This is a genomic window from Yinghuangia aomiensis (assembly GCF_039542225.1).
In the GTDB taxonomy this organism is placed as follows: domain Bacteria; phylum Actinomycetota; class Actinomycetes; order Streptomycetales; family Streptomycetaceae; genus Yinghuangia; species Yinghuangia aomiensis.
Window position 1 is genome coordinate 1 of record NZ_BAABHS010000050.1, and the last position, 56,305, is coordinate 56,305.

51 protein-coding genes, 1 tRNA gene, 1 other RNA gene and 1 pseudogene are annotated in these 56,305 nt (G+C 70.8%); 29 read left to right on the plus strand and 25 right to left on the minus strand.

Going from position 1 to position 56,305, the window contains the following annotated elements; translation table 11 throughout:
- The 3 genes from ABEA93_RS38275 to ABEA93_RS38285 all read right to left on the minus strand — a co-directional run.
- The coding region (locus ABEA93_RS38275) for a transposase (RefSeq protein WP_345680640.1) at nt 1-171 on the minus strand (171 nt) is incomplete at its 3' end.
- 359 nt (nt 172-530) lie between these two features.
- Nucleotides 531-1,313 carry an SDR family NAD(P)-dependent oxidoreductase gene (locus ABEA93_RS38280; RefSeq protein ID WP_345680590.1) on the minus strand — a complete coding sequence of 261 codons (783 nt, stop codon included), beginning with the start codon at nt 1,311-1,313 and terminating at the stop codon, nt 531-533.
- Between the two features lie 26 nt (nt 1,314-1,339).
- The gene (locus ABEA93_RS38285) at nt 1,340-1,885 is read right to left on the minus strand and encodes a hypothetical protein (RefSeq protein WP_345680591.1); all 546 of its coding nucleotides are present in this window, start codon (nt 1,883-1,885) and stop codon (nt 1,340-1,342) included.
- 233 nt (nt 1,886-2,118) lie between these two features.
- On the opposite strand from ABEA93_RS38285, the gene ABEA93_RS38290 reads away from it, so the two are divergent.
- The gene (locus tag ABEA93_RS38290; RefSeq protein WP_345680592.1) at nt 2,119-2,913 is read left to right on the plus strand and encodes a FadR/GntR family transcriptional regulator; all 795 of its coding nucleotides are present in this window, start codon (nt 2,119-2,121) and stop codon (nt 2,911-2,913) included.
- Between the two features lie 642 nt (nt 2,914-3,555).
- A complete protein-coding gene (locus tag ABEA93_RS38295; RefSeq protein WP_345680594.1) occupies nt 3,556-4,134 on the plus strand; it encodes a TMEM165/GDT1 family protein in 579 nt (192 codons plus the stop codon).
- A gap of 124 nt (nt 4,135-4,258) precedes the next feature.
- Here ABEA93_RS38295 and ABEA93_RS38300 read toward each other — a convergent pair whose 3' ends face one another.
- The gene (locus tag ABEA93_RS38300) at nt 4,259-4,732 is read right to left on the minus strand and encodes a MarR family winged helix-turn-helix transcriptional regulator (protein WP_345680595.1); all 474 of its coding nucleotides are present in this window, start codon (nt 4,730-4,732) and stop codon (nt 4,259-4,261) included.
- A 136-nt stretch (nt 4,733-4,868) separates the two neighbouring features.
- Between ABEA93_RS38300 and ABEA93_RS38305 the strand changes: the two genes are divergently transcribed.
- Nucleotides 4,869-6,083, plus strand: coding sequence for an MFS transporter (locus tag ABEA93_RS38305; protein WP_345680596.1), 1,215 nt, complete (start codon nt 4,869-4,871; stop codon nt 6,081-6,083).
- Between the two features lie 84 nt (nt 6,084-6,167).
- Nucleotides 6,168-7,001, plus strand: a complete 834-nt coding sequence (locus ABEA93_RS38310) for an aldo/keto reductase (RefSeq protein WP_345680597.1) — start codon at nt 6,168-6,170, stop codon at nt 6,999-7,001.
- Between the two features lie 52 nt (nt 7,002-7,053).
- On the opposite strand, the gene ABEA93_RS38315 is transcribed toward ABEA93_RS38310, so the two are convergent.
- From ABEA93_RS38315 to ABEA93_RS38325, 3 genes are all read right to left on the minus strand, one after another.
- A complete protein-coding gene (locus ABEA93_RS38315; RefSeq protein ID WP_345680598.1) occupies nt 7,054-7,680 on the minus strand; it encodes a hypothetical protein in 627 nt (208 codons plus the stop codon).
- Nucleotides 7,681-7,831: 151 nt separating this feature from the next.
- On the minus strand, nt 7,832-8,431 hold the full coding sequence (locus ABEA93_RS38320) for a response regulator (protein WP_425585253.1): 600 nt from the start codon (nt 8,429-8,431) through the stop codon (nt 7,832-7,834).
- A 50-nt stretch (nt 8,432-8,481) separates the two neighbouring features.
- Nucleotides 8,482-9,663, minus strand: coding sequence for a sensor histidine kinase (locus ABEA93_RS38325; protein ID WP_345680599.1), 1,182 nt, complete (start codon nt 9,661-9,663; stop codon nt 8,482-8,484).
- A 124-nt stretch (nt 9,664-9,787) separates the two neighbouring features.
- Here ABEA93_RS38325 and zapE point away from each other — a divergent pair, with 124 nt between their 5' ends.
- Nucleotides 9,788-10,849 carry a cell division protein ZapE gene (gene zapE, locus ABEA93_RS38330; RefSeq protein WP_345680600.1) on the plus strand — a complete coding sequence of 354 codons (1,062 nt, stop codon included), beginning with the start codon at nt 9,788-9,790 and terminating at the stop codon, nt 10,847-10,849.
- A gap of 36 nt (nt 10,850-10,885) precedes the next feature.
- On the opposite strand, the gene aroA is transcribed toward zapE, so the two are convergent.
- From aroA to ABEA93_RS38365, 7 genes are all read right to left on the minus strand, one after another.
- Complete coding sequence (gene aroA, locus ABEA93_RS38335) at nt 10,886-12,142, minus strand: 3-phosphoshikimate 1-carboxyvinyltransferase (protein ID WP_345680601.1); 1,257 nt, start codon at nt 12,140-12,142, stop codon at nt 10,886-10,888.
- Between the two features lie 172 nt (nt 12,143-12,314).
- Nucleotides 12,315-12,998, minus strand: coding sequence for a maleylpyruvate isomerase family mycothiol-dependent enzyme (locus ABEA93_RS38340; protein WP_345680602.1), 684 nt, complete (start codon nt 12,996-12,998; stop codon nt 12,315-12,317).
- A gap of 113 nt (nt 12,999-13,111) precedes the next feature.
- Entirely contained in the window at nt 13,112-14,428 is a 1,317-nt protein-coding gene (locus ABEA93_RS38345) for a hypothetical protein (protein WP_345680603.1), read from the minus strand.
- Between the two features lie 89 nt (nt 14,429-14,517).
- Nucleotides 14,518-15,063, minus strand: a complete 546-nt coding sequence (locus tag ABEA93_RS38350; protein WP_425585250.1) for a SigE family RNA polymerase sigma factor — start codon at nt 15,061-15,063, stop codon at nt 14,518-14,520.
- A 619-nt stretch (nt 15,064-15,682) separates the two neighbouring features.
- Nucleotides 15,683-15,907 carry a hypothetical protein gene (locus ABEA93_RS38355; protein ID WP_345680604.1) on the minus strand — a complete coding sequence of 75 codons (225 nt, stop codon included), beginning with the start codon at nt 15,905-15,907 and terminating at the stop codon, nt 15,683-15,685.
- A 235-nt stretch (nt 15,908-16,142) separates the two neighbouring features.
- Complete coding sequence (locus ABEA93_RS38360; RefSeq protein WP_345680605.1) at nt 16,143-16,637, minus strand: hypothetical protein; 495 nt, start codon at nt 16,635-16,637, stop codon at nt 16,143-16,145.
- 158 nt (nt 16,638-16,795) lie between these two features.
- Nucleotides 16,796-17,359, minus strand: coding sequence for an SH3 domain-containing protein (locus tag ABEA93_RS38365; protein ID WP_345680606.1), 564 nt, complete (start codon nt 17,357-17,359; stop codon nt 16,796-16,798).
- 265 nt (nt 17,360-17,624) lie between these two features.
- Between ABEA93_RS38365 and ABEA93_RS38370 the strand changes: the two genes are divergently transcribed.
- The 3 genes from ABEA93_RS38370 (at nt 17,625) to ABEA93_RS38380 (ending at nt 19,168) form a co-directional block, all read left to right on the plus strand.
- The gene (locus ABEA93_RS38370; RefSeq protein WP_345680607.1) at nt 17,625-17,762 is read left to right on the plus strand and encodes a hypothetical protein; all 138 of its coding nucleotides are present in this window, start codon (nt 17,625-17,627) and stop codon (nt 17,760-17,762) included.
- 43 nt (nt 17,763-17,805) lie between these two features.
- Nucleotides 17,806-18,387, plus strand: coding sequence for a restriction endonuclease (locus tag ABEA93_RS38375; protein WP_345680608.1), 582 nt, complete (start codon nt 17,806-17,808; stop codon nt 18,385-18,387).
- Between the two features lie 199 nt (nt 18,388-18,586).
- The gene (locus ABEA93_RS38380; protein WP_345680609.1) at nt 18,587-19,168 is read left to right on the plus strand and encodes an HNH endonuclease signature motif containing protein; all 582 of its coding nucleotides are present in this window, start codon (nt 18,587-18,589) and stop codon (nt 19,166-19,168) included.
- Between the two features lie 267 nt (nt 19,169-19,435).
- On the opposite strand, the gene ABEA93_RS38385 is transcribed toward ABEA93_RS38380, so the two are convergent.
- Nucleotides 19,436-19,523 (minus strand) — tRNA-Ser (locus ABEA93_RS38385).
- Between the two features lie 351 nt (nt 19,524-19,874).
- On the opposite strand from ABEA93_RS38385, the gene ffs reads away from it, so the two are divergent.
- The 10 genes from ffs to ABEA93_RS38435 all read left to right on the plus strand — a co-directional run bounded on the left by ffs (nt 19,875) and on the right by ABEA93_RS38435 (nt 30,309).
- An RNA gene (ffs, locus tag ABEA93_RS38390) (signal recognition particle sRNA small type) lies at nt 19,875-19,971 on the plus strand.
- A gap of 109 nt (nt 19,972-20,080) precedes the next feature.
- A complete protein-coding gene (locus tag ABEA93_RS38395) occupies nt 20,081-22,246 on the plus strand; it encodes a DNA polymerase III subunit gamma and tau (RefSeq protein WP_345680610.1) in 2,166 nt (721 codons plus the stop codon).
- A 986-nt stretch (nt 22,247-23,232) separates the two neighbouring features.
- A complete protein-coding gene (locus ABEA93_RS38400; RefSeq protein ID WP_345680612.1) occupies nt 23,233-23,586 on the plus strand; it encodes a YbaB/EbfC family nucleoid-associated protein in 354 nt (117 codons plus the stop codon).
- A gap of 209 nt (nt 23,587-23,795) precedes the next feature.
- Complete coding sequence (gene recR / locus ABEA93_RS38405; RefSeq protein WP_345680613.1) at nt 23,796-24,395, plus strand: recombination mediator RecR; 600 nt, start codon at nt 23,796-23,798, stop codon at nt 24,393-24,395.
- Entirely contained in the window at nt 24,388-25,017 is a 630-nt protein-coding gene (locus ABEA93_RS38410) for a DUF5063 domain-containing protein (protein ID WP_345680614.1), read from the plus strand. Before recR ends, ABEA93_RS38410 begins: the two co-directional genes overlap by 8 nt.
- A 212-nt stretch (nt 25,018-25,229) precedes the next feature.
- Nucleotides 25,230-26,498 carry an aspartate kinase gene (locus ABEA93_RS38415; protein ID WP_345680616.1) on the plus strand — a complete coding sequence of 423 codons (1,269 nt, stop codon included), beginning with the start codon at nt 25,230-25,232 and terminating at the stop codon, nt 26,496-26,498.
- Nucleotides 26,495-27,565 (plus strand): aspartate-semialdehyde dehydrogenase, encoded by a 1,071-nt coding sequence (locus ABEA93_RS38420; protein WP_345680617.1) that lies wholly within the window; start codon nt 26,495-26,497, stop codon nt 27,563-27,565. Before ABEA93_RS38415 ends, ABEA93_RS38420 begins: the two co-directional genes overlap by 4 nt.
- 344 nt (nt 27,566-27,909) lie before the next feature.
- Nucleotides 27,910-28,443: a SigE family RNA polymerase sigma factor gene (locus ABEA93_RS38425; RefSeq protein ID WP_345680643.1), complete on the plus strand. Its 534-nt coding sequence runs from the start codon at nt 27,910-27,912 to the stop codon at nt 28,441-28,443.
- Complete coding sequence (locus tag ABEA93_RS38430) at nt 28,440-29,477, plus strand: hypothetical protein (protein ID WP_345680618.1); 1,038 nt, start codon at nt 28,440-28,442, stop codon at nt 29,475-29,477. Before ABEA93_RS38425 ends, ABEA93_RS38430 begins: the two co-directional genes overlap by 4 nt.
- A 16-nt stretch (nt 29,478-29,493) precedes the next feature.
- Nucleotides 29,494-30,309 carry an SURF1 family protein gene (locus ABEA93_RS38435; protein WP_345680619.1) on the plus strand — a complete coding sequence of 272 codons (816 nt, stop codon included), beginning with the start codon at nt 29,494-29,496 and terminating at the stop codon, nt 30,307-30,309.
- Between the two features lie 54 nt (nt 30,310-30,363).
- Here the strand turns inward: ABEA93_RS38435 and ABEA93_RS38440 are convergent, their stop codons facing one another.
- The gene (locus ABEA93_RS38440) at nt 30,364-32,184 is read right to left on the minus strand and encodes a S9 family peptidase (protein WP_345680620.1); all 1,821 of its coding nucleotides are present in this window, start codon (nt 32,182-32,184) and stop codon (nt 30,364-30,366) included.
- Between the two features lie 113 nt (nt 32,185-32,297).
- Between ABEA93_RS38440 and ABEA93_RS38445 the strand changes: the two genes are divergently transcribed.
- From ABEA93_RS38445 to ABEA93_RS38455, 3 genes are all read left to right on the plus strand, one after another.
- On the plus strand, nt 32,298-34,046 hold the full coding sequence (locus ABEA93_RS38445; protein ID WP_345680621.1) for a recombinase family protein: 1,749 nt from the start codon (nt 32,298-32,300) through the stop codon (nt 34,044-34,046).
- A 219-nt stretch (nt 34,047-34,265) separates the two neighbouring features.
- Nucleotides 34,266-34,646: a hypothetical protein gene (locus ABEA93_RS38450; RefSeq protein WP_345680622.1), complete on the plus strand. Its 381-nt coding sequence runs from the start codon at nt 34,266-34,268 to the stop codon at nt 34,644-34,646.
- Between the two features lie 1,025 nt (nt 34,647-35,671).
- Entirely contained in the window at nt 35,672-36,508 is an 837-nt protein-coding gene (locus ABEA93_RS38455; RefSeq protein ID WP_345680623.1) for a recombinase family protein, read from the plus strand.
- Between the two features lie 203 nt (nt 36,509-36,711).
- Here ABEA93_RS38455 and ABEA93_RS38460 read toward each other — a convergent pair whose 3' ends face one another.
- The 5 genes and pseudogenes from ABEA93_RS38460 to ABEA93_RS38480 form a co-directional block, all read right to left on the minus strand.
- Nucleotides 36,712-37,158 carry a hypothetical protein gene (locus ABEA93_RS38460; RefSeq protein ID WP_345680624.1) on the minus strand — a complete coding sequence of 149 codons (447 nt, stop codon included), beginning with the start codon at nt 37,156-37,158 and terminating at the stop codon, nt 36,712-36,714.
- Between the two features lie 241 nt (nt 37,159-37,399).
- A complete protein-coding gene (locus ABEA93_RS38465; RefSeq protein ID WP_345680625.1) occupies nt 37,400-38,233 on the minus strand; it encodes a Scr1 family TA system antitoxin-like transcriptional regulator in 834 nt (277 codons plus the stop codon).
- Complete coding sequence (locus tag ABEA93_RS38470) at nt 38,223-38,744, minus strand: DUF6879 family protein (RefSeq protein ID WP_345680626.1); 522 nt, start codon at nt 38,742-38,744, stop codon at nt 38,223-38,225. The genes ABEA93_RS38465 and ABEA93_RS38470 overlap by 11 nt, the downstream gene beginning before the upstream one ends.
- Complete coding sequence (locus tag ABEA93_RS38475) at nt 38,728-38,937, minus strand: hypothetical protein (protein WP_345680627.1); 210 nt, start codon at nt 38,935-38,937, stop codon at nt 38,728-38,730. The genes ABEA93_RS38470 and ABEA93_RS38475 overlap by 17 nt, the downstream gene beginning before the upstream one ends.
- A 205-nt stretch (nt 38,938-39,142) precedes the next feature.
- Nucleotides 39,143-39,469, minus strand: a pseudogene (locus tag ABEA93_RS38480) (S9 family peptidase); the annotation flags it as partial.
- A 269-nt stretch (nt 39,470-39,738) separates the two neighbouring features.
- On the opposite strand from ABEA93_RS38480, the gene ABEA93_RS38485 reads away from it, so the two are divergent.
- Both ABEA93_RS38485 and ABEA93_RS38490 read left to right on the plus strand, forming a co-directional pair.
- Nucleotides 39,739-41,013: a ricin-type beta-trefoil lectin domain protein gene (locus ABEA93_RS38485; RefSeq protein ID WP_345680628.1), complete on the plus strand. Its 1,275-nt coding sequence runs from the start codon at nt 39,739-39,741 to the stop codon at nt 41,011-41,013.
- 234 nt (nt 41,014-41,247) lie between these two features.
- Nucleotides 41,248-41,496 carry a hypothetical protein gene (locus ABEA93_RS38490; protein ID WP_345680629.1) on the plus strand — a complete coding sequence of 83 codons (249 nt, stop codon included), beginning with the start codon at nt 41,248-41,250 and terminating at the stop codon, nt 41,494-41,496.
- A 67-nt stretch (nt 41,497-41,563) separates the two neighbouring features.
- On the opposite strand, the gene ABEA93_RS38495 is transcribed toward ABEA93_RS38490, so the two are convergent.
- Entirely contained in the window at nt 41,564-42,262 is a 699-nt protein-coding gene (locus tag ABEA93_RS38495; RefSeq protein WP_345680630.1) for a GntR family transcriptional regulator, read from the minus strand.
- 223 nt (nt 42,263-42,485) lie between these two features.
- Here ABEA93_RS38495 and ABEA93_RS38500 point away from each other — a divergent pair, with 223 nt between their 5' ends.
- Nucleotides 42,486-43,715 (plus strand): amidohydrolase family protein, encoded by a 1,230-nt coding sequence (locus ABEA93_RS38500; protein ID WP_345680631.1) that lies wholly within the window; start codon nt 42,486-42,488, stop codon nt 43,713-43,715.
- A 53-nt stretch (nt 43,716-43,768) separates the two neighbouring features.
- The gene (locus ABEA93_RS38505) at nt 43,769-45,256 is read left to right on the plus strand and encodes an APC family permease (protein ID WP_345680632.1); all 1,488 of its coding nucleotides are present in this window, start codon (nt 43,769-43,771) and stop codon (nt 45,254-45,256) included.
- A gap of 77 nt (nt 45,257-45,333) precedes the next feature.
- Here ABEA93_RS38505 and ABEA93_RS38510 read toward each other — a convergent pair whose 3' ends face one another.
- Nucleotides 45,334-46,557, minus strand: a complete 1,224-nt coding sequence (locus tag ABEA93_RS38510; protein ID WP_425585251.1) for an amidohydrolase — start codon at nt 46,555-46,557, stop codon at nt 45,334-45,336.
- A gap of 163 nt (nt 46,558-46,720) precedes the next feature.
- Here ABEA93_RS38510 and ABEA93_RS38515 point away from each other — a divergent pair, with 163 nt between their 5' ends.
- The gene (locus ABEA93_RS38515; protein WP_345680634.1) at nt 46,721-47,941 is read left to right on the plus strand and encodes an acyltransferase family protein; all 1,221 of its coding nucleotides are present in this window, start codon (nt 46,721-46,723) and stop codon (nt 47,939-47,941) included.
- Nucleotides 47,942-48,206: 265 nt separating this feature from the next.
- Nucleotides 48,207-49,343 carry an acyltransferase family protein gene (locus ABEA93_RS38520; protein WP_345680635.1) on the plus strand — a complete coding sequence of 379 codons (1,137 nt, stop codon included), beginning with the start codon at nt 48,207-48,209 and terminating at the stop codon, nt 49,341-49,343.
- On the opposite strand, the gene ABEA93_RS38525 is transcribed toward ABEA93_RS38520, so the two are convergent.
- Together ABEA93_RS38525 and ABEA93_RS38530 are read right to left on the minus strand one after the other, a co-directional pair.
- Nucleotides 49,279-50,529: a hypothetical protein gene (locus ABEA93_RS38525; protein WP_345680636.1), complete on the minus strand. Its 1,251-nt coding sequence runs from the start codon at nt 50,527-50,529 to the stop codon at nt 49,279-49,281. The genes ABEA93_RS38520 and ABEA93_RS38525 overlap by 65 nt on opposite strands.
- A 100-nt stretch (nt 50,530-50,629) precedes the next feature.
- Nucleotides 50,630-52,693, minus strand: a complete 2,064-nt coding sequence (locus tag ABEA93_RS38530; protein ID WP_345680637.1) for a PIG-L family deacetylase — start codon at nt 52,691-52,693, stop codon at nt 50,630-50,632.
- 481 nt (nt 52,694-53,174) lie between these two features.
- Between ABEA93_RS38530 and ABEA93_RS38535 the strand changes: the two genes are divergently transcribed.
- Entirely contained in the window at nt 53,175-54,167 is a 993-nt protein-coding gene (locus ABEA93_RS38535; RefSeq protein ID WP_345680638.1) for a hypothetical protein, read from the plus strand.
- Nucleotides 54,164-56,305: Stealth CR1 domain-containing protein (locus ABEA93_RS38540; protein WP_345680639.1), on the plus strand; the 2,142-nt coding region annotated here is incomplete at its 3' end. The genes ABEA93_RS38535 and ABEA93_RS38540, both read left to right, overlap by 4 nt.

Below are 56,305 nucleotides of genomic sequence, written 5' to 3' on the forward strand. Positions count from 1 at the left end.
CCAGGCACCGAACTCCCGTGGCATCTCCCGCCACTGCGAGCCCGTCCGGAACTTCCAGACCACCCCCTCGAACTGCTGCCGCAGCCGCTCGGGATACGGGCCATAGTCACCGATCGGCAGATGCGGCCCGATGAACTCCCACTCATCGTCCGTCAGTTGCGCTCGTGTCACACAACACGGTCTACCAGATCAGACCCTGCCGCGATGGCCACTCCCGCAAACTGATCACAACCAGATACGCACCCTAGTCCCTTGGGAGCCCCGTGCTCCCGGTGTGGCGGCGCCGTGATCAGTCAACGAGCGGGCGGGCACGGGTGTCAACGACGTGCGGAAGTGGAAGAGCGCCATTCCTACGAGGGGTGGTGTACGCGGGGTTGATGCGCAGGTCAGGCACGGTTTTGCGGGGCTTCCCGGCGGCCGGTCGCGGGGGTCCGCCGGGTTCCGGACGGGGCTCCGGCGCCGGGGCGGCCAACTGTGCGGTGGCGGGGCGGGTGATCTTTGGGGCTTCGCACAGTCGGCCGCCGTGCGGCTCAGTGGAACAGCATCGGCGCGTCCGGGCGCGGTGCGGCCTGCGGACCGGCGGTGAGGCCGCCGTCGACGGGGAAGTCGGCGCCGGTGACGTAGGACGCGCCGGGGGAGACCAGGAACGCCGCCATGTGCGCGATCTCGTCGGCCTCTCCCGGGCGGCCGAGCGGCAGCCGGTCGAAGCGGGTGTCGCGCTCGGCGCCGCTGCGGTCCGGCGGCAGCATCGCGGTCTTGATGACGCCCGGCACGAGGGTGTTGACGCGGATGCCGTCCGGTCCCAGCTCGATCGCCGCGGTGCGGGTGAGGCCGCGGATGCCCCACTTGGACGCCGAGTACGCGGACGCCCAGGCCTGGCCCTGCAGCCCGCTCGCCGACGCGACGTTGACGATCGACCCGCCGCCGCTCGCGCGCATCGCCGGGGCCGCGGCGCGGATGCCGAGGAACGTGCCGGTGAGGTTGATGTCGAGGATGCGGCGGAAGCCGTCGGCGGTCTCGTCCGCGATCGGCACGATGCGCATGGCGGCCGCATTGTTGACCAGGGCGTCGAGCGCACCGAACGTGTCGACGGCGAACGCCACGGCGGCTTCCCAGGCCTCCTCGTCGGACACGTCCAGCGCGACGAACTTTGCTTTCCCGCCGATCTCCGCGGCGACCTGCGCGCCGAGTTCCGCCTGCACGTCGGTGAGCACGACGTTCGCGCCGCAGGCCGCGAACAGGCGTGCCTCGGCGGCACCTTGGCCCTGGGCGGCGCCGGTGACGAGGACGGTCTTGCCGGTGAGGTCGTACATGGTGGCCTTTCGTGGGTGCGGTGGGGCTACTGCGGGACGTGCCACTGGAGTTCGATGTGCTGGCCGAGGCACAGCAGGCCGGTGGCGACCACGTCGGTGTGCAGGAAGGCCTGGACCATCGTGTCGGTGGCGGCGTCCGGGTCCTCGGGGCGGAAGATGCGGCGCACCTCGATGCGGCCGGCCAGCTCGGGGTCGGTTTCCGCGGCTTCGGAGATGCGGGCGACGATCGCCTCGAGTTCGCCGAGCGTCGCGCAGCGCAGCCCGAAGTGCGCGGAGTACTGCGGCCGGGACCGGAAGTGGTCGAGGTAGGCGCGGGCGCTGTCGCCGAGCGGGCCGGGGGTGTCGAGTGCGGTGGTGAGCGCGTCCTCGAAACGGCACTGCTCGGGGGTGGCCTCGGACGCGTACAGGATGTTGCTGCGCCAGTCGGTGACGGCGGGGTCGACCATGACCGAGAAGAAATGCCCGCCGCGGTCCACCGGGCGGCACCCGAGGAGTTCGAAGAGGCGCTGGGCGAGCGCGCGTTCGCCGGGACGGTGGAGGAGTTCGACGTGGGTGAGGCGGCGGGGGTCCATGCCGTGTTCCTGCCTGTGTCGGTGTGCGGTGGAGGTGTGGCTTCGGGTGTTCTTCTGCTTGGCCTTCTGTTGTGTCCTTCCGGGGGCTTCCGAGCGGCTTTCGGGTGTGCGGTGAGGGCACTCTGGCACAGCCAAGGCTTATTTTCTAGCTATCATAGCTATGATTGATGGTTTAGGCGTGTCAAGGGCGCCGCCATGACAGGCAGCGGGCCCGTCCTCCAGGATTGACCCCCATGAGCAGCACGCAGCGCACCCCCGCCACGTCGGCCCTGGGCCCGGTGAGCGTCGTCGAGAGCCTCGCCGGTGTGCTGCGGCGGCACATCCTCAGCGGCCAACTCGCCGACGGCGACCTCCTGCCCAAGCAGGACGAACTGCTGGCCCGCTACGACGTGGGCCGCACCACCCTGCGGCAGGCCTTGCGGATCCTGGAGAACGAGGGCCTGGTGACGGTGCGCCGCGGCCGGGTCGGCGGCGCGGTCGTCCACGTCCCGGAGGCGGCCGACGCGGCCCGCACGATCGGCCTGGTCCTCCAGTCCCGCGCCGTCCCCCTCGACGACCTGGGCATGGCGAGGCGCCGCTTGGAACCGGTGTGCGCCGCTTTGTGCGCGGAGCGGGAGGACCGGGCGACCACGGTCGTCCCGCACTTGGAAGCGGCCCTGGAGGGCGCGGAAGCCGAGTCCGGCGACCCGGCGGCCTTCCTCCGCGGCAACACCCGCTTCCACGAAGCGATCGTCGCCAACTGCGGCAACGAGACCATGCGCGTGCTGCTCGGCAGCATCGAATCCCTGTGGAGCGCCCAGGAACCGGACTGGACCGAGGACTCCGCCTTCGCCGCCGGCCACGAGGACCGCCTGGCAGCGGTCCGCGGCCACCGCGCCATCGTGCGCTGCATCGCCGAGGGCGACGACGCCGGCGCCTACTACCTGACGAGCCGACACCTGGAAGCCGCCCAGGCCTACGCGGTGAAGGTGGCGGGAGACCGCCCGGTGCAGATTCTTGATCCGGTGCACGGGCATCCGAGGATCTGACGACCGCGCACACGAACCCCGAGGTCACGCCAGCGCCGCCACCACCACCGCCGGCACCACCGTCAGAAACCCCACGACGAACAAGCCGCAGCTGTCTCCGCCCCCGCCCCGGCTGTTCCGGGCCGCTGCCCGGCTGCGCCTCCTCTGGCTGCGCGCTGCGACCGCGGAGCCCGAGTGGGCTCGGCAGTACCGCGAGCCCGGCACGGCCTCGTTGCGGCACATGATCGCGCCCTTGCCCCGTACCCGCGTGCGTTGGCACTTCGCCACGGCTGTCCTCCCCCGAAACCCGTCCGTGTCTTCCGTCCGGGTCCTCACCGGTTCGTTGGGCCGCCAACCCTCGACCACCCCGGGTGACCGACGACACCCCGGCCTCCTGGCGTGCCGCGGCTACACTGGGTGGCTGCGAAGGGGAGTAGTCCTTCAACGTCGGTCGGTCGACACACTGGGTCTCCGCGGAGACCCCGGCCACCGAGCGCCGCACCGGGTGCGGGGCGGACGAGACCTTCGGCCAAGGCATGACCGGGCCCGTGCGACCGTGCGGGTCCGTACCGTCGTGCCGGGCCGATCGGTCGTTCCCGCCGCCCGCCAGGGTTGCCGTACGAAGCGCTCGGCCCGGTGCCCCGTCAGAAAGCAGTACCGGCCGTGAACCTCGACCCCCTGGCGATCCTCACCGCCTTCGGGCTCATCTTCCTCGCCGAGCTTCCGGACAAGACGATGTTCGCCTCGCTGGCCATGGGCACGCGCATGCGTCCGCTCTATGTCTGGTTCGGCACGTCGACGGCGTTCATCGTGCACGTCGCCCTCGCGGTCGGCGCCGGCAGCCTGCTCGGCCTGCTGCCGGACATGGCGGTCAAGCTGGTATCCGCGTCCCTGTTCGCGTTCGGCGCCTTCATGCTGCTGCGGGGCGGCGACGGCGACGAGGACGACGAGGCGGGCCGCACCGTCACGGGCTTCTGGCCGGTGTACGGGACCGCCTTCATGGCCGTCTTCATCAGCGAGTGGGGCGACCTGACGCAGATCACCACCGCGAACCTCGCCGCCACCAACGGCTGGCTCCCCACCGCCATCGGCTCGGCCGCGGCGCTCATGTCGGTCTCCGCGCTGGCGCTCCTGGTCGGCCGGTTCATCGCGAAGCGCGTCCCGCTGAAGACCGTCCAGCGCATCGGCGGCGCCTGCATGGCCGGCCTGGCGGTCTGGACGCTGATCGAGGCCTTCGTCTGATCCGCCCCGGCCCCGCTGTCCGCCCGGACGGCGGGGCCCAGCCCGTGTCCAGTGGGGGGATCTCGGAAACGGCGGCGGTACGGCGACGAACGAGCCGCAGTGCCGACCAGGACCCGCGCAGCCCTCAGGGCTGCCCGAACTCCCCGGCCGCGTCCACCGTTTCCACCGTCGCCACGAACGGCGCGAGGCGCGGATCCGCCGACGCCTGGTCGAGCGCCTCGCGCAGTGCCGCGTCGTGGGTGGGCCGGGCTTCGGCGAGCAGGGCGAGGCCGGCCGGGGTGACGTCGGTGTAGATGCCGCGGCGGTCGGTGGCGCACAGGTAGCGGGACAGCAGGCCGCGGTCTTCCAAGCGGGTGACCAGCCGGGTCGTGGCGCTCTGGCTGAGGACGACCGCGTCGGCGACCTGGTTCATGCGCAGGTGGCCGCCTTCGCCGCTGTGCTGGTGGCTGAGGACGTCCAGCAGGGAGTACTCGCGCGCGCTCAGGTCGTGGCCGCTCTGGAGGGCGCGTTCCAGGTGGCTCTCGATCCGGCCGTGCAGGAGCGAGAGGGCGTACCAGCCGTGGGCGAGGCCGATGGAGGCCGTGTCGGCGGCGGTCATGGGCGTCTCCTTCCGCGACGTTCCGAACGCAAATATACCGCGTCTGCAATCGTTGTGTTTGCAAGTACATGCGAGTGCAATTATTGTCTGAGCCTGTAAAGCGCACACGCAATCGAGTTGCCTGGAGGGCCGCCGCATGCCTCTCGCGCTCCTCGCCCTGGCCATCGGGGCGTTCGGGATCGGCACCACCGAGTTCGTCGTCATGGGCCTACTGCCGCAGATCGCCGACGACTTCGGGGTGTCCATCCCGTCGGCCGGCTTCCTGGTCACCGGCTACGCGCTCGGCGTCGTCGTCGGCGCACCGCTGATGACGCTGCTCGGCACCAAGGTCGGCCGCAAGACGATGCTCATGCTCCTCATGGGCGTGTTCGCCGTCGGCAACCTGCTGTCCGCACTCGCGCCGACGTTCCCGCTGATGCTCGTGGGGCGCATTGTGACGTCGCTCGCACACGGTGCCTTCTTCGGCATCGGCGCGGTCGTCGCCGCCGAGCTGGTCGCCCCGCACAAGAAGGCGGGCGCCATCGCCACCATGTTCACCGGCCTCACGGTCGCCAACATCGTGGGGGTGCCGCTGGGCACCTTCATCGGCCAGGCCGTCGGCTGGCGGCTCACCTTCGCGGGCGTCGCGGCACTGGGCGTCGTCGGACTGTTCGGCATCGCCAAGCTCGTCCCGCCGATGCCCCGCCCCGAAGGCGCGCATCTGCGGCGCGAAGTGGCCGCGTTCCGCAACGTGCAGGTCGTCCTGGCCATGGGGATGACCGTGCTCGGCTTCGGCGGCGTCTTCGCGGCGGTCACCTACATCGCACCGATGATGACGCACGTCGCGGGCTACTCCGACGGCGCGGTCACCTGGCTGCTGGTGCTGCTCGGCATAGGCATGTTCCTCGGGAACCTGATCGGCGGACGGTACGCCGACCGGGCCCTGATGCCGATGCTCTACACCACTCTCGGCGGCTTGGCCGTCGCACTCGCGTTGTTCACCTTCACCGCGCACAACAAGATCCTCGCCGCGGTCACGCTGCTGCTCGTCGGCGCGCTCGGCTTCGCCACCGTGCCGCCGCTGCAGAAGCGCGTCCTCGACCAGGCGCACGGCGCGCCGACCCTGGCCTCGGCCGTCAATATCGGCGCGTTCAACCTCGGCAACGCCTTGGCCGCCTGGCTCGGCGGGATCGTCATCAGCGCCGGATTCGGATACACCGCCCCGAACTGGGTAGGCGCACTTCTCGCGGCGGCGGCGCTCGTGCTGGCGCTGTGGTCGGCGGCCTTGGAACGCCGGACGTCGGCGCGTGCCGAGGCGGCCGTCCCCACCGCGGCCGCCGCGCCCGCGGCGAGGCTCCCCGTCCACCACTGACCGGCCGCCGCCACGTCACACACGGCCATCGTTCAACGCCATCGCTTTCGCCATCGCTCATCGGCAAGGGAAGAACCAAGAACCATGACGACCACCCCCGCCATCCCCACCCGCAAGCTGAACAACGGCGTCGAGATCCCCCAGCTCGGCTTCGGCGTCTTCCAGGTGCCGGACGACCAGACCACCGCGGCCGTCGCCGAGGCCCTCGCGGCCGGCTACCGCAGCATCGACACCGCCGCGATCTACGGCAACGAGACCGGGGTCGGCCGGGCCCTCGCCGACGCGGGGCTGCCCCGCGAGGAACTGTTCGTCACCACCAAGGTGTGGAACTCCGACCAGGGCTACGACGCGACCCTGCGCGCCTTCGACGCCAGTGTCGCCAAACTGGGCCTCGACTACGTCGACCTGTATCTCATCCACTGGCCGACGCCTGCCCGCGACCTGTACGCGGACACCTGGCGCGCCCTCGAACGCCTCAACGCCGACGGCCGCATCCGCACCGCGGGCGTCTCCAACTTCCAGCCCGCCCACCTGCAGCGGCTCCTCGACACGAGCGAACTCGCCCCGGCCGTCAACCAGGTCGAACTCCACCCCGGCCTCCAGCAGGCCGAGCTGCGTGCCTTCCACACCCGACACGGCATCGCCACCGAGGCCTGGAGCCCCCTGGCCCAGGGCGCGGTCCTGGACGACCCCGCGATCACCGCGATCGCCGCCCGCACCGGCAAGTCCGCGGCCCAGGTCGTCCTGCGCTGGCACCTCCAGCTCGGCAACATCGTCATCCCGAAGTCGGTGACCCCGGCGCGCATCCGCGAGAACCTCGACGTCTTCGACTTCCACCTGACGGACGAGGACATGGCCGCCATCGCGAGCACCGACCGAGGGCTGCGGATCGGCCCGAACCCGGACGAGTTCAACTGACGGACGGCGGGGCGTCGGTCGCCCCTGCCGGCCGCCTTCCGGCCACGCCGTCTCAGGCCGTGGCCGGGGCGGGCTCGCGCGTCGGAAGCAGGGAGTTCGCGGAGGAGACGGACGCGAGGGCGAACCAGATCAGCGCCGCGCCGACCGGGAGCAAGTCCATGTCGGCGGTGATGCCCACGAATCCGAGGAGGACCAGCACCGGGGCGAGCGCCGCGCGCGGACCGCGCCGAGGTCCGGCCACCGCGTACTGGACGAGCATCGCGACGAGGCCCGCCATGAAGAGCACCGGGCCGATCTCGTAGAACGCCTGGGGCAGGACGGCCGGGACGTCGGCGTACCGGTCCGACAGTGTGCTCTTCTCGGCTGCGTCGGCCGCCTTGAGGCCGACGACGATGTCGAGGACCGCCACCCGCACGAAGGCGGCCAGTCCGATGCCGGCCACGGCGGTGAGGACGCCGGCGGTGATCCGGCGTGCCCGGCCGCCGCCTTCCGCGGCGACGATGCGGCGCCGGAGTCCCGCGATCACCGCTCCGTACACGAGCAGCGATCCGAGGAAGAACAGATGGCCGATCGTCCAGGCGGGCCCCGGGCCGTGCTGACCGTCGCGGCCGTCGATGAGGCGGACCACGCCGTAGACGGCCATGAGCGCGGGGGCGAGGTGGAATGCGGTCCTCTTCATGAGCGGTTCTCCCGGAGGGTTCGGAACGGGTGTTTCCGTGTGCCTCAATCCTTCGGAGAACCGCGGTCGGGGGGATCGCCGCCGTCGGCGATCTTCGGACATGGGCCGCGCGGGGGAGACCGCGTGCCCGGTTCCCTCGCGCGACCGATGCTCAGGAGGGCTCGATCAGCCGGGTCTCGTATGCGGCGATGACGGCCTGCACCCGGTCGCGGATGCCGAGCTTGGAGAGCACGTTGCTCACGTGCGTCTTGACCGTGTGCTCGCTGACCACGAGGGCGGCGGCTATCTCGGCGTTCGACAGCCCGCGGCCGAGCAGCCGCAGCGTCTCGCGTTCGCGGCCGGTCAGGACGGCCAGGCGCGCGGACGCGGTCGCGCCCGCACGCGGGCGGTTGCGGGTGATGTCGGAGATCAGGCGGCGGGTGACGGCAGGGGCGAGCAGCGACTCGCCCGCCGCGACGACCCGGACCGCGTGCACGAGGTCGTCGCGCCGCACGTCCTTGAGCAGGAACCCGCCGGCCCCGGCGTACAGGGCTTCGTAGACGTAGTCGTCCTGGTCGAACGTGGTCAGCATGATCGCGCGGGTCGAGGTCTCGGCGCACACGATCTTCGCCGCCTCGATGCCGTCCAAGCCCGGCATGCGGATGTCGAGAAGGACCACGTCGGGGGCGTGTTCGCGGACGGCGGCGACAGCGGACGTGCCGTCCTCGGCCTCACCCACCACCTCGATGTCCGGCTGCGCGTCCAGGATCATCGCGAAGCCGCTGCGGACCAGTTCCTGGTCGTCGGCCAGCACCACGCGGATCACGAGGACACCGCCGCGGCCGAGGCGTAGGGAAGACGCGCGCGGACGCGGAACCCGCCGCCGGGCAGCGGACCCGCCTCGGCCGTTCCGCCGCAGCCGAGGGCGCGTTCGCGGATGCCGATCAGGCCGTCCCCGCCGCGCCGCCAGCCCGCCGGGTTCGCCGTGCTGCCGCTGCCGTCGTCGGTCACCGTGATCTCCAGTTCGTCGCGGGTCCAGGCCAGCCGTACCTCCACCGCGGAAGCGCCGGCGTGCTTGACCGTATTCGTGAGGGCTTCCTGCACGATGCGGTACGCGGCCAGTTCGGCGTCGGCGGGCAGGTCGCGGCGGTCCCCTTCGACGGTGAGCCGGGCGCGGACCTGCGTGCGGTCGACGTGCTCGATCAGCTGGGGGAGCGCGCCGACGGTCGGCTGGGGCGCGCGGACGCCGATGTCCTGGTCGTCCTTGAGGACGCCCAGCATGCGGCGCAGCTGCGCCATCGCGTCGCGTCCCGCCTCCGCGATCGCGTCGAACGAGCGTTCCGCGCGGTCGGGGTCCGCCCGGACCACCACGGGCCCGGCCTCCGCTTGGACGATCATGATGCTGACCGCGTGCGCGAGTACGTCGTGCATGTCGCGGGCGATGCGAGCACGTTCCTCGGCGGCCGCCCGCGCGGCCTCGGCCTCGCGTTCGCGTTCCAGCTGGGCGGACCGTTCCAGCAACGCGTCCGACCGCTCCCGGGCGGCGCGGGCGAGCAGGCCCATGAGGAATGCCATCACGGGCAGGAGCAGCGTGAACATGAACTGGCCCGCGTCGTTGTCCTTGACCAGCAGCGCCCCGAACGGGGTGGTGGCGGTGAGCACGCCGATGAACCCCCAGCGCTGCCAGCGGTGTCTGCCGCGGTCCGCGAGGGTGTAGATGGCTGCCAGGGCGCCGTACTGCAATGTCTGCCCGGGGCGGTCGTGCAGCGAGACGGCCGTGGCGAAGAACGCCACGGCCAACGCCACCGCGAACGGCGCGCGGCGGCGCCAGAACAGCGGCACGACGGTGCCGAGGTTCACCACGAAGCCGAGCGGCGTCACGTCGGGCGCCGTCGCGAACGGGACGAACACGGCGACAGCCACTGCCGCCACGACCATGGTGTCCACGAGCCGGCCGTTGCCGTTGCGCAGACGTGCGGTGATGCCGCCGAACCGATCTGACATCCGGTCAGTATGTGGGTGACGCACGCCGGGGGTCCTCAGTCGTGCGAGGGATTCGGCGGGACGGCCCGGCAGCCGTCTGCCCCTCTCACGCCCCCGGCCGAGACCTTGAGTAGCTTCGGTGGTCATGTGGCACAGGGGCGGACCTACCAGGGCGGACGAGCCGTCGGCGGTCGAGCGCGCCGCGACGGAGAGCGGCTTCGTCCTCGACGTGGCGCAGCGGGTCGCCGCCGAGCGGCTGGGGGCGCTGGCCGCGGAGCTGGGCCCGCGGGGGCGATGGCGGCGGGACGCGGTGCGCGGGGTGTACCTGTGGGGGCCGCCCGGGCGGGGGAAGAGCTGGATCACCGACACCTGGTACCGCGCGCTGCCGCCCGGGACGGCGTATCGCGTGCACTTCCACGACTTCTTCCGCCGCCTGCAGGACGCGGTTTTCGCGCACCGCGACGAGGCCGGCGCGATCGACACCGCGATGTCCGAACTGGTCGGGCGCGCGGCCGTGGTGTGCTTCGACGAGTTCCACGTGCACGACCCCGGCGATGCCATGCTGGTGACCCGGCTGCTGCGGGAGCTGTTCGAACGCCGCACCACGCTCGTCGCGACGTCCAACTACCCGCCGGACGGCCTGCTGCCGAACCCGCTCCACCACCATCTGTTCGAACCCGCGATCCGGCTCGTCGAGGACCGCCTCGACGTCGTCGAGGTCGCGGGCCCGCGCGACTACCGGACGTTGCGCCAAGGACCGCCCCCGCGCTCCGGGTTCCGCGCCGGAGCGCTGATCACCGCGGCCGCCGCGGGGTGGCCTGACACGTACGGCCTCACCGCCCCGCGCCCCGGATCCGCCGCCCCGCTGCTCGTCAACCGGCGCACCCTGACCGCACGTGCCGTCCAAGCCGGCACCGTGTGGATCGACTACCCGGAGTTGTGCGAGACCACGACGTCGACCGCCGACTACGTCGTCCTCGCCGAACGCTTCGACACGTGGGTCGTGGACGCCGTCCCCGCCTGGCAGGACTGCAGCGCCGACGGCCGCCAACGCCTCGGTTCCGTCGTCGACATCGCGTACGACCGCGACATACGCCTGTTCCTCGCCGGGCCCGACAACCCCGGCCGCCCCCCGGCCGGCGCCGCCGTGCCGCCGGACCACTTCCGGACGGCGAGCCGTCTTGCCCAGCTTCAGGTGACCGGCTGACGCTCCGCGTGCCGCGGCCGGTCGTCGGAAGCCCCGCTACCGGTTGCCGTCGCCGACGTCCGCACCCCATCGCGCACGCAGGTCCGCCAGCGCGTCGTGGAATTCCGGGAACGTCTTGCGCACGCACCCCGGGTTGTCCAACTCCAGTTCCGGCACGCGGATCGCCGTCACGCTGAAGCTCATGGCGATGCGGTGGTCGTCGCGGCAGGCGATCACCGCCGGACGCGGCGCGGCCGGGGCGATCTCGATCCAGTCGCGGCCTTCGGCCACCGGGACGCCGAGCCGCCGCAGGTTCTCGGCGCACGCGTCCAGCCGGTCGCATTCCTTGACCCGGGTGTTGTGGACGTCCGTGATGCGTACCGGCCCGTCCGCGAACGGCGCGATCGCGGCCAGCGTGGGCATCGTGTCGGAGATGTCGCGCATGTTGACGTCGATGCCGCGCAGCCGGCCGGTGCCCGCCACCGTCACCGCGTCCCGGCCGATCGCGACGTCGGCGCCCATCGCGCGCAGCACCTCGGCGAACTGGACGTCGCCTTGCGGCGATTCGGTGCCGAGGCCGGGCACGGTCACGCGCTGCCCGGTCAACGCGGCCGCCGCGAAGAAGTAGCTGCTCGTCGACGCATCCGGCTCGACGGCGTGCTCCCGCGCCCGATAGCCCGTCGGCTCGACGTCGAACCGCATGCCGTCGCGCCGCACGACCGCCCCGAACTCGCGCATGAGCGCCAGCGTCATCTCCACATAGGGCTCGGACACCAGGTCGGTGATCTCGATCCGCAGGCCGCGGCGCGTCAGCGGGCCGACCATGAGCAACGCGGTCAGGAACTGGGACGACAGCCCGGCGTCCATGCCGACCGTGCCGCCCTCAAGGCCGTCCGAGGCCACCTCGATCGGCAGATGCCCTTCCGCCCCCAGGTACCGCACGCGTGCGCCCAGGGCCCGCAATGCCTCCACCACCGGGCCGATCGGACGTCGGCGCATCTGCGCGGAGGCATCGAACCGGTACGTCCCGCGCCCCGCGGCGGTCAACGCCGGAAGGAACCGCGCGGTGGTGCCGGAATCGCGGCAGTAGACGTCGGCCTCGCCCGCGGGCGGCCCCGACGCATTTCCGTCGACCGACCACTCATCCGCCGACCGGTGGACCCCGAAACCCAGCGCACCGAGCCCTTCGGCGAATGCTTCGGTGTCATCGGAAACCAGCGGATACCTGAGTGTGGAACGGCCGTCCGCACACGCGCTGAGGAACAGCGAACGCGCCGTGGTGGACTTCGACCCGGGAACGCGGACTACGGCCACAGTGCTCCATTACGGCGAAGGCGTCAGCGCCCGACAGCGCGAGCTTGCCGGACGCTCTGGTTCGCGGCCGATCCTGTCAGGGCCTGCGCCCTCCGGACACGCGATTATGCGCGGCGTCGTGTCACCGACCCTCGCACAAAAGGGAGTTCGGTTCGGGCACCCATCCCCGGCCTCAGCCCAGCGACAGCCAGCGAATACCCGCCCGTTCCACCTCGGCGGTCTCCGCACCGCTCAACGGCACGCGGCCGGTGGCCTTGCGGAGAAACGTCACCCGGTCCCAGCCCAGGACGTCCACCGCCGCCAACCCCTCTGGCCCCAAAAGCAAGTGGGCGAGAAGATCACCGGCGGACTCGGACAACCACGGCTCCCGCCCGACGGCCGCGGCAAGGTCCAGCCCGTGCACCGCGACCTCGACGACACGCGTCACCAGGAAGTCGGTCAGCAGCATCGGGTCACCGTGGCGCGTACGCACCACCCGACCCTCCGGCTCCGCCGCGCACAAACGCGCGACGAGCCGCCACACCTCGCCGAACTCCTCGGCGAGGCCGTCCCCTTCGGCCGCGCGCGCCGCACGCTCACGGGCCAGTCCGATACGCCGCTCGTTGCTCTCCGGCGAAAACCGCCCGTCGCCCCGGTAGTAGTCCACAGCCGAGACGGTCGCCCGCGCCGGGGCCTCACCCGCCACCATGCCGGGCAACCAGCCGACGACGACCGTCACATGCCCCAGCAACTCCCGCACGGTCCACGGCACACACACCGTCGGCCGCGACCACGCCTCGTCCCCGAGCCCGCGCACTCCCGCCGAAAGCCGCTCGGCCTCCGCGGTGAACGCCCCCACAACCTCATGACGCCGCATACACGGAACGGTAGTCACAAACCCTGGGCCCGCAGGCCGGACACCTGACCTGCGGGCCCAAAGCACGGGGGCGTCGGGCGTGGAGTCCCCGTCCGGTGGCGCGGTTGTGTTGGTCAGCGGGCGTCGGTCAGGGGGATGGTGTCCCAGCGCGGGTCGGTGGCAAGGGCTTTCAGCTGGTCGAGAGTCAGCAGGGGTGTCGTGCGGGTGGCCTTTGCGGCCTCGGAGTTCGCGTTGACCAGGCGGACGACCACGCGGCGCCCGTCGGGGCGGATGGCTTCGGCCGTGTAGACCTTCGCGTTTCCGTCCTTGTCGTTGGCGACCTCCGCCACCTGGACCTTCGTGCCGTCCGGAAGCGTCGAGTCGGTGCAGGCGACGGTGTCGCGGCACGGCGTCGGGGTGGCGCCGGCCTGCACGTTGACGCCGATCGCCGACTTGCCCTTGCCGTCGTCGGCGACGACCGTGGCGTATCCCCCTTGCGCGAACGGGCTGCTCACCGTGGTGCCGGCGGGCAGGAGGGCCTTGAGGGCGCCGAGGATCGCCTCGCCGTTGTAGTCCTTGCGGGTCCGCTCCTTGCCGGTGTCCGGGCGCGGGACCGCCGCGGCCACGGGATCCCAGGCGGGGCTCAACGCGATGGCCGAGAGCTGGTCGAGGGTGAACACCGGGTCGACGGACTTGGTCGTCGCCTTCTCCCCGCCACCGCCGTAGGTTTCGACCGCGACGGCGACGCCGTCCGCGCGCAGCACGCTGACCCGCCACCACTTCTGACCGGTGTCCGAGTTCGGGTACGTGAAGCCCTTGATGCGGGCGATCTTCGTCCCGTCGGGGCGGGCCTCGACGGTGCAGTCCTCATGGGGGCGTACCTGCTCGGGCATGCATGCGGCGGTGGAGGACAGATTCGTCGGGTAGGGGACCGAGATGTCGACGCCGACGGCGCTCGTCCCGCGCGCGTTCTTGTAGACCAGCCCCGCGTACGCCGGGCCCGTCATGCCCCTGGCATCGGGGGCGGTGCCTGCGCTGCGCTCCTCCGTGTACGAACCCCCTTCCGGCAGCATGCTCTTGAAGATCCGCATGACCTCGTCGGCGCTCACCTCCGGCGCCTCCGGTGTGGAGCCGGCGGTGGGCACCGCCGCGGGCGCGGGCACCTGTCGGCCCGACGCCGAGGCTCCCGCGCCGTCGCCGAGGCGGGCCACCGCCACGGTGCCGCCGATCGCCACCGTGGCGAGTGCGCCGATGGCGATCGCGGCGCGCAGGTTCCGGGTGCGGCGCAGCCGCCGTCCGCGGACCTCCGCGCGTGCGGCGAGGTCCGGGCTGGCGCTGGGAAAGTCGTCGGACGCGGCCCGGAGCGCGCCGGGCATCAGCGCTTCGAGGTCGGCCTCGGGGGAGTCGTGCCCGTCGTCGGGGCGTGGTGCGTTGCGCGTGGTGCGGGACATGGCGGGGTCACCGTCTTCCGGTCCGGGTGTGCGTGGACAGGTGCACATGCGGCGGGCAGCCGCCGCGTGGGGACGTGCGTGGTGCGGGTTCAGCGGTGGGCGAGTTCGGGCAGTTGGTCACCGATGACGGCGCGCAGCCGGCGCAGGGCGCGGAACGACTGCAGGCGCACGGCCGCCGGGGTGAGCCGCAGGGCGAGAGCGGCTTCCTCGACCGACCGGTCCTCCCAGTACCGCAGCACGAGCACGGCGCGGTCGCGGTCGCTGAGCTGCGCCAGACCGTCGAGCAGGGTGAGCCGTAGGCCGGGATCGTCGGCGTCGTAGGCCGTCTCCGGCACGCGGCCGGTGGGTGTCTCGCCGGCGCTGCGCTTGCGGCGGTACGACAGGAACGTGCGCATGAGGATCGCGTCCGCGTAGGCGTTGGGCGAGTTCGCGGCGCTGACCCGTTTCCAGGAGACGTACACCTTGGCGAGCGTCTCCTGCACGAGGTCCTCGGCCAGGTGCCAGTCGCCGGTCAGCAGGCAGGCCATCCGCGTCATCGGGCCGCTGCGGGCCGCGGCGAACTCCCGGTATGCGGCGTATCTGGCGTGTTTCCGCTCCGACCGGGACAACTCCGCCGGTGCTCCTTCCCCTGCCATACGCCCCCCTGTTGTGGTCATGTAGAGGAGAGAGGCGCCGACCCCCTGATGGCGTTTCACCCTGACCACGGAAATTTCGGCCCCACCCCGCCGCACACGGCTCCGGCCGAACGTCGTTGCGCGCCGCGCCCGACAGGCCGAGGCAGCGCACCGGGGTATCCGACCGTCGTTGACCGGCACACGGACCGATTCGGCGGGGGACGGAACGGGCGCGTGGCGCGCAGCGGACCGAAGATGCCGACCAACGCGCGGGGTGAACGTGGTTTTTCGTCGGAGTCCACGACCAGTGGGGCCGGACCGTGCAGCCGAGACGACGTCAGCCCCGACCGGATACCCGGGCGGGGCTGACGTTTCGCCTGTTACGGCTGGCGGAGGATACGAGATTCGAACTCGTGAGGGGTTGCCCCCAACACGCTTTCCAAGGGACCGCATGCCTGTTCGGCGGGCCTCGCCAGCGTCCTGACCTGCACCGGAGCGCATGGCTAGTTGCCCAATGAACGCTGCCGTACACGGGTGAATGCAACCAGAACTGCAACCACTTTGGGAGGCCCTTGGTTGCGTTTGGAGCAGCTCCGGAGCGGCCAACTCGCGTCTGGTCACACCCCAACGCCAGCCGGCGCTACGCCTCGAACAACTCAGGCCGCCACTGTCGCAAGTCCTCGTCAAAGCTGCCGTCGCGGACGTGCTCCAGGGCTGTGGCGTAGCCGATCTCGATGGCTCGCTCGACGGTCGTCCGCAGGTCCTCGGGAGCGTCGAGGAGGCCGTAACCAGCGCCGGAGCAGAGATTGGCCATGGCATGCCCTGATTCCCGTGCGTGCTCGCCGGGGACGGTGGATGTGTGCAAGTTGGATATCGTCTCGGCCACAGTCGTGAGCTTTTGCTGCAATGGCGAGGTCACGGCTCTCCTGTCAGGCGGTGTTCGTCCGATGCCAAAGGGCTTCTGAACTTGCTTCGCTACGAGGGGCGTCGTCGTTGCTGCGGTCAGCATGCAGCCGTTGCGGCTTCGCGTTCGATGAGACCGCTGTGTCCGTGAGCGACCATGAAATGAGATCGGTTAGCACCGGACATCGAGGACGTCGCTATGGAGTCAGGCTCTTACGTCGGGCGCGCATGTAGATCCCCGACGACGTGCTTCCGCCCCAGCCGCCGGCCGTGGCGATGTCCCATCCGCTCTGGTCCCGCATCTGCTTGGCGAAGGCGCCGAGGTCGCGGATGGTGCAGCCACAGTCGAGGTGCCCACGAATGGTGATGTAGCTGCCCATGGGCTTCTTCTCGGAGGGATCCAGTTCCCATCGGACGGAATGTCTGTGGTCGGTGAGCCCGGTTCGCTCTTGATCGTGGAGGAGACCGTGTGCCCGGGCGTACTCGTCGGGGTCGTCGATGACGAACAGGTGGCTCGCCCACTCGCCCGGCCATACCGCGAACAATCGTGACTGTCCGCTCCGCGCCCGCTCGTAGGTTCCGGCGTCCGTGCCGTGGGTGACCGCTCCATCGCCCGCGATCTCGATGTAGCACAGCGTCCGCTGCGCGTACGGGAATTCGGCGCCCAGGGCAGCCGCGCTGCGCGGTTCCATGCTTGATCCTCCGTTTGGTGTTGTGCGCCGAGGCGATCCTCGCGCCTGGTAAGCCGATCGAGGCGTCTGTCCGTCGGTCGAGGGGGCTTTCGACAGTCACCAGTCCCTTGATGGGGCGATGTACGCCAGCCGCCGGACCTTGGCCACCGGGATGGGCGTCAGCAGCCCGGGACGACGAGGTAGACCTGTCGTCGGGTGTCGAGGTCGACGTCGGCGGCGAAGCCTTCGATGCCAGCGTAGGAGACCTTGTTCCAGTAGGGGCTGGCGTTGCCCCAACCGGTTGCCATGGGGCCTCGGGCGTAGCAGTGGACCTGGACTGTGGCGCCGTTCGGGATGGTGCCGAGGATCGGTCCGTCGGGTCCTGGATCGGTTCGGACCGGCAGCCCCGCGGGGTTGTGCGCGGTGGCCGGGGCAGTCTTCGCGGATGCACCCGCTGCGGACGGTGTAGCGGTGTCAGCCCGGTTGTTCGGGGCTGTGGGCGAGGGGCTGGCGCCGCCACCGGTGAATACCACGATCACGGCAAGTGCTGCGACCGCCAGTCCGCCGCTGATGCCAGCCCCAACCCTGCGGGTCGGCAGGGCTCGCGTGTGTGGACGGACCCACGTGCCGTCCGCACGTGTGAATCCCCTGACGTTGACCGGTCCGGCCATGGTGTCCCCCTGAACTGCCGCGTGGATGCGTGCGCTGCCTTCCTGTGTAGGACATCGGTCCGACACATCCATGTCGATCACGATCTACCGCGAACATCACTCTGTGCGCCGGGTGCGCGTGTTCTCCTAAGTGGAACAGGCTTGTCCGTCTTATGAGTTCTGGCTTCCTTTGTCGGCTCCGCCAGGTACAAACGAATCGGTGGTTGCCGTTGGCTCCACCGATCCGGTGCCCAGGAGGGGATGTCTGGTGTTGCTGGCGATTGCCGCCGGGCTCGCGGTTGCCGCGGCGGCCATGGTGTCGCGGTGCGGGGGACGAACACGCCAAGGGGCCTTGTGTATGAACACGCGTCGAGGGGTTGCGGCGCGGTGCCGACACCATCGCGCCCAACTGCTGACCAAGACGGACCTGTACGCCGTCGCCCTGGGTGCCGCCGCGTACGGCTCTCTGGTGCTGCACCAGGCTGTAACGGCGTAGCGGCGTGGCGAGGAGACGACGGTCGCGGGGCGGATCCGACCCGATGGTGCCGGTGTTGATCGGTGCGGGAGTTGTGGCGGCGGTCGGGGCTGTTGTCCGGGCTGCCGTGCAGTTCTGGCCGGTTGTGCTGGCGGTTGCCGCAGCCGCCGGAGGCGGAGTGTGGGTGTGGTGGGCACAGGAGCGGAAGCGCCGTGCCTTGCGGGCCCGTCGGGTGGCCGCACTGCGCGTGACACCTGAGCAGTTCGACACGCTGAGCCCTGCCGCGTTCGAGGACGCGGTACGGGATCTGTTCGCGCGCGATGGCTTCACCGCCCGCCGCGTCGGCGGCCGCAACGACCAGGCCGCTGACGTGTTGGCCGACGACCCGGCCACGGGCCGTCGCTGGATGGTGCAGTGCAAGCACACCCGTACCGGCGCCCGCGTGGGCGTGCGCGTCCTCTATGAGGTCAACGGCACCCGCGAGGCGCACCGCGCCCACGAAATGGTGGTGGTGACTAACGGCGGTTTCACAGCCGATGCCCGTGCTTGGGCGACGCCCAGGCGCATCCGCTTGGTCGACCGCGAAGCTCTGCGCTTGTGGGCCACCGCGGGCCGACACATCACCGAACTCGCGGTCGTGCAATAGCCGTCAGGAACCCCAGGCGCCGGCACGAGGTGCGCGAGCGCCGAATCGAAGCTTGGAGGGACAGAGATTGGCTAGGGAGACCCGTGCGTACTCGCCGGGAACTGTCGCCGGGTTGATGTCGCTGTCTGGCGGCGGATGCTACTGGCCCGGGTGCGGAACCCCGATTCTCCGCATCGTTGAGGGCCATCCGGTACTCAACGTGGAGATCGCCCACATCCGTGCGCTCAAACAAGGCGGCCCCCGCTACACAGCGGAGCTGTCGATCGAAGAGCGCAATGCGTTCGCGAACCTGATCCTGTTGTGTACACCGCATCACAAGACGGTCGACGGTCCGAGGCGGGAGAACTATCAGGTCTCGCTTCTTGAGCGATGGAAACGTGACCGCGAAGCCGCCGGCCACGAGGCACTCGCAGGGCTCATGGGCATGACCGAGGAGAAGCTCGTGCAGATGATCGTCGAGGCCAACCGCCAACTTCGCGATCAGTTGGGCCCGGCCTTGGACGAATTCGCGCGCACCGCACCGGAACTCGCCGCATTGCTCAGAACCGTGACCAAACAGGTCACCGACGTGCGGCGCCACCACTTTCCGGACGAGGACATCGCGCAGATGTTGGTCTACGCAGCGGACAGGTTGGGCCATCTTGAAGACAGCGCCACTGAGCTGCGGGAGGCAGCCAGGATGTTGGCGCCCCTGTCGGACCAGGCCGAGGAGTGGCACAGTGCGGCTCGCGCAACTCGCGAGGCCGCCGACGCCATGCTCGAAGCCAAGTACGCTGGTTGACTCACGCTGCACTGCCAGCTATCCGGCGCGCAGAATGGACGAGCGTGGCAGCTCAGCTGGGCAGGGCGGCGATGGGCCCCGAAGGGCCGCCCGCCGGGTGGACTGAGACGGAGTCGACGTCAGCCCCGACCGGCGTACCAGGCGGGCTGAGGTTTTGAATCCGCCCTGAGGTGGGTGCGTCGCAGGCCAGCGACATGCCTGCAGGCCAAGACGACGTCGGCCCCGACCGCAGCAGCGGTCGGGGCCGACGTTTCGCCTTGTCCAGGCTGGCGGAGGATACGAGATTCGAACTCGTGAGGGGTTGCCCCCAACACGCTTTCCAAGCGTGCGCCCTAGGCCACTAGGCGAATCCTCCGCCGGATAGCTTACCGGAGGCTGCGGGGTGGTTGCGCACGAGTATCCGGGTGGGGGTCCGGGAGGGGCCTCCGCCGGCGTGCGGGGGTGCGTTGCGGCCGGGCGGCTCGGGGGTGGTGGGCCGCCGCTTCGACCCGGTCCGCTCGGCCGTCGCCGTCACCGCCGTCACCGCCGTCACCCGGGATGGCATCCGGCGGCACCGCCCGTCCGCCCGCCTTCGTTCCGCCCCCACACTGCGGACCCGTCCGTCGCGGGCCCCGCCGCCGCGGTACGGCACCCCCGTCCGGGACCCGTCGTACCGCGCCCGCGCCGGGTGGCAGCGAGCCGGTCCTCGCGTCGGGTAGTGTGGCCTCCGGACCCCCCGTGTGGCGGCATCCTGCTAAACCCCCCCAGGGCCGGAAGGCAGCAAGGGTAGGCGGGCTCTGTCGGGTGCGCGGGGGGTCTTTGCGTGCCCGGAGGATTGTTCGCGGGAATGGCCGCGGGATCGTCCACAGCGGCCGACGCCCGCCCGGTCGGTCCGGGCCGGTTCGGGTTGCGCCGAACGCGGCATGGCTCCGGATGTCTCCGCGCCCGGCTATCGTCGACGTCGTGTCGCTTGCGCTCTACCGTCGCTACCGCCCCGAGACCTATGCCGAGGTCATCGGGCAGGAGCACGTGACCGATCCGCTCCAGCAGGCCCTCCGCAACAACCGCGTGAACCACGCGTATTTGTTCAGCGGGCCGCGCGGGTGCGGCAAGACCACGAGCGCGCGCATTCTGGCGCGGTGCCTCAACTGCGAGCAGGGGCCGACGCCGACGCCGTGCGGCGAGTGCCAGTCGTGCCAGGATCTGGCGCGCGGCGGGCCCGGCAGCATCGACGTCATCGAGATCGACGCCGCGTCGCACGGTGGTGTGGACGATGCGCGCGACCTGCGGGAGAAGGCGTTCTTCGCGCCGGTCAGCTCGCGGTTCAAGATCTACATCATCGACGAGGCCCACATGGTCACGTCGGCGGGCTTCAACGCGCTGCTCAAGGTGGTCGAGGAGCCGCCGGAGCACCTGAAGTTCATTTTTGCGACGACCGAGCCCGAGAAAGTCATCGGGACGATCCGCTCGCGCACCCACCACTACCCCTTCCGCCTGGTGCCGCCCGGCGTGCTGCGCGACTACCTGGAAAAGGTGTGCGCGGAAGAGGACGTCCAGGTCGAGACGGCCGTGTTCCCGCTGGTCGTGCAGGCCGGCGCGGGATCGGTCCGCGACTCGATGTCGGTGATGGACCAGCTGCTGGCCGGCGCCGACGAGCAGGGCGTGACGTACGCCATGGCCACGTCGCTTCTCGGCTACACCGACCGCGCGCTGATGGACGAGATCACCGACGCGTTCGGCGGCCGGGACGGCGCCGCCGCCTTCCAGGTCGTCGACCGGGTCATCGAGGGCGGCTACGACCCGCGCCGGTTCGTCGCCGACCTGCTGGTACGCCTCCGCGACCTGGTCATCCTCGCCGCCGTCCCGGACGCCGCGGACAAGGGGCTCATCGACGTCCCCGGCGACCAGCTCGAGCGCATGGTCGGGCAGGCCCGCGCCTTCGGCCAGGCGGAACTCACCCGCGCCGCGGACATCGTCAACACCGGCCTGACCGAGATGCGCGGCGCCACGTCGCCCCGACTCCAGCTCGAACTCATCTGCGCGCGCGTCCTGTTGCCGGGTGCGGACGCGGGCGACCAGGCCTTCGGCGCGCGGCTCGACCGGCTGGAGCGGCGGGTCGAACTCGGCGTTCCGGCGTCCGGAGCGGCGGGGTTCGCCCCGCCGGCTCCGTCCGCCGCGGACTTCGACGACGCCCCGCCGGTGTCCCGCCCCGCCCCGCGCCCCCCGGCTCCGGAACCGGCGGCCCCGGCCCCGGCCCCCCGCCAGGCAGCCCCGCCGCCCGCCGCCGCCCCGGCCCCGCAGCCGTCCGGTCGCGCCCCCGGCGCTTGGCCGTCGTCCTCGCGCGCGCCCCATCAGGCGGCTCCGCCGCAGGCGGCCGCACCACAGTCCGCCCCGGCGGCCCAGGCGCCGAGCGCGCCCGCACCGCAGGGCTCCGCACCGCAGGGCGGGGACCGTCCCGCGGCCGGGGGCGGCGACGTCAACCGGGTCCGCGGCATGTGGCCGCAGATCATCGACGCGGTCAAGGGCCGCAAGCGCGTGACGTGGATGCTGCTGCAGCGGGCGTCCGTGGCCGGGTTCGACGGCAAGACGCTCCAGGTCGCCTTCGAGAACGCGGGCACCCGGGACGGGTTCGTCAACAGCGGACACGACGAGGTGCTGCGCCAGGCGATCATCGACGCGTTCGCCCTGGACTGGCGCATCGAGGCCATCGTCGACCCCGGCTCGGGCGGCGGCGGCCCGGCCCCGTACGGCGGCAACTCGGGCGGCGGCGGCCGCGGATTCGCCGCCGCCCCCGCGCAGCCCCCCGCCCCGCCGCAGCCCGCGGCCCCCGCCCCGTCCGCCGGCGGCTGGCCGGCCACGTCCCGCGGCCCGCAGGACACGCCGCCCCCGCAGTCGGCCCCGCCGCCCCCGGAACCGGAGCCCCAGGCCCCGCCGCCGGACGACTACGTCCCGCCGGAGTACGCGCCGCCGCCGGTCGCCCCGGAAGACGACATCGCCGCGTACGACGACGAGGACATCGCGGACGACGCCTTCACCAGCCACGAACTCCTCGTCCGCGAACTCGGCGCCACGGTGATCGAGGAAACCCGCAACATGTGAGGCACGGCGGGACCGCTCCGCACCCGGAGACCCGGGGGCGGGCGCCTCAGCCGGCACCGCAGGAATGCCGCGGCCGACCGCACACCTGACGCAGGGCTTGGCCGCTGCCACCCGGAACAGGCGACGCCGGACCGGCCTGGGACGACGCGCCATGCGGCGGGCGGGGAGGGGCAGCTGCGGGCGCACGCACGTCGGCGGCAAACTCGGCGGGCTTTACGCAGCCGCCCTCGGCGAGGACACCCCTGGCCCGGCCCCGCCCGCAGCGGCGCAGGGTCCGGGCCGCGCCTCCAGGACGCGACGTCTGGTCCGCCCTCGTCGAAGTCCCTCACGCCGCGACCAATCCCGCACACGCGAGGGCCGCCGCGGAACCGGGCGCCGGACGCGTCGTCGGTCGAGCCGACAGCCGACAGCCGACAGCCGACAGCCGACAGCCGACAGCCGACAGCCGACAGCCGACAGCCGGGTCAGCCCGCACTCTTTGCCCGCCGGATCCGCTGCGTGGGCGCCACCGCACCCCACTCCCATGGCCCGCGTGCCCGGCGAGCCCCGCCGCGCCCCAGCATCTGCGCAACCCGCTGTGTCCGGCACCCGTCGCACCCGCCTTGCCGCGGCACCGGTCGCACCTGCCCTCCGGCCTCCGCCGCCGCAGACCCGACACCGCCCGCCACAGCGTGCTCCCGGGCTTCCGTGCTCGCTCGCCTCCCGCGCCCGCGCCACCGCGTGCTCACGCGCCGCCGCCCGGCGCCCCACCCCCTGCACGCCCGCCTCCCCGCGTGCTCCCGCGCAGCCCACGCCTCCCACCCCGCCGCCCCACGCTCCCCACCCCCGGCGCGCCCGCTTCCCGCGCGTGCTCCCCGGTGCGCCCCTCCGCGCCCCGACGCGGTGCGCCTGCGGGCACCTGGGGTCGGCTCGACGCCGTAGGCTCGAGCCGTACGCGCAGCCCTCTTCTTTCCGGGCTGCCCAGACCGCGACGAAGGGTGCCCCTGGTGTTTCCCGGTGGTGGCCAGCCTGACATGCAGCAGTTGCTGCAGCAGGCGCAGAAGATGCAGCAGGACCTGATGGCCGCGCAGGAGGAACTCGCGCGGACGCAGGTGAAGGGCACCGCGGGTGGCGGGCTCGTCACCGCGACGGTGAGCGGCGCCGGTGAGCTGCTGGCTCTGGAGATCTCGCCCGACGCGGTGGATCCTGAGGACACGGAGACGCTCGGCGACCTGATCGTCGCCGCGGTGCGCGACGCGAACCGCGCGGCGACCGAGCTGGCGTCCCGGGCGATGGGCCCGCTGGCCCAGGGCCTGGGCGGCGGCGGTCTCGGCGGCGGCTTGGGACTGCCGGGCATGTAGTGGCTCCGGTGCGTGCGGCGGCGGTGGAGCGACACCTCGACACCGCGGCCACCGCCCGCACCCGGGTCGCGACGGTGCGCAGCCGACGGCGGAAGCCCGAGGCGGAAACCGGAGGCCGGGGCCGCGACTCGCCCGAGCCTTGATGCGGCCACTACACCTCCCGTAATACAAAAGAAGACGACAGACATCGACCCGAGGAGCGACCCAAGGTGTACGAAGGCGCCGTTCAGGACCTCATCGACGAGTTGGGCAGGCTGCCCGGCGTCGGTCCGAAGAGCGCGCAGCGGATCGCCTTCCACCTGCTCGCCGCCGACCCCGCCGACGTGCGCCGCCTGGTGAACGCGCTGGTGGAGGTCAAGGACAAGGTGCGGTTCTGCACGGTCTGCGGCAACGTCGCCGAGGCCGAGCAGTGCCGGATCTGCCTCGACCCGCGCCGCGATCCCGCGGTGATCTGCGTGGTCGAGGAGTCCAAGGACGTGGTCGCGGTGGAGAAGACCCGCGAGTTCCGCGGCCGTTACCACGTGCTCGGCGGGGCGATCAGCCCGATCGAGGGGGTGGGTCCGGACGACCTGCGCATCCGCGAACTCATGACGCGGCTGGCGGACGGGACCGTGACCGAACTCATCCTCGCGACCGACCCGAATCTGGAAGGAGAGGCGACCGCGACGTACCTTGCCCGCCTCTGCAAGCCGATGGGTCTCAAAGTGACCCGGCTGGCCAGCGGGCTGCCGGTGGGGGGCGACCTGGAGTACGCCGACGAGGTGACCCTCGGGCGTGCCTTTGAGGGGAGACGACTGCTCGATGTCTGACGACCTGACCGACTTCACCGCGGAAATCGCCGACCAGATCGAGAGCTTCGTGGTGGCCGTCACGGAGGTGGCCAAGGGCGAGGAGCCCGGGGCGGCCGTGTCGATGCTGCTGCTCGAGGTGTCTCAGCTGATGCTCGCGGGCGGCCGCCTCGGCGCGATCGCCGATGTGGTGCCCGACGAGCGGTTCGAGCCGGATTCCGGCCCGGACCCCGACGTGGATGCGCTGCGTGGCGACCTTTCGGAGCTGCTCGAACCCATCGACGTCTACTACGAGGTGTTCGACCCGTACGTCCCGCGCCCGAAGCCGGTGGCGTTCCGGATCTCCGACGACATGGCGGACGTCGTCACCGACCTCATGCACGGTCTGGCGCACCACCGCGCCGGCCGCACCACCGAGGCGCTCTGGTGGTGGCAGTTCTCCTACCTGGCGAACTGGGGTGCCACGGCCAGCGCCGTGCTGCGCGCGCTGCAGGCGGTCGTCGCGCACGCGCGGCTGGACGCGGCGGTGGGCGACGGTGTCGAGGCGGCGGTGGACGACGCGTTGGGCAACGAACTGGCGGACCAGCTGGCCGAGCAGCTGGACGACGCGGTGGTGCTGGGCGGGCCGCCGCAGAAGGGCTGACGCCGGACGCGAGCGGCCGCGGCCGGTTCCGTGCCGAACGGAGCGGCCGCAGGTTTTCGCGCCCGGCCCGGCCGCCGCGCCACATTTCGTCGCTTTCGCGGGACAGTGTTCAAAAAGTGATATGAACGTCTCACTATGTGAATAGATCGTGGCGGTTGCGGTGGCCTCGTTAGACTGTCCCGACTGCAGCCAACACGAACCGAGGAGCGCACGTGGGCCTTGTCGTGCAGAAGTACGGAGGCTCCTCCGTGGCCGATGCCGACGGCATCAAGCGCGTCGCCAAGCGGATCGTCGACACCAAGAAGATGGGCCACGAGGTGGTCGTGGTGGTGTCCGCGATGGGTGACACGACGGACGAGCTGATCGACCTCGCCCAGCAGGTGAGCCCCATTCCTGCCGGCCGCGAGCTGGACATGCTGCTCACTTCCGGTGAGCGGATCTCGATGGCGCTGCTGGCGATGGCGATCAAAAACCTCGGTGTCGAGGCACGGTCGTTCACGGGCAGCCAGGCCGGTGTGATCACCGACTCTGTGCACAACAAAGCACGCATCATCGACGTGACGCCCGGCCGGATCCGCTCGGCGCTCGACGAGGACGCGGTCGCGATCGTGGCCGGCTTCCAGGGCGTCTCGCAGGACACCAAGGACATCACGACGCTGGGCCGCGGCGGCTCGGACACCACGGCGGTCGCGCTGGCCGCCGCGCTCGACGCCGAGGTCTGCGAGATCTACACGGACGTCGACGGCGTGTTCACCGCCGACCCCCGGGTGGTCAAGAAGGCCCGCAAGATCAACGCGATCAGCTACCAGGAGATGCTGGAGCTGGCCGCGAGCGGTTCGAAGGTGCTGCACCTGCGCTGCGTCGAATACGCGCGCCGCTACAACATGCCGGTCCACGTGCGGTCGTCCTTCTCCGGACACCAGGGCACGTGGGTACGAAGCCAGTCCGAAGGGGACGACGTGGAGCAGGCGATCATCTCCGGTGTCGCCCACGACACCAGCGAGGCCAAGGTCACCGTGGTCGGGGTCCCGGACAAGCCGGGCGAGGCCGCGAAGATCTTCCGCACGATCGCGGATGCCGAGATCAACATCGACATGGTCGTGCAGAATGTGTCGGCCGCGTCCACCGGGCGCACGGACATCTCCTTCACGCTCCCGATGACCGACGGCCACAAGGCCATCGAGTCGCTCACCAAGATCCAGGACGAGATCGGCTTCGAGTCGCTCCGCTACGACGACCAGATCGGCAAGATCTCGCTGGTCGGCGCCGGTATGCGGTCGCACCCCGGGGTCACCGCGGAGTTCTTCGAGGCGCTGTCGAACGCGGGCGTCAACATCGAGCTGATCTCCACGTCGGAGATCCGCATCTCGGTGGTGTGCCGCGCGGACCAGGTGCCCACCGCCATCCAGGCCGTCCACACCGCCTTCGGTCTCGACGCCGAAACCGAAGAGGCCGTCGTCTACGGAGGTACCGGCCGATGAGCACCACCCGCAAGCCCACCCTCGCCCTGGTCGGCGCGACCGGTGCGGTCGGCTCGGTCATGCTCGAGCTGCTGTCGACCCGGCAGGACGTGTGGGGCGAGATCCGGCTGATCGCGTCGCCGCGTTCGGCCGGCAAGAAGCTCGTCGTGCGCGGCGAAGAGGTCGAGGTCGTCGCGCTCTCCGAGGAGTGCTTCGAGGGCGTCGACGTCGCGATGTTCGACGTGCCGGACGAGGTCTCCGCGCAGTGGGCGCCGATCGCCGCCGCCAAGGGCGCCGTCGCGGTCGACAACTCCGGCGCGTTCCGGATGGACCCCGAGGTCCCGCTGGTCGTCCCCGAGGTGAACCCGGCCGCGGCGCGTATCCGCCCGCGCGGCATCATCTCGAACCCGAACTGCACGACGCTGAGCATGGTCGTCGCGCTGGGCGCGCTGCACGCCGAACTCGGCCTGAGCGAGCTGGTCGTGTCGTCGTACCAGGCGGCGTCCGGCGCCGGTCAGCCGGGCATCGACACGCTGCGCGAGCAGCTGGCGAAGGTCGCCGGGTCGGCGACGCTGGGCACCCAGCCGGGCGACGTGCGGCGCGCGGTGGGCGACTTCGGGCCGTTCCCGGCGCCGCTCGCGCTCAACGTGGTGCCGTGGGCGGGCTCGCTCAAGGACGGCGGCTGGTCGTCCGAGGAGCTGAAGGTCCGCAACGAGTCGCGCAAGATCCTCGGGCTGCCGGACCTCAAGGTGTCCGCGACCTGTGTGCGCGTCCCGGTGGTCACGACGCACTCGCTCGCCGTGCACGCGGTGTTCGAGCGGGACGTCACGGTCGCGCGCGCCCACGAGATCCTCGCCGAAGCCCCGGGTGTCGTGCTGTGCGACGACCCGGAGAACGGCGAGTTCCCGACGCCGGCCGACGTGGTCGGCACCGACCCGACCTGGGTCGGCCGGGTGCGCCAGGCGCTGGACTTCCCGAACACGCTGGACATGTTCATGTGCGGCGACAACCTGCGGAAGGGCGCGGCGCTCAACACCGCGCAGATCGCGGAGCTGATCGCGGCGGAACTGACCGGCCAGGAGGGCTGACCGCAGCCCCGGTCCCCCCGGCATGCCCGACGGCCGGCGTCCCTCCGCACGGGAGGGGCGCCGGCCGTCGGCATGCCGGGGGGACCGGACCCGGCGAACCCCTCTCCTGACGGCGCGTCAAGCAGTAGCGTGTGGGGCGCGGATCGGGGGGAGGCCGGTACGGACTTCCCGGCACTTCCGTACAACCTTCCGGGGACATCGGCTGTCTAACGTTCGTGGCGGAGTTGGTGGGGGTGGAACCACGGGTCGAGCGGGGCGTCGTCCGCCCGCCGCACCCGCCTGCCGAGGTGTCGGCGGGCGGTGATTCCCTCACGTGGGTGTCGGCACCGGACGCGGCGGCGGGGGTGGCGTTCGGATCGGCGGCGGGAGCGGCGGTGGCCTCAGACGAGGGCGTTTCCGTCGACCTGCTCACCGAGACGTACCGCAGGCACTATCCGACGCTGCTGCGGCTGGCCGCGCTGCTCCTGGACGACCCGCATTCGTGCGAGGACGTCGTGCAGGAGGCGTTCGTCCGGGTGCACGTGGCCCGGCACCGGCTCCGGGAACCCGACAAGACGCTGGCGTACCTGCGGCAGACTGTCGTGAACCTTTCGCGGTCTACTCTGCGGCGGAGGCTCATGGCGCTGCGCCTGATGCCCCGGCCGACTGCCGACGAGCCGGCGGCGGAGGAGGGCGCGCACAGCGTGCTCGAACGCGACGCCCTTGTGCGGGTGCTGAGGGACCTGCCCAGGCGGCAGCGGGAAGTGATCGTGCTGCGCTACTACGCGGATCTGACGGAGGTTCAGGTGGCTGACCTGCTTGGACTGTCGGTGGGTTCGGTGAAGGCGTACGGCTCGCGAGGGCTCGAGGCACTGCGGGCCCGGATGGAGACGTCGTGACCGCGATGAACGAGGGCCCGGGCCGGCCGGGCGGCTCGTCCGGCGAATTGCCGGACGGCCTGTCCGAGGAGGTGCGCCGCCGTCTGCACGACGCGGTGGCCGACATCCAGCCCGCCCCGGGCGCGCTCGAACGGCTGCGTGTCGCGGTGCCCGCCCGGCGCCGCCGCCGGCGGGCCGCGGGGGCGACCGCGCTGGCCACGGTGGCGGTGCTGGCCATCGCGACGCCGGTGGTGCGCACCGCGGTGCTCACCGACCAGACGTCCCAGAAGAGCGCAAAAACGTCCTCTCAGTCGTCCGCGGGCGGCGGCCAGAACGACCAGGGCGAGAACGACGACGACCAGGGGAGCCGCGGCACCGACGGCTCGTCGGGAGTGGCCGGGTCGAACGGCAACGGCGCCAAACCGCGCACGTCCGGGGGCCCGCAGGCCACCGCGACGACGACGGTCGTCGTCGCGCCGGTCCTGCCGACGGCCACGGCGACCGCCACCGCGTCCCCGACCGCCACCGTGACCTCGACGCTGCCGACCGGGGTCCAGGCGTGCGAGGTGAAGGACCTCGAGCAGGGCTCCGGCACGACGCTGGCGGCGCCCGGTTCGGACGGCATCGCGTACGGCGTGCTCGAGGTGCGGAACGTGTCCCGGCGCGACTGCTCGGTCTCCGGGGCGGGGATTGTGCTGGTCGCCGCTGCGCCGGGCAATCCGCCGGTGCAGGTGCAGGTGAAGTTCCACGAAGCGGGCGACCTGGCGGCCCGGCTGCCTTCGGTGACCGCGCCGACCGCGCCGCTGACGGTCAGGGCGGGCGCGGCGTACGAGTTCCAGTTCGCGTGGCTGCCGACGCGCGGCACCGGCGCCAACGGCAGCTGCACGCCGGGCGACGGCCAGGCCGGGCCGCCGCCGCCGATTCCGTCGCTCGCGTACATGCTGGCGGACGGCGGGGTGAAGATGGCCGAGGTGCCGCTGACCCCGGCGTGCGGCGGGGTGGTGTACCGGACCGAGGTCTATCCGGTGGGGGCGTTCCCGCGCGCCGCGGGCTGACGGTTACCGTGGTGGGGTGCGACACCGCTTCCTGCTGCAGCCCCGATGGCTGGCGTTCCACGTCCTGGTACTGGTCGCCGTCCCGGTGTGCGCGGCGCTCGGCCTGTGGCAGTTCCACCGCTACAACGAGCACAAGAGCAGCGGGCCGTCCGCGGCGCAGGCCGCCGCCGAACCGCCCGTCGCGCTGGCCGAGCGGCTGCGCAACGGCACGGTGGTGACGCCGGACGACCGCGGCGGCACCGTCGAGGTGTCCGGCCGGTTCGACGCCGCGCACCAGCTCGTCGTGGTCGACCGCACGCTGGACGGGCGCAAGGGCAGCTATGTCCTCACCCCGTTCCAGCCCGCGTCCGGCGGCCCGGCCGTCCCCGTCGTGCGGGGCTGGCTGGAAGGCACCCAGGCGCCCGCGCCGCCCGCGGGCGAGGTGCGGCTGACCGGCCGCCTGGAGCTGTCCGAGACCGAGCACGGCTCCGGCATCGACCGGATCGCAGGCCTGCCCGCCGGGCAGGTCTCGCTTATCAGCACGCCCGAGCTGGTCAACGTGCTGCCGTACCCGATCTACGACGGCTACGTCGCGCTCACCGCGCAGGACCCGGCCGGCGATGCCGCGCTGCAGCCGGTCCCGCCCGCGAAGGAGCAGAAGAGCAACGGGATTTCCGGGCGGGCGTGGCAGAACCTCGGGTACACCGCGCAATGGTTTGTGTTCGCGGGCGCGTCGGTGTTCCTGTGGTGGCGGGTGGTGCGCCGGGAGATCGAGGAGCGCCAGGAAGCGGAAGAGGCCGCAATGCTGCGCGAGTTGGGTTTGGAGCCGGAGGGCGCGCCCGCGAAGGCGTAGCGGAAGCGACGACGAGGGCGGGTGCGGCCGGTGGCCGCACCCGCCCTCGCGTGTTCAGCGGCGCGGCAGGTGGCGGGCCACGAAGTCGAGTTCCTTGCGGACCTGGCGGATCCGCTCCTCGACGACGGCCGAGCCGTGGCCCGCGTCGTACCGGTAGACCTCGTGCACGACGCCCAGGTCGGCCAGGCGCGCGACGTAGTTCTCGATCTGCCGGATCGGGCAGCGCGGGTCGTTGACGCCGGCGCTGATGAAGACCGGCACGGCGACGTTGTCGACGTAGGTGATCGGGGACGCCTTGGCATAGCGCTCCGGGACCTCGTCGGGTGAGCCGCCGATCAGCGTGCGGTCCATCGCCTTGAGGCCTTCCATCTCGTCCTCGTAGGCGGCGACGTAGTCGGCGACCGGCACCGCGGCGAGGCCGAGCGCCCAGTCGCCGGCCTGCACGCCGAGGCCGAGGAGCGTCAGGTAGCCGCCCCACGAGCCGCCGGACAGCACGAGCCGTCCGGGGTCGGCGAGCCCGGACTCGACCGCCCAGGCGCGGACCGCGGCGATGTCCTCCAGCTCGGTCAGGCCGACGTTCTGCCGCAGCGCGTCGGACCATGCCTTGCCGTAGCCGGTCGAGCCGCGGTAGTTGACCCGGACGACGGCGAAGCCGTGGTCGACCCACACGGCGACGCCGGGGGCGAAGTGGTCGCCGTCGTGCGCGGCGGGGCCGCCGTGCACTTCGAAGACCGTCGGGAACGGGCCTACGCCGGCCGGCCGGGACACCAGCGCGTGGATCGCGCCGCCGGGCCCTTCCACCCACGCGTCCTCGACGGGCACCGATCCGGGAGCGCGTTCGCCGGGCGGCACGAGCACGGTGCCGCCGCCGGTGGAGCGCAGTTCGCTGGGGCGTTCCCCGCTCGACCACAGGTATTCGACGGTGCCGTCGGGGCGGGCGCCCGCACCGAGCACGGTGCCGGGCGGGGTCTCCAGGCGCTCCAGGGTGCCGGTGGCGAGTTCGTACCGGTACAGCTCGGAGCGGGCGTGGTGCTCGTGCTCGACGAGGATCGCGCTCGCGTCCGGGTACCAGTCGACGGCGACCTCGCCGGGCAGGCCGAGGTCGATGTCCTGCTCCTCGCCGGTGAGCGGGTTCCAGATCAGCGGCTCCCAGCGGCCGCGGCGCTGGTGCCGGACCAGGACGCGGGAGTCGCCGAGGATCGGCGCGAATCCGGTCGCCTCCAGGCCGGAGGCCGGGGGTTCGCCGGGCACGCCGTCGTGCAGGTCGGCGACCAGCGTGCCGTCCAGGCGCACGGCGCGCAGCGAGGGGTGCATGGTGTCGCCGTGCTCGCTGTGCTCGATGACGAGCAGCGTGTCGTCCTCGGACAGCGCGGAGACGCCGGCCGACTCGCGGTGCCGGTAGATGGTGACCGGGTCGGTGCCGGGGCGGACGACGTGCACGGTGGACCCGTCTTCGTCGGTCGAGCGGCCGACCACGGCGAGGCCGTCGGAGCCGATCGTGAGGCCGACCGGGTAGGCCGGGGCGAGTCCCGGGGCGGCTTCCTCGTCGGGCCCGCCTTCGAAGCGCTGCCGCATCCACACGCCGAACTCGTCTCCATCGGACGGCAAGTCTGGAACGGAGGAGCCGTAGCCGTCCTTGAACCACCAGATCCATTCGCCGTCTGGTGAGACCGCCCCCAGCATCGTGCCGTTCGGCCGGTCGGTGACCTGCCGTTGCTCGCCCGTCTTTCGGTCCCATGCGTACAGCTCGTACTTGCCGGAGGTGTTCGAGTGGTACAGGGAACGCTCGGGGGCGTGGTCCGCCCAGTCGGGGAGCGAGACACGCGGTGCCCGGAACCGCTGCTCCCATGTCGGCGTGAGGTCTGCGTCATGCATCCCCCTATCAAACCTGATGGCGGAGCCCCGTGGTTAGGTGTGGCCAAGGCCGCCCGAACGCCCCTGGCGCCCAGGGCTTTCGCTCTCATTTGATCAAGCCGAAAGCGACACGAATGCAAGGAACACTGCGCGTGGTCGGTTGTGGCCGTCAGTCGGTCACCCGCACGGAAGATGAGAACTCCCTCTCCATCACTGTGCAGAAGCGCGACATTCAATACTGGGCCGACACACCGGGGCAGGGACGCCTGATTGTCGGATGGGCGCTGGACACCAATACGTCGGGAACGACGAACCCATTCCAGCGGGAGCAGCTTCGCCCATGGCTCACTGATCGAATGGATGAGTGGGATGCCCTGGCATTCCCGCGCATCGACCGAATCTCCCGCAAGGTTCGATACTTTTCTGAACTCCTCGATTGGATCGAGGAGAACAAGAAGCACATTGTGACCGTTGACGGCAGCTTGAATACGCAGGCTGCCGGGGGAAGCGCCGTCGCGAAAGTCCTTTCCGTTCTGGCCGAGGAAGAACACCGGAAGATCCGCAATAACGTACTCGGCGGCATGCGGGCACTCCGGGAACTGGGGCGATTCACTGGCGGTCCGTTGCCCTTCGGGTATCTTTCTGTCGACGCTGGCGACGAACACAGGATGCTCACTCCCGATCTGGAGTACGCCGAAATCCTGCGCGACATCTGCAAGCGTGTGCGTAACGGTGAGTCCACTTACGAAATAGCCGACCACTACAACAAGGCGGGCATCCTCACTTGGTCTGATCATCTGCGTCAGATCAAGGGGCAGCAAGTTAAGGGCTACCTGTGGAAGCCCGCCACAGTGGCGCGGGTAATTCAGAACCCGATATGTGTGGGGTTTCAGACCCACAACGGGGAGATATGGGAGACGGAGGAAGGCGAGCCGAGCGTCATTGCCGATCGCCCCATTCTCAAGCTCGGGGAATGGGAAGCGGCTAACCATGCCTTGGCTTCACGGTCCAAGCCCAAGCAGATTCGGCGCCGGGAAACCGCCTGCCTGCTCACAGGTATCGCCCGCTGCGGGACTTGTGGCAGCCGCATGGTCTGCCACCACACGACCAAGACGCTGAAGAACGGTGAATCCCGCACCTATCGCGACTATCAGTGCACGTCCAAGAATCAATCGATCGCCTGTGAGGCTAAGGCGAGCATCAATGAAAGCGAGCTGGAGGGGCTGTTCACGGAGTGCCTGATCACCTCAATTGGCCAGGTTCCCGAGATGGTCAAGATGGTTGATGAGGGCGAAGACCACTCCGTAGAGCTGGAGCAGAAGCGCTTGCGGCTTGGAAAGCTGGAGACCGACTACGCGGAAGGGAAGTACGATACGCCCGCCAAGGAGGATTCCTATTGGCGAACCCTTGAGAACCTGACCAAGAAGATTGCCGAGCTGGAAGCGCGGCCGATGCGTCCGCGTACCGTTAGCTTTCAGCCAACGGGCCGAACGTGGGCCGACAAGTGGGAGGCAATGAGCACGCAGGAACGGCGGAACTTTCTCAGTGAGCGTGACGTTCGCGTGCTGGTCTGGCGGAACCCCAAGCCTGGCGTCAAGCGGGGTGCTATCGTGTTCTTCGGAAATTTGCGGGAGTTCGCCATTGCGGGCGGGGTCGAACAAGCGGGTGCGGCCGACTGGGCGCATTGGAGTTGGAATGTCCCGGAGCACTGGACGAATCCTGGCTTGCTGGAGGACTCCGAGCGGCGGGCGGAGGCGCTCGATAGCTATGGAACTCTCGAAATACCTGCGACGCTTGCGAAGCTCAGGGAAGAAATGATCGAGACGCTGCCGAGGGATGCGGTGGGTATGGTCGGCATCACGGTTAAGGATGAATCCGAGTAGTTGCGCCTAAGACTCGAACAGCCCCCGACCTAGGCTCACCCCGGATCGGGGGCTGTTCGCGTCCCAGGCGCCGTATGTGGCTGTCTGACGGGCCATCACGGCGTCCCGTATGATCACCTCTCCCAGTCCTTGCACGGCCGACAGATCGGAGCACATGACCCCCGCTTGACGGGGACACTTCGGCGCCTTGCTGCGCCGTGCTCGGAAGGACTGTGCCCAGTGCGCAACAGCATCAGCTTCGGCCCTGGTGTCGAATGGGGCGGTATCTCGCAGGCCCATTGCCAGCTCATGGCCAAGGACCCCCGCCACGATCTGACCTACCGCGTCTACTTCGCGGCACTGTCGCGGGCGAACCAGATCGGTCACGCCCCGTTCGGCATGAGGGAGCTTGCCCGCATCCTCGTCGACGGGGACGGAGTCATTCCCTCCGCGAGCAGTGTCCGGAACGCCATTGCCCGCGCCAAGGACCGGGGCCTCATCGAAGACCGGTCGACCGCCCGATGCCTCGTCCTCAGTGGTCACCACTTCCAGAAGGGCGGCCGGGGTCCGGGCCGGTGCGTCGAGCACGACGAAGCACCCGCCGCATTCGACGCCGCGTAGCCCAACCACGGGAGTACACGCGTCGCGTGCAGGAACAGCCGGAACCTACACGCCACACATGCGCCCGGCACACGCGACGCGTGTACCCGAATCACGTTGACCTGCGAACACGTTGACCCCCTCTTGTATCTGTCTCTGCTAGGGCAAGCGATGAGGCCAGCGACAAGGGCAGTACGACCCGGAAGGGGACGACAGGGGAAGGGCAAGGGCAGGTAGCAGGCAAGGACGTGTGGCTAGGGAAGTGGGGCGCGGCAGCGCCCCCAAGGGGAAGGGCAACGGCGACAGGGCAAGGGCATGGGGCTAGCTAAGTGGGGCGCTGCCGCGCCCCCCAAGAGCAAGGCATCAAGGGCTAGCAACCTTGGGCATGGGGCCGCTGTCGCGGCCCCACTTAGCGAAGCTCCTTCGCCTTGGTACAACGACAAGCCTCATGCGCTCTGACCTGCGGCTATACCTCACGCCGGCGTCGGATCTCCGGGTTGATACAAATCACAGAACGACCCTGAAACCGTGGCGCGATCTTGGCCGCTATGACATAGCGATCCCGCAACGCACCCCCAGGGGGTCATACCCCCACCCCCTGGCCGTGGCTTGTGCCTGCCCCTGGCTCTGCGCCGTCGCCTGCCGTCGGCCTTGCCCTTGCCTGGCCCCTGCCGTTCGCCGTCGCTCTCCACCTCGGCTTGCCTGCTGGCAGGCTCGAACGCCTGCGTGCCGTGAGCGCCCGACAGGGCATCGGCCTTGCCCCTTGCCCTTGATCACAGCGACAGCCCGACAGGCAGGCGCACAGCCCTTGCCGTGGCCTGACGGGGGATCAAGGCGCGGGCATGGCACACAACCTGACAGCCCGTCACTCCTCGACCATGGCGGAGAGTGATCGGATTCCCGCGTCTCAAAATCCATCGAATATGGGACTGCCGTGAGACGCCCGGCGCATGTCCGATTCGATCCACCCCGGCCGTCTCACAACTCGTCTCACAACTCCACCCGAACCCCTGGCTTTCGAGACACGTTTATGAGACGGTCCTGCCATGACGACGAACACCACCCCGGCAACGCAGGTCGAGCGGCACGCCTGCCCCAAGTGCGACGCACCCGCAGGCAGCCCCTGCCGTACCGGCACGGGCAAGGTGGCAGCCAGCTACCACACGGGCCGGTTCGCTCTCGTGCCTGCGCTCAAGGCTGAGCTGACCGTGAAGACTCCGGCCGACCGCAACCCGGGCAAGCCGTGGTCGGCAGGCGCACCCGTGCCGGAAGCGATCGAGCCTGCGCCCGGCGCAGCAATCCGGATCGGGTACGCCCGATGCTCGACCGTCGGGCAGGAACTCCAGAGCCAGCTAGACATGCTGGCTTCCGCCTCCTGTACCCGCGTGTTCTCCGAGAAGATCAGTACCCGTGTGAAGGAACGGCCGGAGCTGGACAAGGCGCTTGCCCTTGCCCGGGACATCAAGGCAGCCGCTCCCCATCAGCCGGTCATCCTCACTGTGGTGGAGATGAAGCGCCTTGCCCGCAGTGCGGCAGAGCTGATGTCCCTGTCGTCCGCGCTGCAAGCGGACGGCATCCAACTCGAACTTCTCTCCGGCCCCCTGCAAGGCGTGTACGACCCGAACGGGGCAGGCGCCATCGTGTTCGCAGTGCTGGCCGTGAGTGCCGAGGTCGAGCGGGAAGGCATCCGAGAGAAGACGTTGGAAGGTCTCGAAGCTGCGGCCCGCAAGGGCAACCACGGGGGACGCCCGACCGTGGTCGACGCGGACAAGCTGGCCATAGCCCGCGCCCGGCATGCCAAGGGCGAGAGCGTCACGGCCATTGCCAAGGCGCTCGGTGTCTCCCGCGCCACCCTGTACCGCCACATCGGAGAGACCGCCTGACAGCTCGTCAGACAGCCGCACAGGACCCCCGCCATATACCGCGGGGGTCTCTGCATTTGAGGGGCGGAGAGGGGCCGCTACGGGTGCGGCCGGGGGTCTCCCCCTCGTTCGTCTCCGTCCCAGCCTGAGCACGGAAGGGGAGGCAGCACGCCACCGCCGGGGCCGGAGCGATGGCCTTCCCGCTGGCTGCCTCCCCCTTCCGCTCAACCTCCCGCGTCGAGCTGTCGACCGCGACGCGGGAGGGAACCAAGAGCCCCGGCACGGAACCGCTCAGGCAGCGCCACAGGCCCTGTCCTGCGGTCGATCACCCGGGGCCGGGCAAGGAACGGGTACAGGCGCTCTGACGGCCGCTCACGGCCGAGCGTGACGGACTCCGCCGGGTAGCCGTACTCCGCTCGGAAGGCGTCCGCGCGCTCGTCGTCGACCGCACCCATGCGCCGCTGTGCATGGCGCGCGTACTCAAGATCTGTCGGCCTCACGGCCGAGTGCCGAACCAGCCACCATGCCGCCCCGTACTCGACCTCCCGCCGCTCATAGCCGGTCGCCGTCGGGCCGAACAGGATCGCGTCCCGCATCTGTGCCGTGTAGCTGGCGAACCTCTCCAGCACGCCGTACCCGAACTCCTCAGCGTGCCGCTCCGCCCGGACCATGGCAGCCGCCGCATTCGCGGGATTACTGCCCCATGCAACGAGCACAACGCGAGGCCGTTGGTACGTGGATATCGGTTGCCGCATCTGCCGCAGGAAGACAGCCGGATCAGCTTTCGGCGCACGCTCCAGAACGTACCGGGGTGGCAGCGTCCCCCCGTCCTCATCGCTCGTTCTCCGCATGCACCGATAGTCCACTGGCGCACGAACTGATCCCAGGATTATTGGCGTTGTCGGGTAAATATCACGTACGGAACCGGGTAGCCCACTCAGTCATCTTCTCTCGGGCCTCATCCCCGAACAGCGAGTAACCCTCATAGGTGGCGAACTCGGCAAGATACGCCGACACGTCTCGGTAGTCTCGAAACACCATGGCGCCGGTCGACGTTTCCACCGTCGCTATCCGGTTGTCGTACACGGTGAACGTATTCAACGGGGCGCAAGGCATGTAGCCATCCAAGGGTATGACGCCAATGCGCACGTTCGGCAGGCGGCTGATCGAGATCAGCCGGTCAATCTGCATAGCCATAGCTGGATCCGCAGTGTACGGCCATCTCACCGCCTGCTCGGTGAGAATGAAAGTGAACCGCTTGGCCGTGTCGTATAGGACCGCCTGCCGCTCCAGCTTCTTCGCAATGGCCTTGCTCTGGTCGCCCGGGATTCCAGCCAGACTAGCCCTCACATACTCGTGCGTTGCCAATAGGCCGGTGACCATGGAAAGCAGGAAGTAGCGGAACTCTGTCGAGGACTTCTCGAACCCTGCTAGCTCGTTCTGTTTCTTCTCAAGGCCCGTACGGCGTTGAGACCAAATGTCTTGCCACTCAGTGTTAGCTCTCCGGGCTAGCGCCACTACCTGTGCGACCACATCGGTTGGCGCGTCAAGTGCCCTCATGATCAGTTCAACGTCGACAAGGCTAGGCGTGAGCTTCGCCCCCTCGATGTTGCTCACCTTCGTCTGAGACATATTGCAGCGCAGAGCGAGCCAGGTCTGAGTTCGCCCGGCCCGCTTGCGCAGCTTCTTGATTGTCTCCGCTAGGTCAGCCTTGGAATGGCCTAGCTCCTCGGGTTCAAGAGTCAAGGCCCTTCACGTACTCCTCGAACGGAACTGCCTCAGCCAAGGCAATGCGCTGGTATTCGATGAACGGACTCACGTCCCCCTCGAACACCTCTCGATTGATCTGCGTTCCGTCGGTCCTGTAGTTCATCAGGACGACTTCTTTCCTGTCGAACATCCAGAAATCTTGGACGCCCGCCAGCGGATTCGGTCGGCCGGTTACATCCATGATTCGGATATCCTCACCCGCCCATGCATGGGGGAGGTAGTACATGAACTCGAAGCGCAGGTATTCCGAGAGTGGACGCGTCACGATATGCACGCGCCCCTTGACCTTCCCCTCACGACGCACCCGCTTGAGATCCTCGGTGTAGTCATTCGAGTAGGCATGAGGATCGACGACTGCTCCGGCTCGGAAGGCGCGGAGATCCTCCGCTTCCTGCGGCATGACGTAGGCAGGCAAGGTCTCAAGCCGCCATGCCTCGCTCTGGAAATTCCGAAACCTGGATTGCCATGCGTCACCATCCAAGAGCACGGACGGCCTCCCTCAGAACATGCTCGGGAATCTTCACCAGCGCCTCACCGGCCGGAGGCTGGAAGGCTGTGCACTGGTCACCCTGAACAACAATCCCGCCGTCGGTCTCGTCGCGGTAAACGTTCGGGCAATCGTTCTGGCTGCACTGACCGTTTCCGTTGCCGGTAAGCCGGGTCAGTTCCTCGCGCGCCATGCCGAACCCCCTCGTCTGCGGCCCCAGTTGGACCAACCAGCCATGACGGTACGAGGGGCTGGCTACGCCGTCTATGCGGTGTCGCCAATATTTGCGTTGTCGGGTAAACGATCACAGATCCAGGACTCAGCCGGGCTGTCCGTACAGCCGAGACCGACCGGTCCGACGCGGTCGACGATTGGACAGCCGTTCCCCACTACCTACAGAATCCGTCGCCGTCGGTGTCCGCGAACCACCAGATCCACGTGCCGGTCGGGTCGACGCACGCGGTCGTGGTGCCGTTGGGGCGATCGGTGACCTGCCGTTGTGCGCCGGTGAACCGGTCCCACGCGTAGATCTCGTACGTGCCCGAGGCGTTCGACAGGAACACCGAGCGGTCGGGGGCGTGTTCGGCCCAGTCGGGCAGGGACACGCGGGGCGCCCGGAACCGCCGTTCCCAGACGGGGGCGGCGGGTTCCGCTGCGGCGGGGCGGGGTGCGGTGTCGGGACCTTCTGCGGTCGCCAATGGCGCGGAGTCGGACATGCGGTCCATTGAACTACGCGGGATCGCCCCGCCGCGCGGCCTCCGCGCGCCGCAGGGCAGCCGGAAACCGGCCACCGTGATTCCGCTCCGCCCGGGCGGCCGCCTTGCGGCCCGGCGTACCGGGTGTCCGGTTTCCGCCAGTCGTCCGCGCGTCGGCGGGATAGCCGGGGGCGGTGGTGCGGCTCGTACGCTGCCGTCCGGCGGGGCCGTTTGCGCCCCGCATCCGTTTCCGAGGGGAATCCTCTTCAGTGCGAGCCAATCGTTCACGCCGTGCGGTCGTGATCGCCGCCATCGGCGCAATAGCCGTGTACTCCGGAATCCAGCTGGCGGACGCGTCGTCGTCCGGTTCCGGAAGCTCCGTGACGGCCGCGGCCACGGCGGACCCGACGCCGGGCCCCGCCGCGGACGCGGCGGACGGCACGGGCCTGACCGGGCCGGTGGAAGGCGACGACGCCAACGCGATCGCCGAGGGCGGCCCCGCGGCGTTCAGCGCGGCGGTCACCGCGGCGGCCCCGCCGTCGGGCCTCGGCTGGAAGTCGAACGCGGCGACCAACCTGCTGACCACGGGCTACACGTTCAAGTTCCGCGACCAGCGGGCCGCGGACTGGCTCGGCCCCTACGTGAAGTCGATCGCGGCGCAGATGTCGCAGATCACCAACATCCGCTACACCGTCGACACGCACCCGGTGGGCACCGCCTACCAGCGTGCGGCCGGGGACGTGCTGGTGATGCTGCACAACCGGCCGTGCAAGCCGACCGGCGGCACGGGTATTTCCACCAGCTACAAGGGCGTCACCGACGGCAGCGGCGCGGCCAACTTCAGCTGCGGCTTCTACTGGTACAACGGCAACAAGACGACGGTCAGCGGCGAGGCGTGGATCGACTCCGAGTTCCTCACCTCGACCGGCGCACCGCGCGCGGACTGGGGCGGCGCGACGTTCTTCAAGAACCACATCGCCCACGAACTCGGCCACACGATGGGCCTGGCGCACGCGAACAACTCGACCAAGGAAGGCGACTGCGCCAAGGGCACGGACGCCGGCGAACTGCCGGTGATGTGCCGCCCGTCGACCGCGTACAAGGACCGCGCGGCGGGCCGCTACGTCCAGCAGTTCGACCTGCAGGGCCTGCGCACGCTGGCGGCGAACGGCGGCGCGAAGCCGCCGGCGCAGGGACCGGTCGTCGGCGTCGGCGGCAAGTGCCTCGACGCCCGCGGCGGCAAGTCGGCCGACGGGACCCAGGTCCAGATCTACAAGTGCAACAACACCGCGGCGCAGTCGGCGATCTTCAACGCCGACGGCTCCATCAACATCCTGGGCAAGTGCCTGGACGACTACTCCAACAAGAGCGCGGACCGCAACAAGATCCAGCTCTACACCTGCAACGGCTCGGCGGCCCAGAAGTGGGTCGTCAACGCCAAGGGCCAGATCGTGCACGTGGCTTCCGGGAAGGTGCTGGACGTGGCCGGCGGGAAGACCGCGGACAGCACGATCGTGCAGCTGTACACGCCGAACACCGGCAAGGGACAGCTGTGGACGGTGCCGAAGGCCTGACCGGCTACCGGCGCGCAGCGCGGCCCCGTCCCCCGACCGGGGGGGCGGGGCCGCTCCCATGTTCCGGCGTCAGTCGCCGGACTGCCGCTGCCGGGCTTGCCAGCTCCTGCTGCATGAACGTGAAGAACTCCACGGTCTCGGTGAGGCGTTCGCCCGCCCCGGTGTCCGGGCCGACCGCGTCGACGCCGGTGCGCAGGGTGGCTTCCCAGCGGGAGAGGATCCGGTCGCGGTGCGGTGTTCGGGCTGTGGCCGCGCGCGATGGCCGCGGTCTGGGTGCTCGTCGCGCTGTGCGTGCTGCTCGGCATGGTCGGCGACGCCCTGAAGTTGCCGCAGCCGGTGATGGACCTGTCGCCGTTCACCCACTTGCCGAAACTGCCGGGCGGAGACGTGGAGTTGCTGCCGTACGCCCTGCTCGCCGCGGTCGCGGGGCTGCTCGGCGCGGCGGCGCTCGCCGGAACCCGGCGCCGCGACCTCGGAGGCTGACGGCACCGCGTCGGGACACCCGGGCAAGCCGGCCACGGCGGACCGCCCGGGAGCGGCGGAGGATCGGCTACCGGTTCTCGGCCGCCGTGTCGGGGGCGAGCATGCCGAGCGCGTTCTCGTGGGTGCCGACGACGTGGCGGCGGGCGAGTTCGGCGGCTTGTTCGGCATCGCGGGAGGCGATCGCGGCGTAGAGGCGCTCGTGCTCGCCGCACATCGCGGCGCCGTCTTCCGGGGTCGACGTCAGCCGGAACAGCCGGCGGAGCCGCCCGTCGAGCGGTGTCATCAGGTCCTTGAGCAGCGGGTTGCCGGACATGTCGACGATCTGCTGGTGGAAGTCCGCGTTGAGGGCGACGGCCTCGCGCAGCCGCCCGGCCTCCGCCGCGCGGCGCGAGCGCTCGACGATGCGTTCGAGGGCGCGGAGTTCGGCGTCGCTCGCGTGGGTGGCGGCCAGTCCCGCGGCGAGCGCTTCGAGCGACTCGCGGACGGCGAAGAAGTGCCGCGCGTCCTCCGGCCCGAAGTCCGCGACGACCGCGCCCTTGCGGGGCTGTATCGCGACGAAGCCCTCGGTCTCCAGGCGCTGCATGGCCTCGCGGACCGGGATCCGGGAGACGCCCAGCTCTTCGGCGATCTCGCGCTCGACGAGCCGGTGGCCGGCCGGGTACTGCCCTTCGATGATGCGTTCGCGCAGCTCGACGTACGCCTGGTCGCGCAGGGACCGGTGCGCGTCGCCCATGTTCGGGCGGTCGGCGGTGGTGCGCGGGCTCATGGGCGTACTCCAGACGTGGGCGCGGTGCGGCCGGGCGGGCTCCGGCCTCCCGATCATTCCAGATGATTTCCGCAACAGACCGTTGCTTGGTATTCGGTATACCAGTTACGGTAGCCGCCGCCCGCCTCGGACACCTCCCGGAGCGCGCCCGCCCGAACCGACAACGACCGCACGCCGGCCCGCCGCAGCCGCCATGCGGCCCGCAATCGCCCCGAGGAGAGCCATGCCGACGCCGTACGAACCGTCCGTGTTGCGCAACGCGACACTGCCCGACGGCACCCGCGCCGACGTACGCCTCGCCGACGGCGTGATCACGGCGATCCGGGCCGCCGCCGAGCCCACCGACCCCACGGGACCCGCCCAGCCCGCCGAGCCGCCCGCCGACGCGGTCGACCTGGCCGGCGCGCTGCTCATGCCGGCGTTCGTCGACGGCCACGCGCACCTGGACAAGACGTTCCTCGGCTCCCCGTGGCAGCCGCACCTGCCCGTCGCCGACCTGCGTACCCAGATCGCCGCGGAGCGGGAGCTGCGCCGCCGGATCCCGGTCCCGGTCGAGGAACGGGCCATGACGCTGGCCCGCCGCATGTCCGCGCTCGGCACCGGGCACGTGCGCTCGCACGTCGACATCGACCCGGACGTCGGCCTCGACGGCCTGCACGCGCTCCTCGCCGTGCGCGAGGCCTGCCGCGACTTCCTCGGCATCCAGCTCGTCGCCTTCCCGCAGAGCGGCGTGGTGACCGCGCCGGGCGTCGCCGACCTGCTGGACGCCGCGCTGCGCGAGGGCGCCGAGCTGATCGGCGGCCTCGACCCGGCCGGGTTCGACGGCGACGCCGCCGGACAACTCGACGTCGTCTTCGGCCTCGCCGAGCGGCACGGCGCGGGCATCGACATCCACCTGCACGACGGCGGCACCACCGGCACCGGGCAGCTGCGCGAGATCGCCCGGCGCACCGCCGCGCTCGGCCTCGGAGGCCGCGTCGCGGTCAGCCACGCGTACGCGCTCGGCCAGGTCGACGACGCCGAAGTGGCGCGCACCGCCGAGACCCTGGCCGCGGCCGGGGTCGCGATCATGACGAACGGCCCGGCCGGGACCATGCCGCCCGTGCTGCGGTTGCGCGACCTGGGCGTGCGGGTCTTCGCCGGCTCGGACAACATCCGCGACGCGTGGTGGCCCTACGGCACCGGCGACATGCTCGAACGCGCCACGATCATCGGCCTGCAGGGCGACCTCATGACCGACGACGACCTGCGCTACGCAGCCTCCCTCGCCACCGACAACGCCGCCGCCGTCCTCGGCCTCACCGGCTACGGCCTGGCCGAAGGCGCCCGCGCCGACCTCGTCGTGGTCGACGCCGCGTCCGTCCCGGAAGCCGTCGCCGGACACCCGCCGCGCCTGCTCGTCCTGCACGGCGGCCGCGTCGTCGCGGACCACCGCCCGCCGCACCGCGGCTGACATACCCCCACTTCCCACGCGCACTGCCGCTCCGCCCCCCGGAGGTCCCTGCCATGACCACCCACGCTCCGCCTTCCGCACCGCCCGAGAAGGCGGCGTCCGGTGCCCCCGAGTCCGCCGGCCGCAAGCTGGCGAGCGGCCAGATAGGCACCGCCGACCTGGTCTTCTTCGTCGTCGCGGCGGCCGCGCCGCTCACCGTGCTGGCCGGTGTCGCGCCGTTCGCGATCGGCGTCGGCGGTGCCGGGACGCCCCTGGGCTACCTGGTGTCCGGAGTGCTCCTCGCGCTGTTCGCCGCCGGGTTCACCGCGATGAGCATGTACGTCCGCAACGCGGGCGCGTTCTACGCCTACGTGGCACGCGGCCTCGGCCGGACGCTGGGCGTGGCCACGGCCTACGTCGCCGTCGTCGCGTACAACCTGATCACCCCCGGTGTCGCCGCCGCCTTCGGCTACTTCGGCGCGAACTACCTGAACGAGCGTGCGGGCACCGACATCCCGTGGTGGGTGCTCGCGGGCGTGTGCATCGCCGCCACCGGCGTGCTCGGCTGGCTGCGCGTCACGCTGAGCGCCAAGGTCCTCGGGGTCGCGCTGGTCCTCGAAGTGCTGTCGCTGGTGCTCATGGAATTCGGCATCTTCAAGGACCGCGGCGGCGCGGCCTTCGACCTGGGCTCGTTCGACCCGGGCACGCTCACGCACGGCGGCATCGCGAGCATGTTCGTGCTGGTCATCGGCGCCTTCACCGGCTTCGAGGCGACCGCGATCTACGCGGAGGAGGCCAAGGAGCCCCGCCGCACGGTGCCGCGCGCGACCTTCGTCGCCATCGGCTTCCTGGCCGTGTTCTACGCCCTGGGCGTGTGGATGATCATGGGCGCCTACGGCACCGACCAGGCCGTCGCGCTCGCGCAGGCCGCCGACGGGCCCGACCTGACGTTCAACGCGGCCGGCGCACACGTCGGCACGTGGCTCGCGGACAGCATGGAAGTCCTCATCATCGTCAGCGCGTTCGCCTCGACGCTCGCGTTCCACAACGCGGGCGCGCGGTACATGTACGCGCTCGGCCGCGAAGGCCTGCTGCCGCGCTCCCTCGGCCGGGTGTCCGGCAAGCACGGCTCGCCAGGTGCCGCGGTCCTCGCGCAGAGCGGCTTCAACGTGCTGCTCATCGCGGTGGGCGTGCTGCTCGCGGCGGACCCGTACGCCGAGGTGTTCCTCTGGAGCAACAGCGTCGGCGTCCTGGGCGTCATGGTCATGCAGGCGCTCGCCGCGCTCGCGGTGTGGGCGTTCTTCCGCCGCGACCGGCGCGGGATGTCCGCGTTCCGCGTGGTGTGGGCGCCGCTGATCTCGTGCCTCGGGCTCGTGGTGCTGAGCGTGCTCGCGGTGCTGCACTTCGACCTGCTCACCGGCAAGACCGGCACGGTCAACACCGTGCTGCTCGTGCCGCTGCCGGTCGTGGCGGTGGCCGGCGTGCTCGTGGCCCTGCGGATCCGGCGGCGCGACCCGGCCCGCTACGCGCGGCTCACCGAAGTGGACGTGGAACGCGACTGAACCGGGGAGCACGGCAGCACGGGCCGGTCCCGCGGCGGAATCCCGCGGACCGGCCCGTTGCCGTCGACCCGCGGAAGCTACCCGAGCTTCCCGTGACGCGCGACGACCCGGCCGCCGCGGACGACCACCTGGCGCTCGGGCAGATCCACCACCACCTGCGGCACGCACTCGCCCTCGACCAGCATGAAGTCCGCGGGGGAGCCGGGCGTGAAGTCGACGCGCGGCAGCCCGACCAGCGCCGCGCCGCCGTCCGCGGCCGGCGCCAGGCACGCTTCCAGCTCCTCGTCGAGCCGCGCGTCGACGGCCCAGCCGAGCAGATGCGCCCGGTGCAGCATGTCGGCGTTGCCGAACGGGCTCCACGAGTCCCGCACGCCGTCCGAACCCAGGCCCACGAGCACGCCCCGCGCCGCGAGTTCGCGGAACGGCAGCACCGTCGACTCGCCCAGCGCCGCGGTGGTCAGCGACACCCCGGCGTCCGCCAACGTGCCCGCGGCTTCGTCGAGTTCGCGTTCGCCGAGGGCGGCCAGGCAGAAGGCGTGGCTGACCGTCACCCGGCCGGACAATCCGAGCGCGCGGGTGCGGGCGCAGATGTCGTACAGCGGGGCCAGGCCGGTCTCGCCGGTGTCGTGGATGTGGATGTCCACGCCGGTGCCGTAGCGCTCGGCGATCCCGAAGACGGTGTCGAGCTGCCCCTGCTGGTCCCCGTCGAAGCCCGCCGGGTCGAGACCGCCGACGGCGTCCGCCAGGCCTGCGCGCACCGCTTCCTCCAGCAGCGCGGCGGTGCCGGGGGTGCGCTGGAGGCCGTGCTGCGGGAAGGCGACGATCTGCACGTCGAGCACGCCGAGCAGGGCCTCGCGGGCGGCGGCGACACCGTCGAGCGCGTCGAGGCCGTAGGCCGGGGCGACGTCCACATGCGCCCGCACCGCGCGGGTGCCTTGCGCAGCCGCGTGGGACAGCAGCCGCAGAGCGCGCTCGCCGACCGGCGTCTCCTGCGCGCGGTACAGGTCGACGTCGCCTTGCACGTACTCGGCGAGGCCGGAGGCCGGGCGGCGGCTGTACCAGGGCTCGCCCCAGGCCGTCTTGTCCGGATGGATGTGCGCGTCGACCAGCGTCGGCAGCGCGATCATGCCCCGGCCGTCCACCACCTCGGCGACCGCGCCCACCGGCACACTGTCCGCGAAAACCCCGTCGACGACCACCAGTTCGACGGGCGCACCGCCCGCCGGGCGGACGTCGCGGAACACGGTGACGGTACTGGGGTGGGGCATGGCCGGCCTGCTCTCGCTCACGGTCCGGCGCATCGGCCGGGACACTTCTCTCCCCTCTGGTATACCAAATCCTGCGAAGCCGCCCGGCGGTGAGAGCGGGCAAAAGGAGCTTTACATCTCAAATGCCTTTCCCTGCAAGAGTATTGAGGATGACTCAAGGAAATGGTTGGCTGGGGTCGGGCCTAGGGTGCGGGCCATGTCTCACAACCTCATATCCAATACGGCGTCGTCGGACGCAGCCCCCGTGAGAGATCGGGCCGAGCCGCAGAAGGCCCCTCCGGTGCATGGCGACGGCAGCGCGGGTGCGCCGTCCAAGCGCGTCCGCCGTCCCCGGCTTGCGGCTCTGGACGGCTTCCGGTTCGCGGCGGCGATGATGATGGTTCTGTACCACTACGCCGGATATGCGGGCGGCGTCTCGGGAGGTGCCTGGGCGGGCCGGAGAACCACGGATCTGTTCGGCGGGTTCTCCGACGTGGCCGCATATGGCTGGACCGGCGTGGAACTGTTCTTCCTCATCAGCGGGTTCGTCATCTGTATGAGCACGTGGGGGCGCGGACTGGGGGATTTCTTCCGGTCGCGTGTCGTGCGGCTGTACCCCGCGTACTGGGTCGCGGTGCTGGCCACCGCGGCGGTGCTGACGCTCTGGCCCCAAGTGCGGCAGGGGCCTTCGTACAGCGACATGCTCATGAACCTGACGATGCTGCACGAGCCCATGGGAGTGAAGTCCGTGGACGGCGTCTATTGGACCTTGTGGGCGGAACTGCGGTTCTACCTGCTCTTCGGGCTTCTCGTCGTCTGGCGGGGTGTGACGTATCGGCGCACCGTGCTGTTCTGCGTGCTCTGGCTCGCGGCCGTCGCGGTGTCCACGCAGATGGGCGGGGGCATGCTGAGTGTCGCCGTCCAGCCGCGGTACGCGGCGTTCTTCATCGGCGGTGTGGCTTTCTACCTGATCCACCGTTTCGGGCCCGATCCGCTGCTGTGGGGGATCGTCGGAATGTCGTGGCTGTTCGCGCAGCACGCGATCGCCGTCGAGGCGCCGCGGCAGGTCGATGGCAACCACCCGCACCTGTCCGTCTCGGTGTGCATCGCCCTGGTCACCTTCTTCTACCTGATCATGGCGATTCTGGCGCTGGGGTTGCTGGACCGCGTGACGTGGAACGGCCTGACCGTGATGGGGGCGCTGACGTATCCGCTGTACCTGATTCACGAGGACATCGGCTGGACGCTGATCTACGACGGTTCCGGGCACATGAACGCCTGGGCGCTCCTGGCCGCGGTCACCGCCGGCGCGATCGCCGCCGCTTACATCCTGAACCGGTGCGTCGAACGCCCGCTGGTGCCGGTGCTGAGCCAGGGGCTGTCGACGGGATTGTCCCGGATCCGCAACCCTGTCGAACGGGTGCGCGGCGGAAGCTGACGGCGGCCGGCGGGAGCTCGGCCGGGTCCGGTCCGGTCCGGCCCGGTCTCCCGTCGGTATGCTGCCGGTCATCCGAGTTGCGTTTGTCGCCGACGACATCGCCCTGCCGCGCGTCCCCCGCGGGAAGCCAACCGAGAACCTCTTGCCCGCCGGACGCGCCCGCAGCTCGGCAGCCGCAGCGGACACCGCGGAAAGAGGGACCTTGGTGGGTCAGGCCGTGCCGGTTCAGGAACACATACCTGCGGAACGGAAGCAGCGGGTCCGATTGGACTCCCTGACCGGTCTGCGTTGGTTCGCGGCATTGGCGGTGTTCGCGTTCCATGTGTCGGACCGCGCGCCGCTGCCGCACCTCTACGAGGTGAGCCAGTACGGCGACGCCGGCGTGGCCTTCTTCTTCGTCCTGTCGGGCTTCGTCCTGACCTGGTCGTATTCGCCGTCCGTGCCGCTGGCGACGTTCTACTGGCGGCGGTTCGCGCGCGTGTGGCCGCTGCTCCTGGTCACCACGGTGGTCGCGGTGTGGGCGCTGCGCGAGGACGTGTCGGAGGTCTGGCGGAAGTCCCTGATGTCGGTCGGGCTGCTCCAGGCCTGGTTCCCGGCCGGCGACGTCTTCGGGAACCCGGTCGCGTGGACGCTGTCCTGCGAAGCGTTCTTCTACCTGATGCTGCCGTTCGTCGCACCCCTGCTGATCCGCCGCTCCCCACGCGTCCTGCTGGGATGCGCCGTCGCCGTGGTGATGGCGATGTGGGCCTACCGGTACTTCACCTTCGACCTGATCCAGCCGACGGACAGCCACGTGCGTCTGCAGATCCTCCGGTTCCCGGCAGGCCGGTTCCTGGAGTTCCTGCTCGGGATCATCGCCGCGTCCGCGGTGCGGCAAGGCTGGCGGACCCGCATCCGGCCTTGGCACCTGCTGATCGTGCTCGGCGGGCTGCTCTACGGGCTCGACTGGCTGCACAACCAGCCGTGGACCGTCGCGAGCTGGACGATCCAGGCCCTCGCCCCGCTGTTCGCCCTGCTGATCGCGGTCTCGGCGATCGGCGACATCGAAGGGCGGCGGACCTGGATGGCCTCACCCCCGCTGGTGGCGCTGGGGACGTGGTCGTACGCCTTCTACCTCGTGCACATTCTGGTCATGGACGGACTGACCGGCACTGTCGTCTACGACCGCAGCGCGACCTGGGACAACCTCGTGCCCGTCGCGGTCTGGCTCGTCCTGTCGCTGGTGGCCTCGTACGCCGCCTACCGCTTCGTGGAGCACCCCTGCGAGGCCAGGCTCCGGCGGATGTCCCGGTACCGCCCCGTTCCCCCCGCCGGCGGCGGAGGGAACGGGCGCCCGGTCACCGACCGGAAGGAGCAGCCGCTTCCGGAAACTGCGATGCCGCGTAGTTCCGCGGTTTCCTGACCACGAGCGCGATCCCCAGGGCCACGACGATCCAGAAGTGCACGCCGATGCGGTCGGCGTCGCCCATCGCCGGATGCAGGGCGAGCGGCAGCGCCGCCGACGCGGCGACCGCCAGCCACACCGCGCTGAGACGGCGCAGCGCCATCGCCACACCGGCGAGGCCGATCAGTGCGAGCCCGGAACCCATGTTCCACACGGGCAGGGCGTGCATCCAGTCGGACCAGAACGTCCGGTTGCCGCGCAGCAGGCGCTCGTAGACGTCGGGCGGCATGGGCTCTTGGAAATGCCGTCCGTAGAAGTCGTGCAGGCTGTCCTTGAGCCCGGGCAGTCCGAGCACCGCGCTGACTACGAGATGGCCCGCACCGGTCGCGGCGCTGACCGCGGCCAGTGCCAAGGCGCGCCGCCGGGTCGCCCCCGCCACGACCACCGCGGTGATCAGGGCGCCGGCCGTGAGTCCGGCGACCGCGGCCTGACCGGATGAGGAGCGCGCCAACAGGGCCCACAGGAGGCCGAAGGCGGTGAGCGCAACTCCCAGGTACTTGTCGCCGCCGCGTAGCGCTTTGGCGGCACCAACGAGCGCGATGAGGATGCCCAGGACCGCCGTTCCCTCGGACAGCATGCGGGTGCACCAGTAGCCCGTGGGCAGGATGAAGAACACGAATTCGGCGAGCAGTGCGTGGGCCTTCGACATGCCCATCGCACGGGCCGCGGCGTACATGGCGACCCCGCACGCGGCGGCGATCAGCAGGGTGCACAGCGCGAACCCGGGGGGGCCGAACACCTTGAGGAAGGGCGCGGCCAGCAGCGGATACAGCGGGCGGGCAGTGAAGATCGCGTTGTACGGGTCGGGGAACCTCCAGCTTCCGCCGACGTAGTCACGGCAATCCTGCTTGTCGGCGTGCGACATGTCCTGCGACGCCCGGAAGTCGCCGCAGACGAAGTCCATCGCCTTGCCGCTGAGGTCGCCCGACTCGCCGGTGAAGCGCAGCGACTGCTGGTAGTAGTGCATCGTGTCGGGGAACGTCAGCGGTCGCTGGTCGTTCCACATCACCCAGGACATCGTGAGCCCGAGCAGCACGGCGATGATGGCGCCCAGCGCGGGTATTCGGCGCAGTTCGGTCGTCAGATGGCGTACGCGCGTCCCGCCCGGGGGAGCGGCGGCGGCGACGGTTTCGGGGGCGATCATGAGGTGTCCTCGAGGCGTTGGGGCGGTCGGGTGGGGGAGGGCGGCCGGCCGGGGCGTCCGGAGGATGGACGGTGCGGTGCAGCGTGGGCGTTGCCGGGCGTCAGCCGGCGGCGGTCCACGGTGTCATCTCGGCGGATCCGTCGGTACGGAGGGAACGTGAGGTGTACAGACGCCCGTCGACGCCGAGCAGGGCCACGGTGAACCCGCCGTCCGGCGCGAGCGTGACCGACGGACTGTGCAGGAGGGCCGGGCCGCCGGGCGCCCAGGACGCGTCCGCGTTGCCGTTGCCGCGGTGCTGTCCGACGCTCACATTGCCCGCGTCGTTGCGTGTGGCCACTACCGTCCGGTCGTCGCGGTGGACGGCCGCGACCGGGCCGAACCCGCCCGGCCCGCCGAGTGCCGAGGGCTTCGGGTCCCAGTCGCCGCCCGGCTTGCGCTGGGCGTACACCAGTACCTGCGTGGTCTGCGGCTGGCGGACGGCGAGCCGGAGCCGGTCGTCGGATCCGCGCAGCGCCACCGGCGGGCCGGCCGGCGCCGGGACGTCCAGGCGGCCGAAGGTGAAGGGGCCGCCGGGCACGGCCTGCGACCAGCGCGCGATCCCGTCCTTCCGGCTGCCGAAGACCTCGATGCGGCCGTCCGCGTCGGCCACCGCGGCGATCCCGTCCTGGATCGCGCCGCCGCGCAGGTCGGTCCACGGACCCCAGGTGCCGCCCCGGGGGCGGTACCGCGTGCTCAGGCCGGTGCCGGTGTTGCGGACGAAGACCTGTATGCCGCCGTCGGCAAGCGCGACCGCGCTCGGCGTTCCGACGCTCCGCGCGCGGTTCGCGTCCAGCTGGATTCCGTCCGCGGGGTTGCCCAGGTCGGTCCAGTCCGAGAACCGGCCGCCGGGGCCGGTCTGCTCCGCGAAGACCAGGCTGCGGCGTTGGCCGCCCGGCGACGCGGCCTCCAAGTGCATGCGCAGTCCGAAGACCACGAACCGCCCGTCGGGCGTGCAGGCCGCCGCGACCTGCGGCAGCAGCGGGCCGCCACCGAGCGGCACCGGTGCTGCGAAGGCGCCCGCCGGGGCGGCGGACCACACGACCGCTTGGCCGCCGAGGACGGCGAACGCCGCCTGCCGGCCGTCCGGCGCCGTGCGCAGCCACGACGTGTCGCCGGGATACCGGTGGGTGGTGCTCTGCCCCCAGCCGGTTCCGGGTGCGCCGTCGGCGACCTTCAGGTCGCCGCAGCCGTACGGGTCCCCGCAGCTCTTGCCGTCCGTCCAGCCGTAGATGCCGAGCAGACGGACCTTCTCGCGGAACGCGGCCTCGTCCAGGGTGTACGGCCAGCGTTCGTTCACGTACCCGCGGTAGCTTTCCACCGCCGGACCGGCCGCGGCGCCCGCCGCCCGGCTGTTGACCTGCTGGATCGCCGCCCAGGAGAACATCGCGATGGCGCTGTGGTCCTGGTGGTCGGCGTAGTCGCCGAAGTCGGCGTGCTGCCGCGTCGCGTGGTCGGCGTTGTTGTGCTTGAGGTAGTCCGGGTCCGGGTCCATGGTCCGTATCACCGACGGCTGGTAGCGCTCGATCAACGCCGCCAGCACCTCGATGAGGCCGGCGCGGTCGTAGGCGTACGACGTCGTCGACGGGCCGGACTTGTAGGTCATGGTCGGGATGGTTCCGGCCGCTCCCGCCCACAACTCCCGCGGACGCGGGCCCGGGACGCCGGACCGCGTGCCGTCCTGCCACAGGTTCAGGAAGACCAGGCGGACATGCGGCGCGGCCTGGAGTGTCGACAGGTCGGCCACCCGCCCGCCCGGGAGCGGCAGGGCTTCGCGGGACCACGGGCTCTTCCGGTCGCCCACCGCCATTTCCGCGTAGGCGGCCCGCAGCCCGGTTTGGCGGGCCGCGCTGTACTTGGGGAAATCCACCGGAACCGGCGTTTTGTCGCCGTCCCGGACGTTTTTGCCGTCCGTCTCACCGCACGTGACGCAGACGCCGGTGACCTCGTCGCCTTCCAGGATGGCCTGCTGCACGTCCGGGTTGAGGAAGTACAGGTCGTCGTCGGGGTGCGCGACGATGTTGAGCTGCCGGGACGCGACCTTGTCGGGCCGGGCCTTGGGCTTGGGGCGCGGCGCGCCGCCCCCGCCGTCGTCGTCGGCAAGCCACACCGCGGTCGGCACGCCCACGGCGGCCGCGCTACCGGCAACGGCCAGCACGAAACCGCGTCGAGAAATCTTCGGCACTCGTTCGTCCACCCTCCCCGACGTCGACCGCCAGGAGCACGGGATGGCATGGCAGGCGGCGGGCGACTGCCCTCGGATCACTACGGTGCCGACCGGTGCGGCACCGTCGGCAGCGGTCACACTGTACGCGGAACGCGGGCCCTGCCGCCGAACCGCGCCCGCCGGGGCGCCCCGGCGGGAAGCCCGCCGGGACCGCGCCGGTGTCCGCTGCGCGCGGGTATTGCTTACGATGGGGCATCACCAGCGACGCGATCACCTCGGCACGGTCGGGCCCGCCGACCGTGTGCCGGTGATCCGGCACACCCCTCTGCGTGGCGGCAGACAACGGGGACGGGGGCGGTCGGCCCCGCGCGTCCTCCGCGGCGGTCGTCCGCAGTACGACCACCGTGAGGACAGCGTCTTGAGACTCCGGCACACAGTGCGCGTGACCAGCGATGCCGCACGCATCGCGCTCGACGTCCTGCCGGTCCGGACGCAGCAGGTGCTCGACCGCCGGGTCCGGCCGCAGGCCGCCGCCGTGCGCAAAACCGCCGTGACCACGGCGCTGCACCCGTTCGTCGGGGACCGCCGCGGCCGCGTGCTGCACGCGTCGGTGCTCGACGGGCACACCTTCAACATCCAGGTGTCGCTGCCGGTCCCGGCCGACTCGGGTGCGGATGCCGCGCATTTGTTCTTCGTCGGCTCCGGCTCGCACCACCGGGTGCCGCTCGCCGTGCGGCGCGCGGGCCCCCAGGAACTGCTCGTCGAAGGCACCGTGTTGCTCGGGCCGATGCCCGGCGGCACCGATCTGACCCCCGGTCGTTGGCGCCTGCGCGTGCTGCTGACCTCCGGAGGGCGCAAGCTGAACGCGTTCGACCTGGAAGGGCCGCTCGATGCCGCGGAGGCGGGCGGGCCGACCCAGAGCCCCACGGTGAGCGTGCTGAGCGGCCGCAGCCATCGGGTGCGGATCAGCCCGCTGGGCCTGCTGCGAATATCCGTCGCTGAGCCGCGGCCGCACGCGGTCGTGGAGCGCTTCGAACTGCGGCACTCCGGTGCGCATCTGACGTTCCGGGTGGTCGGCGGCGGAGCGCCGCCGGTGTCCGTGGAGTTGTCGCACGACAACACAGTCCGGCACGCCGCCGTTCCGGCGGGCCAAGGCGACCTGTGCACCGTCGAGATCCCGTTCGACGAGTTGCCCCGGGCGGACAGCGAGCAGGTCTGGCACGTCCACGCACGGCTGCGCGACGGTACGCGCATCGTCGTCGGCCGCGAGCTGGAGGTCGCCCGGGTACCGCGCACCGTGTTCCGGATGCGGACCGTCCTGGTCGCGACCCGGTCCGGCGAGCTGGTACGCGTCCGGCCCCACTACAGCGCACGACACCAATTCCGCCTCGGCTGCACCCCCGTCGCCTCTGCCCGTCCCGGAGCCTCTTCGTGAAGATCACCTACCTGCTGACCAGTGCCGACACCATGGGCGGCACCGAGCGTGCGATCCTCAACCAGGCCGCGTCGCTCGCCGCCCGGCACCAGGTCGAGATAGTCAGCGTCTTCCGCATGAAGACGCGCAACTTCTTCGACATCCCCGACGGTGTGACCGTGCGGCATCTCGTCGACGTGGTGAACCCCGCACAGCCGCATCCCGTCGCCGAACGCGACCTGAGTGCCGACGACTTCGCAGCGTTGGCCGCCCTCCCCAGCCGCTACGTCGAGCCGGCCTGGGAAGGCGTCTTCAACCGGCTTTCGGACGGCGAGCTGGAGCGGGAACTCCGCACCACCGACACCGACATCCTCGTCACGCCCACGCCGGCGCTGATGGCCCTGGCCGTCCAGCTGGCGCCGTCGTCGGTGGTCACGGTGCACCAGGAGCACCGCGTCTCGGAGCTGCGCGGCGTCAGCGGCGAGCCGCTGCTGCGCTACACGCCGGCCCTCGACGCGCTGGTGACGCTGACCGAGCCGACGCACGACTGGTTCGCCGAGACGTTCGGCCGCCAGGCCCCGCACTTGGCCGTGATTCCCAACGCGGTCCCGAACGGGTTCCGGCCGAAGTCGTCCCGGGTCAACCCGGTCGTCGCGATGGCCGGCCGGCTGGTGCCCGAGAAGCAGATCCAGCACGCCATCGAGGCGTTCGCGCTGGTCACCGCCGAACACCCAGGCTGGACGCTGCGGATTTACGGCGAGGGTCCCAAGCTGTCCGAACTGCGCCTGCTGGTCGAGGGCCTGGAACTCGGTGACAGCGTGCAGTTCCTCGGGAACGCGCCGCGCATGCACGAGGAATGGGCGCGGGCGTCGATCTGCCTGCTGACGTCCCAGGTGGAGGCGTACCCGCTGGTGCTCACCGAGGCCAAGGCTGCCGGGCTGCCCTGCGTGTCGTACGACTGCCCCAACGGCCCCGGGGAGATCATCCGCGACGGCGTCGACGGGTTCGTCGTCACGCCGGACGACATCGAGGCGCTGGCCGAGGCGCTCGGCCGCCTCGTCGGCGACTCGGACCTGCGCGACCGGTTCGGCGAGGCCGCGCTCGAGTCGGTCGCCGACCTGTCACAGGACCGCGTCGGCGGCATGTGGGAGCGGCTCTTCGAACAACTCCACGCGGCGGCACGCAAGCCGGGCGCCGCCGACGCGAAGGCCGACCGGTTCGCCCGCCACATGGCGGAGACCTCCGGCGGGAACGCGGTCCTCACCGCCACGCCGTCGCAAGCCCGGCGGATGGGCGGGGACTTCAGCCACAAGGCCCACCAGGTCCGCGTCGAAGCCCTGCACTCCAACCTTCGCCGCAGCGGCGGCCAGGTCTGCCTGGTGGCCGACGACCTGACGACCCAGGACGTCATCGACCGGAACCTGGGCCTGGTGCTGGACGCGCTGGAGAAGGGCGAGGTCCCCTACACGTACCTCAAGGACCCGAACCTGCGTCACCACGTCGGTGTGACTGCGGACCGGCGCCAGGACGTCCTGGACGCGCTGTCCGGGCTCTACGCGGACGACGCCGTCTACGTCGCCGCGCTGTCGGAGCGCGGCGGCGTCATGAAGACGGCTATGGCCGGCACCCTGAACGCGTGGCACCTGCTGCGCGCGCCGTCCGGCGTGCGCGTCTTCCAGCCGGTTGTCACGTCCGGCGGTTCGCTGCGCTTCTCCGGCGTCTACGGGACGACCGTGTCCTTCCTGACCGAATCCGCGGACGGCCGCGACCTGGTGAGCCCGGCGGCCACCACCTTCGGCCGACTGCTGCCGAAGGAGACGCTGACGCCGGTCCGCACGTCGGCGGGCGGCCGCGAGGTCACCACTGCGGAACCGTTCACCCGGACGCTGCCCTCGATGGTCGACTTTCCGATCGACGCCGTCTACACCTGGGTGGACGGCAACGACTCGGCGTGGATCGGCCGCCGGAACGCGACGCTCCTTGCCCGCGGCCTGCCGGTCGAGGACTCGGCCAGCGGCACCGCGCGCTACCGCAGTCGTGACGAGTTGCGGTTCTCGCTGCGGTCCCTGGACATGTACGCCCCGTGGATCCGCACCATCTACCTGGTCACCGACCAGCAGACCCCGGACTGGCTCGACACCAGCCACCCCCGCGTCAAA

Excerpts from the sequence above, each read along its gene's own strand:
- ABEA93_RS38395 (WP_345680610.1), top strand. The coding sequence starts at position 20,081 with ATGTCTCCGCGCCCGGCTATCGTCGACGTCGTGTCGCTTGCGCTCTAC.
- ABEA93_RS38525 (WP_345680636.1), bottom strand. The coding sequence starts at position 50,529 with ATGATCGCCCCCGAAACCGTCGCCGCCGCCGCTCCCCCGGGCGGGACG.
- ABEA93_RS38370 (WP_345680607.1), top strand. The coding sequence starts at position 17,625 with ATGAACACGCGTCGAGGGGTTGCGGCGCGGTGCCGACACCATCGCGCC.
- ABEA93_RS38495 (WP_345680630.1), bottom strand. The coding sequence starts at position 42,262 with ATGAGCCCGCGCACCACCGCCGACCGCCCGAACATGGGCGACGCGCAC.
- ABEA93_RS38440 (WP_345680620.1), bottom strand. The coding sequence starts at position 32,184 with ATGCATGACGCAGACCTCACGCCGACATGGGAGCAGCGGTTCCGGGCA.
- ABEA93_RS38350 (WP_425585250.1), bottom strand. The coding sequence starts at position 15,063 with ATGGCAGGGGAAGGAGCACCGGCGGAGTTGTCCCGGTCGGAGCGGAAA.
- ABEA93_RS38290 (WP_345680592.1), top strand. The coding sequence starts at position 2,119 with ATGAGCAGCACGCAGCGCACCCCCGCCACGTCGGCCCTGGGCCCGGTG.
- ABEA93_RS38515 (WP_345680634.1), top strand. The coding sequence starts at position 46,721 with ATGTCTCACAACCTCATATCCAATACGGCGTCGTCGGACGCAGCCCCC.
- ABEA93_RS38505 (WP_345680632.1), top strand. The coding sequence starts at position 43,769 with ATGACCACCCACGCTCCGCCTTCCGCACCGCCCGAGAAGGCGGCGTCC.
- ABEA93_RS38460 (WP_345680624.1), bottom strand. The coding sequence starts at position 37,158 with ATGGTCCGGGCGGAGCGGCACGCTGAGGAGTTCGGGTACGGCGTGCTG.
- ABEA93_RS38360 (WP_345680605.1), bottom strand. The coding sequence starts at position 16,637 with ATGGAACCGCGCAGCGCGGCTGCCCTGGGCGCCGAATTCCCGTACGCG.
- ABEA93_RS38305 (WP_345680596.1), top strand. The coding sequence starts at position 4,869 with ATGCCTCTCGCGCTCCTCGCCCTGGCCATCGGGGCGTTCGGGATCGGC.
- ABEA93_RS38315 (WP_345680598.1), bottom strand. The coding sequence starts at position 7,680 with ATGAAGAGGACCGCATTCCACCTCGCCCCCGCGCTCATGGCCGTCTAC.
- ABEA93_RS38325 (WP_345680599.1), bottom strand. The coding sequence starts at position 9,663 with ATGTCAGATCGGTTCGGCGGCATCACCGCACGTCTGCGCAACGGCAAC.
- ABEA93_RS38510 (WP_425585251.1), bottom strand. The coding sequence starts at position 46,557 with ATGCGCCGGACCGTGAGCGAGAGCAGGCCGGCCATGCCCCACCCCAGT.
- ABEA93_RS38410 (WP_345680614.1), top strand. The coding sequence starts at position 24,388 with ATGTCTGACGACCTGACCGACTTCACCGCGGAAATCGCCGACCAGATC.
- ABEA93_RS38300 (WP_345680595.1), bottom strand. The coding sequence starts at position 4,732 with ATGACCGCCGCCGACACGGCCTCCATCGGCCTCGCCCACGGCTGGTAC.
- zapE (WP_345680600.1), top strand. The coding sequence starts at position 9,788 with ATGTGGCACAGGGGCGGACCTACCAGGGCGGACGAGCCGTCGGCGGTC.
- ABEA93_RS38285 (WP_345680591.1), bottom strand. The coding sequence starts at position 1,885 with ATGGACCCCCGCCGCCTCACCCACGTCGAACTCCTCCACCGTCCCGGC.
- ABEA93_RS38500 (WP_345680631.1), top strand. The coding sequence starts at position 42,486 with ATGCCGACGCCGTACGAACCGTCCGTGTTGCGCAACGCGACACTGCCC.
- ABEA93_RS38475 (WP_345680627.1), bottom strand. The coding sequence starts at position 38,937 with ATGGCGCGCGAGGAACTGACCCGGCTTACCGGCAACGGAAACGGTCAG.
- ABEA93_RS38375 (WP_345680608.1), top strand. The coding sequence starts at position 17,806 with ATGGTGCCGGTGTTGATCGGTGCGGGAGTTGTGGCGGCGGTCGGGGCT.
- ABEA93_RS38345 (WP_345680603.1), bottom strand. The coding sequence starts at position 14,428 with ATGTCCCGCACCACGCGCAACGCACCACGCCCCGACGACGGGCACGAC.
- ABEA93_RS38340 (WP_345680602.1), bottom strand. The coding sequence starts at position 12,998 with ATGCGGCGTCATGAGGTTGTGGGGGCGTTCACCGCGGAGGCCGAGCGG.
- ABEA93_RS38320 (WP_425585253.1), bottom strand. The coding sequence starts at position 8,431 with ATGATCCTGGACGCGCAGCCGGACATCGAGGTGGTGGGTGAGGCCGAG.
- ABEA93_RS38280 (WP_345680590.1), bottom strand. The coding sequence starts at position 1,313 with ATGTACGACCTCACCGGCAAGACCGTCCTCGTCACCGGCGCCGCCCAG.
- ABEA93_RS38445 (WP_345680621.1), top strand. The coding sequence starts at position 32,298 with ATGCAAGGAACACTGCGCGTGGTCGGTTGTGGCCGTCAGTCGGTCACC.
- ABEA93_RS38310 (WP_345680597.1), top strand. The coding sequence starts at position 6,168 with ATGACGACCACCCCCGCCATCCCCACCCGCAAGCTGAACAACGGCGTC.
- ABEA93_RS38455 (WP_345680623.1), top strand. The coding sequence starts at position 35,672 with ATGACGACGAACACCACCCCGGCAACGCAGGTCGAGCGGCACGCCTGC.
- ABEA93_RS38420 (WP_345680617.1), top strand. The coding sequence starts at position 26,495 with ATGAGCACCACCCGCAAGCCCACCCTCGCCCTGGTCGGCGCGACCGGT.
- ABEA93_RS38365 (WP_345680606.1), bottom strand. The coding sequence starts at position 17,359 with ATGGATGTGTCGGACCGATGTCCTACACAGGAAGGCAGCGCACGCATC.